Origin of the sequence: Nocardioides sp. YIM 152588, from assembly GCF_040191335.1 — a bacterium.
Lineage (GTDB): Bacteria > Actinomycetota > Actinomycetes > Propionibacteriales > Nocardioidaceae > Nocardioides.
This window is the reverse complement of the sequence record NZ_JBEGDJ010000002.1, coordinates 56740-114410: the sequence shown is the minus strand read 5'-3', so window position 1 is coordinate 114410 and position 57671 is coordinate 56740. Positions and strand designations below refer to the sequence as shown.

The 57671-nt window shown below is 73.0% G+C and carries 48 protein-coding genes (2 of these 48 only partly in view); 25 read left to right on the top strand and 23 right to left on the bottom strand.

Annotation, left to right across the window (positions count from 1 at the left end; translation table 11 throughout):
* From ABLM29_RS02295 to pknB, 3 genes are all read left to right on the top strand, one after another.
* Nucleotides 1–546 carry the final stretch of a peptidoglycan D,D-transpeptidase FtsI family protein gene (locus tag ABLM29_RS02295; RefSeq protein WP_349712031.1) on the top strand. The gene continues 966 nt to the left of window position 1, outside the view, so 546 of the gene's 1512 nt are visible here — the last part of the coding sequence; its start codon lies off the left edge, out of view; the stop codon is at nt 544–546.
* Nucleotides 543–2075, top strand: coding sequence for a protein kinase domain-containing protein (locus ABLM29_RS02290; RefSeq protein ID WP_349712029.1), 1533 nt, complete (start codon nt 543–545; stop codon nt 2073–2075). The genes ABLM29_RS02295 and ABLM29_RS02290 overlap by 4 nt, the downstream gene beginning before the upstream one ends.
* 71 nt (nt 2076–2146) lie before the next feature.
* Nucleotides 2147–4018 carry a Stk1 family PASTA domain-containing Ser/Thr kinase gene (gene pknB / locus ABLM29_RS02285; RefSeq protein ID WP_502889148.1) on the top strand — a complete coding sequence of 624 codons (1872 nt, stop codon included), beginning with the start codon at nt 2147–2149 and terminating at the stop codon, nt 4016–4018.
* Nucleotides 4019–4120: 102 nt separating this feature from the next.
* Here the strand turns inward: pknB and ABLM29_RS02280 are convergent, their stop codons facing one another.
* Nucleotides 4121–4912, bottom strand: coding sequence for a DUF881 domain-containing protein (locus tag ABLM29_RS02280; RefSeq protein ID WP_349712025.1), 792 nt, complete (start codon nt 4910–4912; stop codon nt 4121–4123).
* 122 nt (nt 4913–5034) lie between these two features.
* Here ABLM29_RS02280 and ABLM29_RS02275 point away from each other — a divergent pair, with 122 nt between their 5' ends.
* Nucleotides 5035–5544 (top strand): cell division protein CrgA, encoded by a 510-nt coding sequence (locus tag ABLM29_RS02275; RefSeq protein WP_349712023.1) that lies wholly within the window; start codon nt 5035–5037, stop codon nt 5542–5544.
* 350 nt (nt 5545–5894) lie between these two features.
* On the opposite strand, the gene ABLM29_RS02270 is transcribed toward ABLM29_RS02275, so the two are convergent.
* The 3 genes from ABLM29_RS02270 to ABLM29_RS02260 are packed head-to-tail and all read right to left on the bottom strand — an operon-like array spanning nt 5895 to nt 8773.
* Nucleotides 5895–7313: an AMP-binding protein gene (locus ABLM29_RS02270; protein WP_349712021.1), complete on the bottom strand. Its 1419-nt coding sequence runs from the start codon at nt 7311–7313 to the stop codon at nt 5895–5897.
* 9 nt (nt 7314–7322) lie between these two features.
* Nucleotides 7323–8255 carry a rhomboid family intramembrane serine protease gene (locus ABLM29_RS02265; RefSeq protein ID WP_349712019.1) on the bottom strand — a complete coding sequence of 311 codons (933 nt, stop codon included), beginning with the start codon at nt 8253–8255 and terminating at the stop codon, nt 7323–7325.
* A 5-nt stretch (nt 8256–8260) separates the two neighbouring features.
* Complete coding sequence (locus ABLM29_RS02260; RefSeq protein ID WP_349712017.1) at nt 8261–8773, bottom strand: peptidylprolyl isomerase; 513 nt, start codon at nt 8771–8773, stop codon at nt 8261–8263.
* 204 nt (nt 8774–8977) lie between these two features.
* Between ABLM29_RS02260 and ABLM29_RS02255 the strand changes: the two genes are divergently transcribed.
* Nucleotides 8978–9274, top strand: coding sequence for a hypothetical protein (locus tag ABLM29_RS02255; RefSeq protein ID WP_349712015.1), 297 nt, complete (start codon nt 8978–8980; stop codon nt 9272–9274).
* A gap of 63 nt (nt 9275–9337) precedes the next feature.
* Here the strand turns inward: ABLM29_RS02255 and ABLM29_RS02250 are convergent, their stop codons facing one another.
* The 4 genes from ABLM29_RS02250 to ABLM29_RS02235 form a co-directional block, all read right to left on the bottom strand.
* On the bottom strand, nt 9338–9676 hold the full coding sequence (locus tag ABLM29_RS02250) for a DUF3817 domain-containing protein (RefSeq protein WP_349712013.1): 339 nt from the start codon (nt 9674–9676) through the stop codon (nt 9338–9340).
* Nucleotides 9673–10473, bottom strand: coding sequence for an SURF1 family protein (locus ABLM29_RS02245; RefSeq protein ID WP_349712011.1), 801 nt, complete (start codon nt 10471–10473; stop codon nt 9673–9675). Before ABLM29_RS02245 ends, ABLM29_RS02250 begins: the two co-directional genes overlap by 4 nt.
* A gap of 58 nt (nt 10474–10531) precedes the next feature.
* Nucleotides 10532–11947: an FAD-dependent oxidoreductase gene (locus tag ABLM29_RS02240; RefSeq protein ID WP_349712010.1), complete on the bottom strand. Its 1416-nt coding sequence runs from the start codon at nt 11945–11947 to the stop codon at nt 10532–10534.
* A gap of 113 nt (nt 11948–12060) precedes the next feature.
* Nucleotides 12061–13350, bottom strand: a complete 1290-nt coding sequence (locus ABLM29_RS02235; RefSeq protein WP_349712008.1) for a cytochrome P450 — start codon at nt 13348–13350, stop codon at nt 12061–12063.
* A gap of 164 nt (nt 13351–13514) precedes the next feature.
* Between ABLM29_RS02235 and ABLM29_RS02230 the strand changes: the two genes are divergently transcribed.
* The 7 genes from ABLM29_RS02230 to ABLM29_RS02200 all read left to right on the top strand — a co-directional run bounded on the left by ABLM29_RS02230 (nt 13515) and on the right by ABLM29_RS02200 (nt 21751).
* A complete protein-coding gene (locus ABLM29_RS02230; protein WP_349712006.1) occupies nt 13515–14255 on the top strand; it encodes an HAD family hydrolase in 741 nt (246 codons plus the stop codon).
* Nucleotides 14252–16795, top strand: a complete 2544-nt coding sequence (locus ABLM29_RS02225; RefSeq protein ID WP_349712004.1) for a glycoside hydrolase family 65 protein — start codon at nt 14252–14254, stop codon at nt 16793–16795. The genes ABLM29_RS02230 and ABLM29_RS02225 overlap by 4 nt, the downstream gene beginning before the upstream one ends.
* 184 nt (nt 16796–16979) lie before the next feature.
* Complete coding sequence (locus tag ABLM29_RS02220; RefSeq protein WP_349712002.1) at nt 16980–18236, top strand: MFS transporter; 1257 nt, start codon at nt 16980–16982, stop codon at nt 18234–18236.
* Between the two features lie 113 nt (nt 18237–18349).
* Nucleotides 18350–19162, top strand: coding sequence for a septum formation family protein (locus tag ABLM29_RS02215; protein ID WP_349712000.1), 813 nt, complete (start codon nt 18350–18352; stop codon nt 19160–19162).
* 50 nt (nt 19163–19212) lie between these two features.
* Complete coding sequence (locus ABLM29_RS02210) at nt 19213–20004, top strand: septum formation family protein (RefSeq protein ID WP_349711998.1); 792 nt, start codon at nt 19213–19215, stop codon at nt 20002–20004.
* A gap of 47 nt (nt 20005–20051) precedes the next feature.
* On the top strand, nt 20052–20843 hold the full coding sequence (locus tag ABLM29_RS02205; RefSeq protein ID WP_349711996.1) for a septum formation family protein: 792 nt from the start codon (nt 20052–20054) through the stop codon (nt 20841–20843).
* A gap of 116 nt (nt 20844–20959) precedes the next feature.
* The gene (locus tag ABLM29_RS02200; RefSeq protein ID WP_349711994.1) at nt 20960–21751 is read left to right on the top strand and encodes a septum formation family protein; all 792 of its coding nucleotides are present in this window, start codon (nt 20960–20962) and stop codon (nt 21749–21751) included.
* A gap of 21 nt (nt 21752–21772) precedes the next feature.
* On the opposite strand, the gene ABLM29_RS02195 is transcribed toward ABLM29_RS02200, so the two are convergent.
* The 8 genes from ABLM29_RS02195 to ABLM29_RS02160 form a co-directional block, all read right to left on the bottom strand.
* Nucleotides 21773–22456 (bottom strand): sirohydrochlorin chelatase, encoded by a 684-nt coding sequence (locus tag ABLM29_RS02195; RefSeq protein ID WP_349711993.1) that lies wholly within the window; start codon nt 22454–22456, stop codon nt 21773–21775.
* Complete coding sequence (locus ABLM29_RS02190) at nt 22453–23577, bottom strand: uroporphyrinogen-III synthase (protein WP_349711991.1); 1125 nt, start codon at nt 23575–23577, stop codon at nt 22453–22455. The genes ABLM29_RS02195 and ABLM29_RS02190 overlap by 4 nt, the downstream gene beginning before the upstream one ends.
* Complete coding sequence (gene nirD, locus ABLM29_RS02185) at nt 23574–23966, bottom strand: nitrite reductase small subunit NirD (RefSeq protein WP_349711989.1); 393 nt, start codon at nt 23964–23966, stop codon at nt 23574–23576. The genes ABLM29_RS02190 and nirD overlap by 4 nt, the downstream gene beginning before the upstream one ends.
* A complete protein-coding gene (gene nirB, locus ABLM29_RS02180; protein WP_349711987.1) occupies nt 23963–26545 on the bottom strand; it encodes a nitrite reductase large subunit NirB in 2583 nt (860 codons plus the stop codon). The genes nirD and nirB overlap by 4 nt, the downstream gene beginning before the upstream one ends.
* Before the next feature lie 52 nt (nt 26546–26597).
* Entirely contained in the window at nt 26598–28139 is a 1542-nt protein-coding gene (locus ABLM29_RS02175; RefSeq protein ID WP_349711985.1) for an FAD-dependent oxidoreductase, read from the bottom strand.
* A complete protein-coding gene (locus ABLM29_RS02170) occupies nt 28136–30226 on the bottom strand; it encodes a molybdopterin oxidoreductase family protein (protein WP_349711983.1) in 2091 nt (696 codons plus the stop codon). The genes ABLM29_RS02175 and ABLM29_RS02170 overlap by 4 nt, the downstream gene beginning before the upstream one ends.
* 194 nt (nt 30227–30420) lie before the next feature.
* A complete protein-coding gene (locus tag ABLM29_RS02165) occupies nt 30421–31932 on the bottom strand; it encodes an MFS transporter (RefSeq protein WP_349711981.1) in 1512 nt (503 codons plus the stop codon).
* 247 nt (nt 31933–32179) lie between these two features.
* The gene (locus tag ABLM29_RS02160) at nt 32180–32620 is read right to left on the bottom strand and encodes a hypothetical protein (protein ID WP_349711979.1); all 441 of its coding nucleotides are present in this window, start codon (nt 32618–32620) and stop codon (nt 32180–32182) included.
* 309 nt (nt 32621–32929) lie between these two features.
* On the opposite strand from ABLM29_RS02160, the gene ABLM29_RS02155 reads away from it, so the two are divergent.
* From ABLM29_RS02155 to acs, 3 genes are all read left to right on the top strand, one after another.
* Nucleotides 32930–33214, top strand: coding sequence for a DUF4212 domain-containing protein (locus tag ABLM29_RS02155; RefSeq protein WP_349711977.1), 285 nt, complete (start codon nt 32930–32932; stop codon nt 33212–33214).
* Complete coding sequence (locus ABLM29_RS02150) at nt 33211–34920, top strand: sodium:solute symporter family protein (RefSeq protein ID WP_349711975.1); 1710 nt, start codon at nt 33211–33213, stop codon at nt 34918–34920. The genes ABLM29_RS02155 and ABLM29_RS02150 overlap by 4 nt, the downstream gene beginning before the upstream one ends.
* Before the next feature lie 147 nt (nt 34921–35067).
* On the top strand, nt 35068–37074 hold the full coding sequence (gene acs / locus ABLM29_RS02145) for an acetate--CoA ligase (RefSeq protein ID WP_349711973.1): 2007 nt from the start codon (nt 35068–35070) through the stop codon (nt 37072–37074).
* 96 nt (nt 37075–37170) lie between these two features.
* Here acs and nhaA read toward each other — a convergent pair whose 3' ends face one another.
* Nucleotides 37171–38586, bottom strand: a complete 1416-nt coding sequence (gene nhaA, locus ABLM29_RS02140; RefSeq protein ID WP_349711971.1) for a Na+/H+ antiporter NhaA — start codon at nt 38584–38586, stop codon at nt 37171–37173.
* A gap of 103 nt (nt 38587–38689) precedes the next feature.
* Between nhaA and ABLM29_RS02135 the strand changes: the two genes are divergently transcribed.
* The 6 genes from ABLM29_RS02135 (at nt 38690) to ABLM29_RS02110 (ending at nt 44295) form a co-directional block, all read left to right on the top strand.
* Nucleotides 38690–39091: a phage holin family protein gene (locus tag ABLM29_RS02135; protein WP_349711969.1), complete on the top strand. Its 402-nt coding sequence runs from the start codon at nt 38690–38692 to the stop codon at nt 39089–39091.
* A 52-nt stretch (nt 39092–39143) separates the two neighbouring features.
* Complete coding sequence (locus ABLM29_RS02130) at nt 39144–40016, top strand: fructosamine kinase family protein (RefSeq protein ID WP_349711967.1); 873 nt, start codon at nt 39144–39146, stop codon at nt 40014–40016.
* Between the two features lie 58 nt (nt 40017–40074).
* A complete protein-coding gene (locus tag ABLM29_RS02125; RefSeq protein WP_349711965.1) occupies nt 40075–40785 on the top strand; it encodes a response regulator transcription factor in 711 nt (236 codons plus the stop codon).
* Nucleotides 40782–42185, top strand: coding sequence for a sensor histidine kinase (locus ABLM29_RS02120; RefSeq protein WP_349711963.1), 1404 nt, complete (start codon nt 40782–40784; stop codon nt 42183–42185). The genes ABLM29_RS02125 and ABLM29_RS02120 overlap by 4 nt, the downstream gene beginning before the upstream one ends.
* On the top strand, nt 42178–42831 hold the full coding sequence (locus ABLM29_RS02115) for a hypothetical protein (RefSeq protein WP_349711962.1): 654 nt from the start codon (nt 42178–42180) through the stop codon (nt 42829–42831). The genes ABLM29_RS02120 and ABLM29_RS02115 overlap by 8 nt, the downstream gene beginning before the upstream one ends.
* A 237-nt stretch (nt 42832–43068) precedes the next feature.
* Nucleotides 43069–44295: an NAD(P)/FAD-dependent oxidoreductase gene (locus ABLM29_RS02110; RefSeq protein ID WP_349711960.1), complete on the top strand. Its 1227-nt coding sequence runs from the start codon at nt 43069–43071 to the stop codon at nt 44293–44295.
* Nucleotides 44296–44350: 55 nt separating this feature from the next.
* Here ABLM29_RS02110 and ABLM29_RS02105 read toward each other — a convergent pair whose 3' ends face one another.
* The 5 genes from ABLM29_RS02105 to ABLM29_RS02085 form a co-directional block, all read right to left on the bottom strand.
* On the bottom strand, nt 44351–45655 hold the full coding sequence (locus tag ABLM29_RS02105; protein ID WP_349711958.1) for an anthranilate synthase component I family protein: 1305 nt from the start codon (nt 45653–45655) through the stop codon (nt 44351–44353).
* A 36-nt stretch (nt 45656–45691) separates the two neighbouring features.
* A complete protein-coding gene (locus ABLM29_RS02100) occupies nt 45692–46276 on the bottom strand; it encodes an anthranilate synthase component II (protein ID WP_349711957.1) in 585 nt (194 codons plus the stop codon).
* A 25-nt stretch (nt 46277–46301) separates the two neighbouring features.
* Complete coding sequence (locus tag ABLM29_RS02095; protein WP_349711955.1) at nt 46302–48230, bottom strand: anthranilate synthase family protein; 1929 nt, start codon at nt 48228–48230, stop codon at nt 46302–46304.
* Between the two features lie 43 nt (nt 48231–48273).
* Nucleotides 48274–50499 (bottom strand): HelD family protein, encoded by a 2226-nt coding sequence (locus ABLM29_RS02090; RefSeq protein ID WP_349711953.1) that lies wholly within the window; start codon nt 50497–50499, stop codon nt 48274–48276.
* 163 nt (nt 50500–50662) lie between these two features.
* Entirely contained in the window at nt 50663–51544 is an 882-nt protein-coding gene (locus tag ABLM29_RS02085; protein ID WP_349711952.1) for a TIGR03619 family F420-dependent LLM class oxidoreductase, read from the bottom strand.
* A gap of 34 nt (nt 51545–51578) precedes the next feature.
* Between ABLM29_RS02085 and ABLM29_RS02080 the strand changes: the two genes are divergently transcribed.
* The gene (locus ABLM29_RS02080; protein WP_349711951.1) at nt 51579–53597 is read left to right on the top strand and encodes an oxidoreductase; all 2019 of its coding nucleotides are present in this window, start codon (nt 51579–51581) and stop codon (nt 53595–53597) included.
* Nucleotides 53598–53737: 140 nt separating this feature from the next.
* On the opposite strand, the gene ABLM29_RS02075 is transcribed toward ABLM29_RS02080, so the two are convergent.
* Complete coding sequence (locus tag ABLM29_RS02075; protein ID WP_349711950.1) at nt 53738–54520, bottom strand: enoyl-CoA hydratase-related protein; 783 nt, start codon at nt 54518–54520, stop codon at nt 53738–53740.
* Between the two features lie 79 nt (nt 54521–54599).
* Between ABLM29_RS02075 and ABLM29_RS02070 the strand changes: the two genes are divergently transcribed.
* The 3 genes from ABLM29_RS02070 to sigK form a co-directional block, all read left to right on the top strand.
* Complete coding sequence (locus ABLM29_RS02070) at nt 54600–56180, top strand: molybdopterin-dependent oxidoreductase (RefSeq protein ID WP_349711949.1); 1581 nt, start codon at nt 54600–54602, stop codon at nt 56178–56180.
* Between the two features lie 87 nt (nt 56181–56267).
* The gene (locus tag ABLM29_RS02065) at nt 56268–56942 is read left to right on the top strand and encodes a fasciclin domain-containing protein (protein ID WP_349711947.1); all 675 of its coding nucleotides are present in this window, start codon (nt 56268–56270) and stop codon (nt 56940–56942) included.
* Between the two features lie 182 nt (nt 56943–57124).
* Nucleotides 57125–57671, top strand: partial view of an ECF RNA polymerase sigma factor SigK gene (sigK, locus tag ABLM29_RS02060; RefSeq protein WP_349711945.1) — the 5' portion only. It continues 53 nt past the right edge of the window; 547 of the gene's 600 nt are visible here — the first part of the coding sequence; the start codon lies at nt 57125–57127; its stop codon lies off the right edge, out of view.

Here is a 57671-nt window from a genome sequence, read left to right as displayed (position 1 = left end):
TCGGTCTACCCGAAGTCGGTCACCGACGTGATCGACGGCGAGGAGCAGCCGCCGCGGGAGCTCAACGACGCCGAGACCGCCCGCACCGGCTTCGGCCAGTTCGACGTGCAGTCGACGCCGCTGCAGATGGCGATGGTGGCCGCGGCGATCGGGAACCGCGGCACCCTGATGCGCCCCTACGTCGTCGAGGAGGTGCAGACGGCGGACTACCAGACGCTGGAGACCACCGACCCCGACGAGCTGCGCCCGGCGATCTCGCCCGAGACCGCCGCGCAGGTCACCGAGCTGATGGTCGACACCGTGGACGCCGGCACCGCGTCCCCCGCCGCGATCCCCGGCGTCGACGTCGCCGGGAAGACCGGCACCGCGCAGCGCGGCATCGCCGGCGCGCCGCCGTACGGCTGGTTCATCTCGTTCGCGCCGGCGGGCAACGCCCAGGTCGCCGTCGCGGTGATGATCCAGGAGGCACCGGGCAAGGAGATCGCGGGTGGCCAGCTCGGCGGCCCGATCGCGAAGGCCGTGATGGAAGCAGTGATGGAGAAGTGACCGACAAGTTCGTGGACCCGGCCCACCGTTACCGGCTCGACTCCCGGATCGCCACCGGCGGCATGGGGGTCGTCTGGCGCGCCACCGACATGCGGCTGGGCAGGACCGTCGCGGTCAAGGTGCTCAAGAGCGAGTACGCCGACGACTACACGTTCCGCAGCCGCTTCGAGACCGAGGCCCGCAGCGCCGCCGCGCTGCACCACCCGGGCATCGCGGGGATCTTCGACTACAGCGCCGAGGGCGCCGACGACACCGGCAACGCCCCCTTCCTGGTGATGGAGTACGTCGACGGCGAGCCGCTCTCCGCGCTGCTGGCGCGCTCCAAGGAGGCCGGCCGCCCGGTCAACCCCGACGTCGTGCGGGACCTGATGGCGCAGACCGCCGACGCGCTCGCCGTGGCGCACACGGCCGGCATCGTGCACCGCGACATCAAGCCCGCGAACCTGCTGATCACGCCCGACCGCAAGGTCAAGATCACCGACTTCGGCATCGCCCGCGCGGGCGACGCCACGGCGATCACCCGCACGGGCGCCGTGATGGGCACGCCGCAGTACCTCTCCCCCGAGCAGGCGCGGGGCAGCTCCTCCACGCCGGCCTCGGACGTCTACAGCCTCGGCGTGGTCGCCTTCGAGTGCCTGGCCGGGTTCCGCCCGTTCGAGGCGGAGACCCCGGTCGCCACCGTGCTGGCGCACCTGCAGAAGCCGGTGCCGGACCTGCCCGAGTCGGTGCCGGCGGACCTGGCCGCGGTGGTGCAGCGCGCGATGGCCAAGGAGCCCGCCCAGCGGTTCTCCGACGGCGCGACGTTCGCCGCGGCGCTGCGCGACCCGAGCCGCTTCCTGCCGCCGCCGGCCACGGGCGCGATCGACCCGACGACCGCCGTGCTGCCGGCGACCGGCGTGCTCCCGGCCGCGGGGGCGATGGCCGCGGCCGGCGACGCCCCGGTGCCCGACGTCGGTCACCTCGACCCGGTCGAGGCCTACGAGGGCACGGAGGAGGACGACGAGGGCGGCGGCTTCCGCTGGGGCATCCTGATCGCGGTGATCCTGATCGTGCTGGCCGCGATCCTGGGCGCGATCCTGCTCTTCGGCGGCGGCGGCGACGAGCCCGAGCCGACCCCCGAGACCTCCTCGGCGACGGAGTCGCCGACCACGGAGTCGACCACGCCGACCGAGCCGACCACGACGGCCCCCACCGAGCCGGCCACCGTCACCATCAACGCCGACGACTACATCGGGCAGGACTTCCGGGCCGTCGAGGAGCAGCTCTCCGCGCTCGGGCTGAGGGTCACGCTCGTCGAGCAGGACAACGACGGCAGCCACACCGCGGGGCAGGTCACCGCGGTCACCCCGTCCGGAACCGTCCCGGAGGACACCCTGGTCACGGTCACCTACTGGGGCGCCGCGCCGCCCCCGACCACGGAGGCGACCACCACGGCGCCGACGACGGAGGCGACCACCACGGCGCCGACCACGGAGGCGACCACGCCGACCGACACCACCACGAGCGCTGAGGAGGGTGATCAGCCTTGAGCACCGGACCGACCGATTCCGGCACCGTGGGTGGTCGATACCAGCTCGGCGAGCTGCTCGGCCGCGGCGGGATGGCCGAGGTCCGCAAGGGCGTCGACGGACGGCTCGGCCGCGTGGTGGCGGTCAAGCGGCTGCGCACCGACCTGGCCAGCGACCCCACGTTCCAGGCCCGGTTCCGCCGCGAGGCGCAGTCGTCGGCCTCGCTCAACCACCCCGCGATCGTCGCCGTCTACGACACCGGCGAGGAGCCGTCGGACGACGGCACCGCGATCCAGCCCTACATCGTCATGGAGTACGTCGAGGGCCGCACGCTCCGCGACGTGCTCCGCGAAGGTCGCAAGATCCTCCCCGAGCGCGCGCTGGAGATCACCAGCGGCGTGCTGTCGGCACTGGACTACAGCCACCGCGCCGGGATCATCCACCGCGACATCAAGCCCGGCAACGTGATGCTCACGCGGGCCGGCGACGTCAAGGTGATGGACTTCGGCATCGCCCGCGCCATGAGCGACGCCGCCTCCTCGATGACGCAGACCGCGGCCGTGGTCGGCACCGCCCAGTACCTCTCCCCCGAGCAGGCGCGCGGCGAGACCGTCGACTCCCGCTCCGACGTCTACTCCGCCGGCTGCCTGCTCTACGAGCTCCTCACCGGCCGGCCGCCCTTCGTCGGCGACTCCCCCGTGGCGGTCGCCTACCAGCACGTGCGGGAGCAGGCCGAGAAGCCGTCGGCCCACGACCCCGACCTCGCCCCCGAGATCGACGCGATCGTGATGAAGGCGCTGGCGAAGCGGGTCGAGGACCGCTACCAGTCGGCGGCCGCGATGCGCACCGACATCGAGCGCTACCTGTCCGGCCGGCCGGTCTCGGTGGTGCTGCCTCCGACCGCTCCGACGCCCGCGCCCGACCCGAACGCCGACACCGCGGTCCGCACCGCCGTGCCGACCCCGACCCCCGAGGACGACCACCGGCGCACCCGGTTCGCGCTGTGGGCCGTCGTCGCCGTACTGGTCGCGGCGCTGCTGGCCACCGCGTTCATCGTCTGGCCGAAGCTCTTCCCCGAGCGCGAGCCGGACCTGCGGGTCCCCGACGTCTTCCGGATGACCGAGGCCGACGCCCGCGACGCGATCGGCGACGCCGGCCTGCTGGTCGGCGAGGTGACGCTGCGCAACAGCGACGACATCGACGCGGGGCTGGTCATCGAGCAGGACCCGGAGGGGCGCGACTACGTCCCCGCCGACACCGAGATCGACCTGGTGGTCTCCTCGGGCCCCGGCGAGTTCTCGCTGCCGACCGTGACCGACCTGAAGACCAAGGCCGCCATCAACCGCCTGGTCGAGGCGGGCGTGGCCCGGCGCAAGATCTCCCAGTCCTCCTGCGACACCGACGAGCCGCAGGGCGTCGTCGTGGAGCAGACCCCGCGCGGCGGCACGCAGGTCACCAAGAACGACACGGTCGACATCTGCATCTCCGACGGCCCGGAGGAGATCCCGAACGTCCTCGACCAGCAGCAGGACGTCGGCGAGGAGTCGATCAAGCAGGCCGGCTTCAACCCGGTGGTGCGCGACTACTCGGGCGAGACCGACGCCCCCAAGGGCACGATCGTCGACCAGGTCCCCGCCGGCGGCCAGACCCGCGACCAGGGCACCGACGTCGTCATCTTCGTCTCCACCTACGAGGAGCCGAAGGACCGGGACGGCGACGGGCTGAGCGACGAGGAGGAGAAGGCGTTCGGCTCGGACCCGAAGAAGGCCGACACCGACACCGACGGCCTCGACGACCTCGCCGAGCGGGAGGCGGGCACCGACCCGAACAACCCCGACACCGACGGGGACACCGCCCGGGACGGCCCGGAGGTCGACGCCGGCTCCGACCCGCTGGACCCCGACAGCGTGCCGTGGAACCTGGACGGCGGCGGGCAGACGGACGGCCGGCGCGGTCGGAACTGACGGTCGCCCGAGCGGTGTCCGTGGGGCGCCGCGTCACATGGATTCTTGTCGCTTCTCGGCTGGAACCCCGACCAGGATCCATGTGACGCGGGCCAGCGGCGGTCAGCCCAGCGGCTCGGCGTACCGCATCTCGTGGACGCCGGTGAACGCCGGCGCCTCCACGTCGGCCTCGATCCTCATCGCCCAGCCGATCGCGATCGCCGGGTCGGCGGCGTCGGTCCGGTAGCCGGTGACGAGCGGGTCGGCGGCGATCGCGGCCGACAGGGTCGTCGGGTCGCCGACCGCCTCGATGACGTACGGCTGCGGGTAGGGCACGCCCTGCAGCTGGACGGCGTTGCCCTCGCACTTGATGCCGGTCGTGCTGACCACCCGCTGGCCGGCGATCGTCACCGCGGAGGCACCGCCGAGCCAGAGCGCGTTGACCACGGCCTGGATGTCCTGCTGGTGGACGACGAGCCGGTTCAGGTTGAGGTCGGTGCCGGCGCGGATGGCCTCGGCCAGCACGTCCTCCGGCGAGTCCGACAGGGTCACCGAGACCCCGGGGCCCCGCCGCGCCTCCAGGCCGGCCGGGTCGCGCAGCTCGGCGATCTCGCCCTGGGCGCGGGTGACACCGGCGGCACTGACGTCCCCGGTCAGCGACTCGACCTCGTCGGCGAGCGCCTGGCGCTCGGCCTCGAGGGCCCGGTACTCGGCCGCGTCCGCCTCCGCGACGCTCGCCAGGTCCGTGTAGCGGCCGGGGCGCAGGTCGGTGCCCTCGCTGTCGACGGCGGAGGTCACGAAGAGCGCGCCGGAGAGCAGGATGACCACCGGCGTGCCGATCCGCCAGGCCTGCGAGCGGCGGTTCGACTCCGGTGAACGGTGGCCGTGCGACTCCTCGGCATGGGCACCCGTCATACTGACTAGGGTAAGGGCGGCCCCCAGGCCGCCCGGGCACCCCTCCCTGCACGGAGAGCCGCCCACCACCGAACAGCATCACCACTCGAACAGCACCACCCAGCACAGCCGAGGAGCACCCCGTGGCCAAGTCGTCCCGCCTGCCGAGCTTCCGCAAGGAGAGGGACGCCCTCGATCCCGAGCGCGGTCCGGTCCTGACCCCGCGGTTCGTGATCGCGCTGGTGCTGATGGCGCTGGGCGTCGCGTGGATCGTCTTCACCTACCTCGGCGTCCGCCCCGACGGCGGCTGGGGCTCGATCAACCTGGAGACCGGCGAGACCAACCCCGCCTCCGGCCCCTCCTTCATGCAGGACCTGGAGGACTGGAACTACCTGATCGGCTTCGGCCTGATGTTCCTGGGCCTCTTCGTCTCCGCCCACCCCTCGACCCCGCTGGGCCGGGGCCGCGGCGTCGTGGTCGGCATGCTCGGCTGCTTCCTGGTCGGCCTGGTCTGGATCTGCTGCTACTACATCTTCCTCACGGGCACCGACCCGGCGGACATCCCGGTCTTCAACGACCTCGGCCAGAAGAACCTCTTCGTCGGCATCGGGTTCATGGCGGTCGGCTTCGCCTTCGCGACCCGCTGGGAGTAGGCCGAACAGGGGCTGGGGGCGCGCCGAGACGGGGCTCCGGGCACGCCGAGACGGGGGTTGCGACCAGAGGGTCGCGGCCCCCGTCTCGCATTTCGCCCCCAGCCCCGGCTCGGCCTGCCCCCAGCCCCGGCTCGGCCTGCCCCCAGCTCCGGCTCGGCCTGCCCCGATCCCCGGTTCGCGGGCGGGTTGTCCACAGAGTTGTCCACAGGATGGGGAGGACTTACACGGATGTAGTTCTCCCCAACGATTTCCACAGCTGGGGATGAGTTACACACGTGTAGTTCTCCCCAGGTGTGGATGAATCTGGGGAGAACCCGCGGTCGGCACGGCAGAAGCGGCGCCGCCAGGGGTCAGTGCAACAGCTTCTTCTGCACCTTGCCCATGGCGTTGCGCGGCAGCGCGTCGACGAAGACCACGTCGCGGGGGCGCTTGTGCCACGAGAGGCGGGTCGCGACGAGCTCCGTCAGCGCCTCCGCGAGGCCCGACCCGGTCCCCTCGGCCGGGACCACGAAGGCGGTCACCCGCTGCCCCAGGTCCGGATCCGGTACGCCGACCACGGCGACCTCCGCGACACCGGGATGGTCCATCAGCACGGCCTCGATCTCGCCGCTGCCGATGCGGTACCCGCCCGACTTGATCAGGTCGGTGGAGGCGCGCCCGACGATCCGGTGGAACCCGTCCTCGTCGCGCGCGGCGATGTCGCCGGTGATGAACCAGCCGTCGGCGGTGTGCGCCTCCGCGGTCGCCTCCGGGCGGCCCAGGTAGCCGGAGAACAGGGTCGGACCGCTCACCTCGAGCTGGCCGATCGACGCGCCGTCGTACGGGACCGGCTCGCCGGTCTCCTCGCTCACGATCCGGGTCCGCGTGGCGCCCACGGGCAGCCCGACCCAGCCGGGGCGCCGCTCGCCGTCCGCGCGGGTGCTGAGGGTGATCATGGTCTCGGTCATCCCGTACCGCTCGATCGGCCGGTGCCCGCTCAGCGCCGCGAGCCGGGAGAAGACCGAGACCGGCAGCGGCGCGCTGCCCGAGACGAGCAGCCGGGCGCGGGAGAGAGCGCGGGCCGCGGCGGGCTCGGCGGCGACCCGCCCCCACACGGTCGGCACGCCGAAGTACATCGTCCCCCGGGCGGCGGCGTAGGCCGCGGGGCTCGGCCGCCGCGTGTGGTGCAGCGGCGAGCCGAACCGCAGCGGGCCCAGCGTGCCCAGGATCAGGCCGTGGGTGTGGAACAGCGGCAGGCCGTGCACGAGCGCGTCGTCGCCGGTCCATCCCCAGGCCTCGGCCAGGCCGTCGAGGCCGGCGGCCATCGCCGCCGTGGTCAGCTCCACGCCCTTCGGGGCGCCGGTGGTGCCCGAGGTGTAGAGGATCATCGCGACCGCGTCGGGGTCCGCCGACCCGGACGCCGACGCCGACACCGACCGGGACGCCGACGCGGCCGGCACGACCGGCGGCAGCCCCACGCCGGGGCGGTCGGGTCCCGACCAGGCGACGGCGCGGCTGTCGCGGAGGATGTGGGCGACCTCGGCGGGTCCGGCGTCGGGCGGCACGGGGACGACCGGGACCCCGGCCGAGAGGCAGCCGACGACGGCGACCACGGTGTCCAGGGACGGCTCGGCCAGCACCGCGACCGGACCGTCGGCGGCCAGACCGGCGGCGAACCGGCCGGCCGCGTCGACCAGGTCGCCGCGCGACAGGACGTCGTCGCCGACCCGGACCGCGACGGCGTCGCGCGCCCGGGCGACGTCGACCAGCGAGGTGAGCAGCGGGGTCACGGGCGCCGCTCAGCCGAGCATGGCGACGCGGACCGCCGCCGCCGCGCCGAGGACGACCACCAGGACGGCGATCGCCGCCCACTGGACCGTGGCGCGACGCGGACCGCGGGGGGCGTACGCGAGCGCGGCGGCCACCAGCGCGCCGCCGATCAGGCCGCCCAGGTGGCCCTGCCACGAGACGTTGGAGACCACGAAGGTCAGCAGGACGTTGATCGCGAGCCAGCCCCAGATCGCGGAGACGTCCGCGCGGGCCTTGGTGCCGATCACCAGCAGCGCGCCCATCAGGCCGAAGACCGCGCCGGAGGCGCCGAGGGTCGACTGGTACTCGTTCGAGAGCCACAGCACCGCGACGGAGCCGGCCAGCGCGGAGACGAGGTAGAGCGCGAGGAACCGGGCGCGGCCGAGCACGTGCTCGAGCTGCGGGCCGAGGAACCACAGGGCCAGCATGTTGAAGCCGATGTGCCACGGCTGGACGTGCATGAAGGCGCTCGTGATGAGCTGCCAGTAGGCCCCGTCGGCGACGCCCGGGTACCAGCGGCCGTCACCGATCGCGTCGCAGACGGTCTGGGTGCCGATGCCCGGGTAGTAGGCGCCGGGGTTCGCGACCGAGGTGCACTGCCCGACGGGCGTCAGCGCCAGCAGGTCGACCAGGCGGCTCCGGGCGCCACCGGTGACCATCACCGCGACCCAGACCGCGACGTTGATCGCGATCAGCATGATCGACGTCGACCCCGGCTGGGACGAGCGGATGCCGCCGTACGTCGTGCGGCCGGCGCGCGTCGCCTTCGCGCCCTCGGCGACGCAGGAGGGGCACTGGAACCCCACGGCCGCCTCGTTCATGCAGTCCGGGCAGATCGGCTGGCCGCACCGCTGGCAGCGGATGTAGGACTCACGGTCGGGGTGCCGGTAGCAGGTCGGCACCCCGGCCGTAGGTTCCGTCATCGAGGTCAGGCGCCGATGATCTCGACGGACTCGATGACGACGGGCTCGACCGGGCGGTCCATCGCACCCGTCGCGGTGGTCGCGATGGCGTCGACGACGTCGCGGCCGGACTGGTCGGCGACCTCGCCGAAGATCGTGTGCTTGCGGTTCAGCCACGGGGTCGGGCCGACGGTGATGAAGAACTGCGAGCCGTTGGTGCCCGGGCCGGCGTTCGCCATCGCGAGCAGGTAGGGCTTGTCGAAGACGAGCTCGGGGTGGATCTCGTCCTTGAAGGTGTAGCCGGGGCCGCCGGTGCCGGTGCCCAGCGGGCAGCCGCCCTGGATCATGAAGCCGGAGATGACCCGGTGGAAGCCGAGGCCGTCGTAGAACGGGCCGCTGCGGCCGTTGCCGGCGTCGTAGGCCTTCTCACCGGTCGCGAGGCCGGTGAAGTTGGCGACCGTCTCCGGCGCGTGGTTCGGGAACAGGTTGACGGTGATGTCGCCCTTGTTCGTCTTCAGGACGGCCTGGAGGTCTGCCATGGCGATCGTCGGTCCTCACATCGTCGTGTGCGCGGGCCCGAATGCCCGCGGCGGTGGGGTTGGTACGGCGTCGCGGCTCGCGCCACGGGCCTGTGGCTCGATCCTACGGTGGTCCGGGTGGTCGCCGACGCCCACCCGTGGTGGGATGGATTCCTGAGGCCGAACGAGGTGTAGGACCGGTCGCGAGGTGGAAGGGTGGGGACCATGGCGAAGCTGAAGAAGCTGGTGGTCGTTGTCGGCGTGGGTGTGGCGGTCGCGGCCGTGGCCAAGCGCCTCCAGGGCGGCGGCGCGGGCAGCGACTGGCAGTCCGCGGCGGGCCCGGACGCGACGATCCCGCCGGTGCCCACCCCCGAGCCCGTGCCGACCCCCGAGCCGACCCCGGACCCGGTGCCGGTGCCCGAGGAGGTCCCGGAGCCGGAGCAGGCCCCCGACGCGGCGCCGGACCCGCTGACCGACCCGATCGACGAGGTCGAGGCCGCGGAGGACGACAAGCCGGAGTGATCCGGGGCGGTGGTTTCGAGGCTCGCTGCGCTCGCACCTCAACCACCGGCGGGGTGGTCGGGCTCAGGCGGTGCCGGCGAGCTCCGCGCTGTCCTCGCGCAGGCGCACGGCGACCTTGTGCTCCACCCAGAAGATGAGGCCCGGGATCAGGCCGGCGACCATCATCAGCAGGAACTGCGGGAGGCTCCACCGCGCCCGCTGGGTCAGCACGAAGGCGACCACGACGTACACGATGTAGATCCAGCCGTGGACCATCCAGACGATGTCGAGGTCCTCGCCGAGGCGCTGCGCGGTGCTGCCGTCCGCGAAGCCGTACTTGAGGATCGCGTCGACCGTGCCGACCAGGAGCAGGACGCCGACCGTCAGGGCCAGCACCCGGTAGGTGGTGAAGAGCTTCGTCACGACTCCGAGGCTACGGGGGCACCCGGCACCGACGACGAATCGTCGCCGTCCCCGTCGGCGTCCTCCACGCGGGGCCGGGTGGTGTCCCTCACGTAGCGGAACCAGATGTAGCCCGCGAACGCCGCGAAGACCCACCACTCCAGCGCGTAGAGCAGGTTGCGCAGCGCCGTGAACCGGCCCACCTCGGGCAGCTGGTCGAGGGTCGCCGCGCCCAGCCCGGGCTCGGGCTCCTCCGCGACCACGTAGGCGCCGTAGAGGTCCTGGTCGACCCGCTGCACCAGGTCGGCGATCCGCAGTGAGGGCAGCACGTCGTCGCCCGGGTCCTCGTCGGTCTCGCCGCGGGCCTCACCGGGCTGCAGCCAGCCGGTGAGGCTGCCCGCCTCCCCCGGGTCCGGTACGTCGGCGAGGTCGGTGCCCTCGGGCACCCAACCGCGCACCACCGGGATCGCCGGCGCCTCCGGGCCGCCGTCGGTGAGCGGGGTGACCACCCACGCGCCCGGCTCGCCGTCGGCGCTCTCGCGGTCGGTGACCAGCACGGTGCCCTCGGGCAGCCAGGTGCCCTCGACCTCCACGGGCCGGCCGAGCCCGGCGCGCGGGAACGGGTCGTCGGAGCCGATCACGTCCTGCAGCGGGAGTGGCGCGGCCGTCGTCAGGTCGACCTGCTCGGCGGCGCGGCGGGCCTGCCAGGCGTCGTACTGCCACACACCGAGGCCGACAGCCGTGCCGACGCAGACCAGGCCGACCAGGTGGACGCCCCACATCCGCGGGTGCCACCAGCGCACGGCCCTCTGCTCCACGCGGTCAGGGTAGGCGGTGCCGACGGCCGGTCCCGCTTCGGCGGTGCCGCCGAATGGCTCACAGCCGCTCGGCGAGCCGCCGGGCGGCGACCTGGAGCACCTCCCAGGCGGTGGCGAACGGCGGCGCGTAGGAGAGGTCCATCCAGGCCAGGTCGTCGACGCTCATCGAGCCCCACAGGGCCGCGGCCGCCGCGTCGATGCGCTTACCGGCGCCCGGCCCGCCGACGATCTGGACGCCCAGCAGCCGCCGGTCGGCGCGGTCGGCGAGGACCTTGATCGCGAGCGGCGCCGCCTCGGGCATGTAGCCGCTGGCGGTGGTGCCCTCGGTGACCAGCGAGGCGACGTCGTACCCGGCCTCGACGGCCTCCTCGGTGCCGAGGCCGGTGCGGGCGACCTCGACGTGCTCGCCGCCCGCGACGAAGCGGGTGATCGCGGTGCCGACCGCGCCGGGGAAGCGCAGGTCGCCGCCGAGGAGGGCGGCGCCGACGGCCCGGCCCTGCTTGTTGGCGTGCGTGCCCAGCGGGAGGAAGGTGCGGTGGCCGGTGATCCGGTGCGCCTGCTCGCAGCAGTCGCCCGCCGCCCAGACGCCCGGCGCGAGGCGGCCGGCGCCGTCGGGGAGGTAGCCGCCCTCGGTGCCGAGCGGCAGGCCGGCGGCGCGGCCCAGGTCGGTGGCGGGTTCGACGCCGAGCGCGAGCACCACCACGTCCGCGGGGACGTGCCGGCCGTCGGTGGTGACGACGCCCCGCACCCGGCCGCGCACCTCGCCATCCGCGCTGACCAGCCGGTCGACGGCGGTGTCGGTCCGCAGGTCGACCCCGCCCAGCGCGAGCGCCTCGGCGACGCGGGCACCCAGGTCCTCGTCGAGGCGGCCCATCACCCGCGAACGGGTGACCAGCGTCGTCGAGAAGCGGCGGCGGACCAGTGTCTCGGCCATCTCGACGCCGATGTAGCCGCCGCCGACGATCACCGCCCGCGGCGGCCGGCCCTCGGCCGCGGCGGCCGTCTCGGCCCGCGCGAGGAGGTCGCGCCACAGCGCGCCGTCGTCGAGGGTCTTGACCGGGTGCACCCCGTCCAGCAGCGCGCCGTCGGGGCCGCGCGCCCAGTCCGGGACCACGGGCCGGGCGCCGGTGGCGAGCACCAGCTCGTCGTACCGGATCGTGTCGGTGGCGCCCTCCGGGTCGGCGCCCTCGACGGTGACGGTTCGGCCGGCGGGGTCGATCGCGGTGGCGCGGGTGTGCAGCCGCAGCCTGATGCCCGCGGCCCGGTGCTCCTCGGCGGTCCGGGCCACCAGGTCCGCGCCCTCCTCGACGTCGTCGGCGATCCAGTACGGGATCCCGCAGGCGGAGTAGGACGTGTGGCCGGTCGCCTCGACGACCTCGACCTCGACCTCGCGGCCGGCGGCGCGCGCCTGACGCAGGGCGGAGTGGGCGGCGCTCATGCCGGCGGCGTCGCCACCGACGACCACGATCCTCACGCGGCGAGCCTAGGGGGTGCGTTCACGGCGCAAGCCCCGGTTCGGCGCGGCGCGAGCCCCGGTTCGGCCTGCCGCGAGCCCCGGTTCGGCCTGCCCCGAGCCCCGGTTCGCGCTCAGACGGCGGCGAGGTCGTCCGTGGCGTGCAGGCGTACGGGCAGCGACTCGACGCCGTACACCGCGGACAGCTTGCGGAACTCCAGGTCCTTGATGTCGGCGGCGACGGCGAGGTCGGGGAACCGCTCGGCCAGCATCCGCAGGGCCGTGCGCAGCTCCATCCTGGCCAGCTCGGCGCCGACGCAGCGGTGCATGCCCCAGCCGAAGGCGAGGTGCCGGGTGGGCTCGCGGGTCGGGTCGAAGGTGTCCAGGCCGTCGCCGAGGGCGGGGTCGCGGTTGGCGGCGAGCAGCGAGACGCCGACGCAGTCGCCCTCCTTGATCTCCATCCCGCCGATCACGACGTCGTGCTTGGCGAAGCGCAGGAACGCCAGCTGCACCACGCACAGGTGGCGCAGCAGCTCCTCGATCACCCGGTCCACCGACTCCGCGTCCGAGCGCAGCATCCGCATGGCCTCGGGGGTGGTGGCGAGCAGGTAGGTGCCCAGCGCCAGCATGCTCGCGCTGGTCTCGTAGCCGCCGAGGAAGACGCCGTCGGCGATGCCGCCGAGGGTGACGTCGTCCAGCTCGTCGCCGTGCTCGGCGATCAGCGCGCCGATCAGCCCGTCACCGGGGCGGTGGCGCTGCTCCTTGACCGCCTGGATCAGGAACTCGCGGGTCTGGGCCTGGGCGCCGAAGGTGCCCGCGCCGCCGCCGCTGAGGTCGAACCGGGCGACACCCAGCTCGAAGAAGCGCGAGCGGTCCTCGACCGGCAGGCCGAGCAGGTCGCAGATGACCTGGAACGGGATGGCGAACGCGAACTCCTCGACCACGTCGACCGGCTGCCCGCCCTGCGACGCGGCCTCCATCGCGTCCAGGCGCGCCCGCACGATCTCCTCGATCGAGGGTTGCAGCCGCGCCAGCCGCCGCATCGTGAACTCCGGCGTCAGGTAGCGGCGCAGCTGGGTGTGCAGCGGCGGGTCGGTCATGCCCAGGCCGCCGATCTGCTCCTCCTCGCCGCGTCCCTCCTGGGAGACGAACTGGCCGAGGTCGTTGGACCAGGTGTCGGCGCCGCCGGAGAGCACCTCGCGGGCCGCGTCGTGGCCGGAGACCAGCCAGACGCCGCGGCCGAAGAGCTCGGCGAGCCGCTTGACCGGCTGCTCGGCCTGGACCTTCATCAGCCCCGGCAGCGGGTCCAGCCCGTCGCGCTTGACCGGCAGGCTCAGCGCGTCGGGGAAGAACCGCAGCTTGCGCAGGTCGATGCCGTTGCGCATGGTGCGGTTGAGGACCCACAGCCCGACATACCGCTTCATCGCCCCGAACATCCGCATGTCCGATATTTCACCAGAACGGAGCCCTCGGGACGGCCGTGTTGCGGACTTCGGCGCGTGGTGTCGCTGACACCCGCGCTCAGGTCCACGCCAGCGGTTCACCGCGATGAAACCGCGGGTGGCCCCCGGCTGGCTACGCTGCGGGAATGGACTGGAGCGACTACGAGGCAGCCCTGTTCGACCTGGACGGCGTCGTGACGCCGACCGCGGAGGTCCACATGCACGCCTGGGCGAAGATGTTCAACGACTTCCTCGCCGCGCGCGGCGACCAGTCGCCCTACACCGACGAGGACTACTTCCACTACGTCGACGGCAAGCCGCGGTACGACGGGGTGCGCTCGTTCCTCGCCTCCCGGGGCATCGCGCTGCCCGACGGCACGCCCGACGACGACCCGTCGGCGGAGACGGTGTGCGGGCTCGGCAACCGCAAGAACGGGTACTTCGGCCAGGTGCTGGCCGAGGAGGGGATCGCGCCCTACCCGGGCTCGGTGCGACTGCTCGACGCGCTGCGCGACCGGGGCGTGCCGATGGCGATCGTCTCCTCCTCCCGCAACGCCCCGGACGTGCTGGCGGCGGCCGGCGTCGCCGACTACTTCCGGACCGTGGTGCACGGCGGCGTCGCGGCGGAGCAGGGCCTCGACGGCAAGCCGGCCCCGGACACGTTCCTCTACGCCGCCCGCGAGCTCGGCGTCACCGCCGACGGCGCGGTGGTGCTGGAGGACGCGGTGAGCGGGGTGCGGGCCGGCGCGGCCGGGGCCTTCGCGCTGGTCATCGGGGTGGACCGCGGCGTCGGGGCCGACCATCTGCGCGACGCCGGCGCCGACCTGGTGGTCTCCGACCTCGACGAGCTGGTCCCCGCGGGCTCCACGGAAGGAGCGGGCGCGTGAACGTCCACAACGACGGGCTCGGCCCCTCCCACGTCGCCCCGCCGATCGCCGACCCGCTGGACCGCAGCCGGTTCCCGGTCGACACGTGGCGCCTGGTCGAGACCCGGTTCAGCTCCGCGGACCTCGGCATGACGGAGTCGGTGTTCAGCGTCGGCAACGGCTACCTGGGCCTGCGCGGCAACTACGAGGAGAGCCGCGACGCCCACGTCGACGGCACCTTCATCAACGGCTTCCACGAGACCTGGCCGATCAACCACGCCGAGGAGGCCTACGGCTTCGCGCGGATCGGTCAGACCATCGTCAACGTGCCGGACCCGAAGGTGATCCGGCTCTACGTCGACGACGAGCCGCTGCACCTGTCGACGGCCGACCTGCTGGCGTACGAGCGGACGCTGGACCTGCGCGACGGCGTGCTGCACCGGGAGGTGCTGTGGCGCACCCCGGGCGGCAAGCGCGTCTCGGTCCGCTCCCGCCGGATGGTGCCGCTGGGGCAGCGCCACCTGGCGGTGATGACCTTCGAGGTCACCGTCCTGGACGCCCACGCCTCGGTGTCGATCTCCTCGCAGCTGCTCAACCGCCAGGACCGCAACGAGCAGCCGGTCGAGGGCCCGCAACCCCACAACCACCAGACCTCCGAGAACGACCCGCGCAAGGCGGAGGCGTTCAACCGCCGGGTGCTGATCCCGGCCCACCAGCACGCCGACCAGGAGACCGGCCGGCTCGAGCTGGCGTACCGGACGGCCGAGTCCGGGATGAGCATCGGCGTGGTCGCCGACCACCAGCTCACCACCTCCTCGACGTACTCCTGGAAGGCGGAGTGCGAGGAGGACATGGCGAAGGTGATCTACCGGGTCACCGCCGAGCCGGGGGTGCCGATCACCCTGACCAAGATGGTCGCCTTCCACACCGCGACCTCGGTGCCGGCGCGGGAGATGATCGACCGCGGCCAGCGCACCCTCGACCGGACCTGGGAGGAGGGCGTGGACCAGCAGTTCGAGCAGCAGCGGGACCTGCTCGACCAGTTCTGGCAGGCCAGCGACGTGGAGATCCCCGACCACGAGGCGCTCCAGCAGGCCGTGCGCTGGAACCTCTTCTCGATCCTCCAGGCCTCGGCCCGCGCCGAGGGCCAGGGCATCGCCGCGAAGGGGGTGACCGGGTCGGGCTACGGCGGCCACTACTTCTGGGACACCGAGATCTACGTGATGCCGTTCCTGACCTACACCATCCCGTGGGCGGCCCGGAACGCGCTGCGGTTCCGCTACACGCTGCTGGACTCGGCCCGCAACCGCGCCCGCGAGCTCGCGCAGAAGGGCGCGCTGTTCCCGTGGCGGACGATCAACGGGCACGAGGCGTCGGCGTACTACGCGGCGGGCACCGCGCAGTACCACATCGACGCCGACATCGCCTACTCCCTCAGCCAGTACGTCGGCGCGAGCGGCGACCTGGACTTCCTGGCCCGCGAGGCGATCGACATCTTCGTCGAGACCGCCCGGCTCTGGGCCGACCTGGGGTTCTGGCGCGACGAGAACCGGCGCACCTTCCACATCCACGGCGTCACCGGGCCGGACGAGTACACGACCGTGGTGAACGACAACCTGTACACGAACGTGCTCGCGCGCTTCAACCTGCGCCGGGCCGCGCACGCGGTCTGGGAGCTGCGCCGGTCGAACCCCGAGGCCTACGCCCAGCTGGTGCGCCGCACCGGCCTCACGCCCGACGAGCCGGACGAGTGGGCCGAGTGCGCCCAGGGGATGGCGATCCCCTTCGACGAGCACCTCGGCATCCACCCCCAGGACATGCACTTCCTCGAGCGGGAGATGTGGGACCTGGAGAACACGCCGCTGGAGAAGCGGCCGCTGCTGCTGCACTACCACCCGCTGGTGATCTACCGGTTCCAGGTGCTCAAGCAGGCGGACGTGGTGCTGGCGCTCTTCCTCCAGGGCGAGGAGTTCACCGCCGAGCACAAGAAGGCGAACTTCGACTACTACGACCCGATCACCACCGGCGACTCCACCCTCTCGGCCGTCGTGCAGTCGATCATCGCGGCCGAGGTCGGCTACCACGAGCTCGCGCTGCGGTACTTCCTCTCCGCGCTCTTCGTCGACCTCGACGACCGCCACAACAACACCGCCGACGGCGTCCACGTCGCCTCCACCGGCGGCGTCTGGTCGGCGCTGGTCTCCGGCTTCGGCGGCTTCCGCGACATCGGCGCCCAGTACGGCGAGAAGCAGTTCCAGATCGACCCGCGGCTGCCCGTGCGCTGGAACTCGCTGATCTACCGGATCACGCTGCACGGCACCCGGGTCCGGGTCACCGTGCGCGCCGACGAGGTCGAGCTGACCATCGAGCGCGGCGCCGGGCCGGTCACCTTCGACGTCCGCGGCAAGCTGGTCACGCTCGCCGGCGACGAGGAGGACTCCTCCGTGCGGGTGCCGCTGACCCACCAGGGGCCGCGGCTGGACGGGGAGCCAGTGAACCCCGCCGGCACCCAGCGCTCCGACGGGACCGTGATCTCCGCGATCGTGCCGTCTGGGGAGTAGGCGGGAGGGGCTTGACGCCGTGTATGAATCACCGGTCGACCGGTGATTCATACGCATGACAGGCACTTCAACGCCCGGGTAGCGCTGGTTTCACCGGTCGACCGGTGATTCCGACACCCACCAGGCTGTCTCACTCCTCGATATCTCAATCTCACCAATCGGGACGCGGGTGTTCACTGGCGGCATGGCCGTCACCCCCGAGCAGGAGGCCCGGCCCGCCTGGGAGCGGATCAGCGCGGGCCGGCGCTGGGCGATGCTCGGCAGCAGTACGGCGGCGCAGGCCGCGTCGGCCGCGATGGTCACCGGGCCCGCGTTCCTGATCCCCGAGCTGCACACCGGCCACGGGATGAGCCTGGCCGAGGCGGGGCTGGTCGCCTCGGCCCCGCTGGTCGGGATGATGCTGACGCTGGTGGCGTGGGGGCTGGTCGTCGACCACAAGGGCGAGCGGTTCGCGCTGCTGGCCGGGCTGGTCGGCGCCGCGGCCGGCGGGCTGCTGGCGATCGCCGCGGCCGGCTCGGGTGACGGAAGCCGCGGCTCGGTGGCCGCGATGGCGCTGGCCCTGGTGCTCGCCGGCGGCGCCTCGGGGGCGACCAACTCCGCCTCCGGCCGGGTCGTGGTGGGCTGGTTCCCGCCCGAGCGCCGGGGGTTGGCGATGGGCATCCGGCAGACCGCGCAGCCGCTGGGCGTGGGCCTCGCGGCGGCGACCATGGCGGTGCTGGCCGACCGGGTCGGGATCGCCGCGGCGCTGTGGGTACCCACCGGCGCCTGCCTGGCGGCGACCGCACTGGTCGCCGTGGTCGTGCTGGAACCGCCGCGCCCGGAGCGCCGCGACCACCCGAGCGCGGCCAACCCCTACCGCGCCGACGGGTTCCTGGCCCGGATCCACGGCGCCTCGGTGCTGCTGGTCGGCCCGCAGTTCCTGGTGTGGACCTTCGGCCTCACCTGGATGGTCGACGACCTGGGCTGGTCGCCCGCCGCGGCCGGACTGGTCATGCTCGGCACCCAGGTGGGCGGCGCCGGCGCCCGGATCGCCGCGGGCTGGTGGTCCGACGTCGCCGGCAGCCGGATGCGGCCGATGCGCCAGGTCGCCGTGATCGCCACCCTGACCATGCTGGCGCTGGGCGCGGCCAGCGCCGCGGCCGGTACGGCGGCCTGGCTGACCGGGCTGGCCGTCGTACTGCTGGTCGCGGCGTCCGCCGTCACCGTCGCCGACAACGGCCTCGCCTTCACCGCCGTCGCCGAGCGCGCCGGCCCGTTCTGGTCGGGCCGGGCGATGGGTGTGCAGAACACCGCGCAGCACCTGATGGCGGCGGTCGTGCCGCCGGTGGCCGGGCTGACCATCACCGGCCTCGGCTACGGGCCGGCGTTCGCGCTCGCCGCAGCGCTGCCGTTGCTGGCGGTGCCGCTGGTGCCGGTGAGGCACGAGCGACTGATCTCGTGACGCCGACAGTGAGGCACACCTCACATTTTCGGGACTTCGTCCCGGTCGGCTAGTCCACCGCCCCTAGCCTGACCGGCCTCCACCTCCCTGCTCCCGAGAGGCCTCGTCACGCCATGCGCCCGCTCCGCGCCGCCCGCTCGATCCGCTCCTCGTTCCGCACCGCAGCCGCCCTCACCGCGGCCGCTGCCGTCACCGCCGCCGTCGCCCTGGCACCGACCACGGCCGCCCGCGCCGAGGACGAGCCCGAGACCCCGGACGGCCCGTCCTACGGCGCCCCGGTCGTCGGCGAGTGCCACGACTACGGCAAGAAGGTCTACTGGAGCTACACCGACACCAAGCCCCCGGTGAAGTGCAAGGAGGACCACACCGCCTACACCGCCGCGGTCCTCTACCTGCCCGACGACATGGAGTGGCACCAGCCCACGCCGGAGAAGTTCTACGCGAAGGTCAGCAAGCTGCTGATGCCGACCTGCACCAAGGCCGAGCGGAAGGCGCTCGACGCCCCCTGGGCGAAGCTCATGAAGACCTCCTACGACGGTGCGTACTACGAGCCGACCGCCGACCAGATCAGCCACGGCGCCCGCTGGATCCGGTGCGACCTGGTGCTCAAGGGCGCGCCGGGCAACATCCAGGACCTGCCGGCCCGGAAGCCGGCGCTGAAGAAGATCACCACGGCCGAGCGCGACTGCCTGGTGCTGCGCGACGACGGCGCCTACCGGACCGCCTGCAACAAGAAGCACCACTACAAGGCGACCCACAACCACAGGCTCCCGGCCGGCAAGTATCCGTCCTCGAAGAAGTTCCAGCGGTACATCAACAAGTACTGCATCGGGACGGCCCAGCACCCCGGCTACGGGCGGCTCGCCCCCAAGGACCAGTGGCGGCTCGGCAACCGCATCCTGCAGTGCTACGAGTGGGACCGCTGAGCGGCCGACCCGTCCGAACCTCCTCCGCTCCCGAGAGGCACCGATTCGCCATGCGCCCGTTCCGCACCCCGTTCCGCACCGCCGCGGCCCTCGCCGCCGCGCTCGCCCTGACCGCCGGCCTCGCCCTGGCGCCGACCACGGCCGCCCGCGCCGAGGACGAGCCCGGGACCGACGGCCCGACGTACGGCGCCCCCGAGGTCGGCACCTGCCACGACTACGGCAAGAAGGTCTACTTCGCCGTCAGCGACACCAAGCCGGCGGTGAAGTGCAAGGAGGACCACACGGCGTACACCTCGGCCGTGGTGTACCTGCCCGACGACATGGAGTGGCACCAGCCCACCGAAGAGAAGTACGTCGCCAAGTTCATCCGGAAGGTCCAGCCCGCGTGCGACACCGCCAACCGGAAGGCCCTGGACACCGACTGGCGCACGTTCATGAAGACCGCCTACACCGGCGCCATCTTCGAGCCGACGGACGAGCAGAAGGAGCACGGCGCCCGCTGGATCCGCTGCGACCTGATCCTCAGGACCTGGGCGGGCAGGCTCCAGGACCTCCCAGCCAGGAAGCCGGCGCTGAAGAAGATCACCGCGGCTGAGCGCAGCTGCCTCGCCCTGCGCGACGGGGGCGCCTGGCTGACCAGCTGCGACAGGAAGCACCACTACAAGGCCACCCACAACCACCTCTTCCCGCGCGGCAAGTACCCGAGCGACCGGAAGTACTACCGGTACCTGAACAAGTACTGCACGGGCACTGCCCAGCACCCCGGCTACGGCCGGATGGGCTACCAGTCGGCCTGGATCGCCGGCAACCGCGTCCTGCAGTGCTACGAGTGGGACCGCTGAGCGGACCCGTCCGAACCCCCTCCGCTCCCGAGAGGCACCGATTCGCCATGCGCCCGTTCCGCACCCCGTTCCGCACCGCCGCGGCCCTCGCCGCCGCGCTCGCCCTGACCGCCGGCCTCGCCCTGGCCCCGGTCACCTCCGCCCGCGCCGAGGACGAGCCCGACACCGACGGCCCGACGTACGGCGCCCCGGCCGTCGGCGAGTGCCACGACTACGGCAAGAAGGTGCTGCTCTCCGACAACGACCCCACGCCGGCGGTGGGGTGCAAGAAGGACCACACCGCCTACACGACGGCGGTCGTCTACCTGCCCGACGCCGTCGAGTACTACGAGCCCACGTGGGACGAGTTCCTGGCCACGATGTCCCGCAAGGTGCTGCCGGGGTGCGCCGCGGCCGCCCGGAAGGCGCTGGAGACCAACTGGCGCACGTACATGAGGACCGCCTACACCTGGGCGTGGTTCCTGCCGACCGAGGACGAGATCGCCCACGGCGCCCGCTGGGTCCGCTGCGACCTGGTGCTCCAGGCAGGCAATGACCGGCTCCAGGACCTGCCCGCCCGGAGCCCGGCGCTGAAGAGGATCACCAAGGCGGAGCGCGCCTGCATCAAGGTCGCCAACGACGGGTCCTGGTGGGAGACCGGCTGCACGAAGAAGCACCAGTTCAAGGCCACCCACAACCACCAGCTCCCCCAGGGCAAGTACCCGTCATCGAAGAAGTTCCAGCGGCTCGGCTCGAAGCACTGCCGGGGCACGAAGAAGTACTGGTGGTGGGTGGGCAGCTACCGGTCCGAGTGGCGAGCGGGCAACCGCGTCATCCAGTGCTACGCGCTGGACCGCTGACAGGCTGACCCTCGGGAGGGACAGGGACGCACCTGCGGGACGCGGTCACGGTGACGCGGACCACCCCGGCTAGCCTGTCCGGCGCTCTGACAGCTCCGAAAGGCACCGCCACCCCCATGCATCTGCTCCGCTCCCTCCGCTCCTCCCTCCGCGCCACGGCCGCGCTGACCGCCGCGACCGCGCTCACCGCCGGTCTCGCCCTGTCCCCGACCACGGCCGCCCGCGCCGACGAGGGGACCGACGGCCCGGCCTACGGCGCCCCCGCCGTCGGGAAGTGCCACGACTACGGCAAGAGGGTCTACTGGTCCGAGAGCGACACCAAGCCGGCCGTGCCCTGCGCGCAGGACCACACCGCCTACACCGTCGCCGTCCCCTCCCTGCCCGACGGTCTGGACTACGACCAGCCCACGCCGGAGAAGTTCTACTCCAAGGTGAGCAACCAGGTCCTCCCGGCGTGCGCCACCGCCCTCCGGAAGGCGCTGGACACGAACTGGCGCACCTACATGAAGACCGCCTACCGCCTCGCCTGGTTCGTGCCGACCGAGGAGCAGATCGCCCACGGCGCCCGGTGGATCCGCTGCGACCTGGTCCTCAAGTCCGGGATCGGCAGCCTCCAGGACCTCCCCGCCCGCAAGCCGGCCCTGAAGAGGATCACCAAGGCCGAGCGCGCCTGCATCGTGCTCGACAGCGACGGGTCCGGGTGGGAGACCGGCTGCAACAGGAAGCACCACTACAAGGCCACCCACAACCACCAGATCCCGAAGTCGACCTACCCGTCCGACAAGAGGTTCAACCGGCTGGCCGCGAAGCACTGCGCCGGCAAGAAGTACTGGTGGGCACAGGTCGGCAGCCGCGCGGAGTGGCGGGCCGGCAACCGCGTCCTCCAGTGCTACGCGCTGGACGTCTGATCCGCTGACGGCAGGGCGGGCTCAGCCCGCCAGCGCCCGCGCACGGTCGACGACCAGGTCGACCGCGCGCGGGTGGGGGCCGATCACCTCGGCCACCACGGTCGCCCCGGCGGCGCGCGCCGTCTCCTCGAGGCGGCGGTGGAAGAAGCCGGTCGCGAACAGGTACGGCGCGACCGCGTCGCCCGGGCGGATCACCTCGTCGGGCCGGGGCCCCAGGCCGGTGAGCGTCGCCAGCCGGACCGGGCCGCCCCACGCCTCGGCCAGGCAGGCCACGGCGCCGTCCAGGTCGGCCTGCGCGGCGGGGTCGGTGGAGCCGGCCGCGACCAGCACCACCGCCTGACCGGGGCGGGTGCCGGCGGCGCGCAGGCGGTCGGCCTGCGCCTCGGCGAGCAGGGGGTCCGGGCCGAGCGGCCCGCCCAGCGCGACGTCGTCGCGCCCGGAGGCGCCGACGGCCGCGGGCAGGTCCTGCCGGACGTGGATCCCGGTCGAGAGCAGCATAGGCAGCGCGACCACCGGCCCGGCCAGCTCCCCGGCGAGCACGTCGGCGAAGAGCGGCTCGCACAGCTCCACGTACGAGGCGGTGGCCGCCCAGCCGAGCCGGGCGCCGGCCTCCTCGGTGATCCGGCGGGCCACCGTGTTGCCCACCGCGGTCCGGGTGCCGTGGGCGACGGTGACCAGGTGCGGCGTGCTCGCCGGGACGCTCACAGCGTGACCGCCAGCCGGTAGCCGCGCTTGACCACCGTCTGCACGCAGCGCGTGCCCAGCGACGCGCGCAGCCGGGCGACCGCCATCTCCACCGCGTGCTCGGAGCCCGCGGTGCCCGAGGGCAGCGCGGCGAGCAGGTCGCGCCGGGAGACCACGTTGCCGGGGTTGACCAGCAGCGCCTGGAGGACCGCGTACGGCGCCGGGGAGAGCTTCACCTCGGTGCCGTCGAGCAGCACCTCGTCGCCGTGCAGCAGCAGCGTGTGGCCGGCCACCTCCAGCGTGGTGCCGGTGGCGCGCGAGGGCAGCTCGAGCTCGAGCTGCTTGATCATCGCGGCGAGCCGGGACCGCTCGGGGTAGATCGAGGGCACGCCCCACATCTCGAACGCCGCCGCGGTCACCGGGCCCACGCAGGAGGCGACGACGTCCGCCTGGAACGCGGTGATCACCTCATCACGGTGGCCGGTCGAGGCGGCGGCCTCCATCAGGGAGGCGATCGCGGGCGCGGCGGTGAAGGTGACGGCGTGCACCCGGCGGGCGGCGATCTGCTCGATCAGCCCGAACATCGGCTCGGGGTCCTCCGCGCCCTCGACCCGGTACACGGCGACGGTGGAGACGTCCGCCCCGCGGCGGCGCAGGGCGTGCGCGGCCATCGAGAGCGACTGACCGTGCTCCTGGACCACGATCCGCATCCCGGTCAGGTCACGGCGGCGCAGGTGGTCGAGGACGTCCTCGAAGCACTCCGACTCCGGCGCCCAGAGCTCGCGCAGGCCGAACCGGCGCAGCGCGCCGACGCTCTTCGGGCCCCGGGCCAGGATCTCGGCGGCGCCGAGGTGGTCGAGCAGGTGGTCGCCCATCCCCCAGCCGTCGGCCAGGGTCAGCCAGGACTTCATGCCGATGCCGGTGGTGGCGACGAAGATGTCGACCGGCGCGGCCAGGACGTGCGCGGTCGCCGCCTTCAGCGCCGGTTCGTCGACCCGGTTCGGGTCGACGGACAGCGCGGGCGCATGCACGACCTCGGCACCGCGGCGCTCCAGCAGCGCGATCTGCTCCTCGGCGCGACGGGCGGCCGTCACCCCGATCCGGAAGCCGGCCAGCGGCTGCCCCGAGGAGTGCTGTGTCACGGGCCCCCGCTCTCCCGCCGTCGGCCGACGACGACATCACCGTCGACCACCCGCACGTCGTACGTCGGTACGCCGACCGCCTCGTCGTCGAGGCAGCGGCCGGTGCGCAGGTCGAACGGCTGCTTGTGCATCGGGCTGGCGACGAACGGCACGTCGACCCCGTCGATCGTCCTCGATCCGACGATGCCGCGCGACAGCACCGATGCTCGTGAGAAGGGATCGTAGTTGGAGATCGCAAAGACCCGGTCGTCATACGTGCGGAAGACCGCGACGGCCTCGCCGCCGACGAGGGCGGTGACGCCGCCCTCGACCTCGATCCGGTCCAGCGGGCAGACGACGGTGCCGGTGGTGTCCGGCGCCTGCGCGCCGGTGCTGTCGACGGTGCTCATCGGGGGCCTCCGACGGGGATGGTCGTTCCGAGCGTGACCGGGCCGTCGCTGGCCTCGGGGGCGATCTGCCCGCGCTCGTCACGGAAGGAGATGTGCGGGTCCGGTACGCCGGGGGCGTTGACGAACGAGACGAAGCGCTGCAGCTTCTCCGGGTCCTCGACGGTGGCCTTCCACTCGTCGAAGTAGGTCTCGACGTGGCGGCCCATCGCCGACTCGAGCTCCGAGCCAAGGCCGAGCGCGTCGTCGACGACGATCTCGCGGACCCGCTCCAACCCGCCGTCGAGGCTGTCGATCCACGGCGCGGTCCGCTGCAGCCGGTCGGCGGTGCGGATGTAGTACATGAGGTAGCGGTCCAGGTAGCTGATCAGCGTCGGGGTGTCGAGGTCGCCGGCGAGCAACTGGGCGTGGGCCGGGGTGGCGCCGCCGTTGCCGCCGACGTAGAGGTTCCACCCCTTCTCGGTGGCGATCACGCCGAAGTCCTTGCCTCGGGCCTCCGCGCACTCGCGGGCACAGCCCGAGACGCCGCCCTTGAGCTTGTGCGGCGAGCGCAGGCCCCGGTAGCGCAGCTCCAGCTCGATGGCGAGCCCGACCGAGTCCTGCACGCCGTACCGGCACCAGGTGGAGCCGACGCACGACTTCACCGTGCGCAGGGCCTTGCCGTAGGCGTGGCCGGACTCGAAGCCGGCGTCGACCAGCCGCTTCCAGATCAGCGGCAGGTCCTCCAGCCGGGCACCGAACAGGTCGATCCGCTGGCCGCCGGTGATCTTGGTGTAGAGGCCGAAGTCGCGGGCGACCTCGCCGATCACGATCAGCTTCTCCGGGGTGATCTCGCCGCCGGGGATCCGGGGCACCACCGAGTAGGTGCCGTTCTTCTGGATGTTGGCCAGGTAGGCGTCGTTGGTGTCCTGAAGGGTGCGGTTCGAGCCGTCGAGCACGTGGTGGTTGAGCAGGCTGGCCAGGATCGAGGCGACCGCGGGCTTGCAGATGTCGCAGCCGCGGCCGGTGCCGTGGCCGGCGATGATGTCGTCGAACCGGGTGTAGCCGTGGATCGCGACGACCTCGAAGAGCTCGGCCCGGGTCATCGGGAAGTGCTGGCACAGGGACCTGTCGACCTCCTTGCCGACCGAGGCGAAGTGGTCCTCCACGATCTTCTTGACCACGGTCTTGCAGGAGCCGCAGGTGGAGCCGGCCTTGGTGCAGGCGGTGACGCAGCCCGCGTCGGAGCAGGGGCCCCCATCGTTGTGCGTCGCCTCGTCGGAGACCGCCGCCACGATCTCGGCCTTGGTCACGTTGTTGCAGGAGCACACCTGCGCGTCGTCGGGCAGTCCCAGCTCGACCCCGCCGCGGCTGGCCGGCAGGATCAGCTCCTCCGGGTTCTCCGGGAGCTCCATCCCGCTGCCGACCATCGGGCGGAGCACGCCGTAGGCGCTGGCGTCGCCGACCAGGATGCCGCCGAGCAGCTCGAAGCCGCCGCTGGCGTTCTCGGCCACGACGAGCTTCTTGTAGACGCCGGCGACCGCGTCGGAGAAGACCAGCTCCAGCGAGTCGGGGGTGGTGGCGAACGCGTCGCCGAAGGAGGCGACGTCGACGCCGAGCAGCTTCAGCTTGGTCGACATGTCGGCGCCGGTGAACGAGCCGGCGTCGCCTCCGAGCAGGGTGTCGACGACGACCTCGGCCATCGTGTAGCCGGGCGCGACCAGGCCGTACATGCGGCCGCCGGGCGCGGCGCACTCGCCGATCGCCCAGATGTTCCCCACCGAGGAGCGGCACTGCTCGTCGACGAGGACGCCGCCCCGCTCGGCCATCTCCAGGCCGGCCGCGCGGGCGATCGCGTCGCGCGGCCGGATGCCGGCGGAGAAGATCACGATGTCCAGCGGCAGGGTCTCCTGCTCCTTGAACTTGATCCCCGAGACCTTCCCGTCGGCATCCCCGTCGATCAGCTCGGTCATCACGCCCGTGTGCACGGTCAGGCCGAGGTCCTGGATGTGCCGCTTGAGCGTGGCGCCGCCCGCGTCGTCGACCTGCACCGCCATCAGCCGCGGCGCCATCTCGACCACGTGGGTCTGCACGCCGAGCTGGTGCAGCGCGTTCGCCGCCTCCAGGCCGAGCAGGCCGCCGCCGATCACCGCACCGGCGCGGGCGCCGCGGCTGGCCTCGCGGATCGCCTCCAGGTCCTCGATGGTCCGGTAGACGAAGACGTTGCCGAGGTCCTTGCCGGGCACCGGCGGCACGAACGGCGCGGCGCCGGTGGCGAGCACCAGCTCGTCGTAGGGGAGCACGTCGCCGTCGGCCAGCAGGATCGTCTGCGTCTCGGGGTCGAGCCCGGTCGCCTCCGCGCTCAGTCGCAGGGTGACCCGCGGGTCGTCGTAGACGCCACCCGGCAGGAACGACAGCGCCTCGGCGCCGACCTCGAAGAACGAGGTCAGGGCCACGCGGTCGTACGCCGGCCGCGGCTCCTCCCCGAGCACGGTGATGTCGAAGGTCTCGGTGAGCCCGCGCTCGATCGCCGCTTGGACGAAGCGGTGACCGACCATGCCGTGGCCGACCACGACGAGCTGCTTCCTCAGGTGCGGTGCCATCAGGGTTTCCTCTCGGGGGGGTGATCTCGAGCGATCGGGTCGGACCGGGTGGTCAGGCGTGGACGGGGGTGGTGTCGAGCAGCTCGCGGACGGTGCTGGCGCAGCCGCCGCAGCCGGTGGTCGCGCGGGTGGTGTCGCGGACCTGCTCGACGGAGGAGCAGGCGCGGATCCGACCCGCCGAGACGCCCGCGCAGGCGCAGACCTCGGCGTCGTCGGGCAGGGCCCGAGCAGCACTGCCGGCGCCGGCGGGGCGGTCGGGCAGCAGCAGGGCGCCGGGCTCGCCCTCGCCGAGCACCGTTCCGCGGTCGAAGTGCTGGGTGATCAGGCCGACCCGGGAGAGGTCGCCGACCAGGGTGGCGGCGACGATCCGGCCGTCGCGGACCACGAGCCGGCGGTGGGAACCGGCGATCGGGTTGGCCACCTCGACCACCTCGCCGCCGGCCTCGATCTCGGCGGCGGCGTCGCCGAGGACGGCGACGTCCAGGCCAGTGGCGCGCAGCCGGGCCACGATCCGGGTGCCGTCGTAGGTGGCGTCGCCGGCGCCCGGGCCGGCGGCCAGGACCTCCGCGAGGATCCCCGCCTGCTCCCACGCCGGCGGGACGAAGCCGGTGGTCCGGCCGTCGTGCTCGGCGCAGTCGCCGATCGCGTGGATCGCCGGGTCGGTGACGCTGGCCAGCCGGTCGTCGACGACGATGCCGCGCCGCACCTCCAGGCCGGCCCCGCGGGCCAGCGCGGTGGAGGGACGGCCGCCGGCGGTGAGCACCACCAGGTCGGTGTCGAGCGTGAAGCCGTTGTCCAGCCGCAGCGCGACGCGGCCCGGGTTGCGGGGCAGCGGGTCGAGCACCCGGACGTCCCCGCCGACCGTGGCGCCTGCGCCCGCCCCGGCCAGCGCCGCGGCGTCGGTCAGGCGCACAGCGCGGGCGCCGGTGTAGACGGAGACGCCGAGCTTGCGCAGGTCGCGGGCGAGGATCCGCCCGGCCGCGGTGTCGAGCTGGGTGTGCAGCAGGTGATCGCCGCCCTCGACGATCTCGGTGTCGAGGCCGCGGGCGCCCAGCGCACGGGCGACCTGCAGGCCGAGCAGCCCGCCGCCGACCACCACGGCCCGGCGGTGCGCCGGCCGGCCGTCGTCGTCGGTCTCCTCGAGGGCGGCCCGCAGCCGGTCGCAGTCGTCCAGCGAGCGGAAGGCGTGCACCGACTCGTGCAGGGTGCCGTCCATCCGGACCAGGCCGCGGATCGGAGGGAGCGTGGGGATGCTGCCCGTGGCGAGCACCAGGACGTCGTACTCGACGATCGTGCCGTCGACGAGCATCACGTCGCGGCGCTCGGGGTCGACGCCGAGCGCCCGCGCGCCGAGGCGCAGGTCGATGCCGTGGGCGGCGTACCAGGCGGGTTCGCGCAGCGTCAGCGCGTCGGGGCGATGGGTGCCCTCCAGCACCGCGGAGAGCAGGATGCGGTTGTACGGGGCCACCGGCTCGTCGCCGAGCACGGTGATCCGGTCGCGGGTGTGGACGCCCCGGGCGACCAGCTCCTCGACCAGGCGGGTGGTGGCCATCCCGGAGCCGACGACCACGATCCGGCGGGGTGCGTCACTCATCGGGTCACCCCCGCCGCGCAGACCTTGAACTCCGGCATCCGGCTGGACGGGTCCAGCGCGTCGTTGGTGAGCCGGTTGGCGCCGACCCAGTGGAACGGCACGAAGACCGTGTCGGGGCGGATGGTGGTGACCACCCGGGCCGGGGCCTTCATCTCGCCGCGGCGGGTGCGGACCACGACCGGCTCGCCGTCGTGCGCGCCGATCCGGGTGGCCAGCATCGGGTGCATCTCGACGAAGGCGCCCTCGTCGGGCAGCGAGCGGATCCGGCGGGTCTGGGCACCGGACTGGTACTGGCCCAGCACCCGGCCGGTGGTCAGGTGGACCGGGTAGGTCGCGTCCGGCTCCTCGGCGGCGCCGACGAACTCCGGGACGAGGAACCGCGCCCGGCCGTCGGCGTGGGCGAAGGAGTCGGCGAACATCCGCGGGGTGCCGGGGTGCTCGGCCTCCCCCTCGGCGGTCGCCGGGCAGGGCCAGAAGACGCCGGCCTCGGCGTCGATCCGGTCGTAGGTGATGCCGGAGTAGTCGGCCTTGCCGCCGGCCGAGGCGCGGCCCAGCTCGGCGAAGATCTCCTCGGGCTCGACCGAGAAGCCGATCGGGGCGTCCAGCCGCTCGGCGAGCCCGGCGATCACCTCGAGGTCGCTGCGGACCCCGGCCGGCGGGGCGACGGCGCGGCGGCGCAGGATGACCCGGCCCTCGAGGTTGGTCATGGTGCCGGTCTCCTCGGCCCACTCGGTGACCGGCAGCACCACGTCGGCGATCGCCGCGGTCTCGGACATCACCAGGTCGCAGACGACCAGCAGGTCCAGCGACTCCAGCCGCTCGGTCACGTGGCCGGCGCGCGGGGCGGAGACGACGATGTTGGAGCCGTGCACCAGCAGCGCCTTCGGGCCCGCCTCGGTGCCGAGCGCGTCGAGCAGCTCGTAGGCCGAGCGGCCCTTGCCGGGCAGGCTGTCGGCGTCGACGCCCCAGACGCCGGCGACGTGGGCGCGGGCGGCGGGGTCGTCGATCATCCGGTAGCCGGGGAGCTGGTCGGACTTCTGGCCGTGCTCGCGGCCGCCCTGGCCGTTGCCCTGGCCGGTGAGGCAGCCGTAGCCCGAGTACGGCGCGCCGGGCAGCCCCAGCGCGAGGGCGACGTTGATCCAGCCGAGGACGGTGGCGGTGCCCTGGGCGTGCTGCTCGGCGCCGCGGGCGGTGAGCACCATCGCCCTCGGGCGGGTGCCGCCGTCGCCGGCGAGCAGGTCGACCAGCGTGCGCAGCTCGTCGGTGCCGACGCCGGTGACCCGCTCGACGCGCTCGGGCCACCAGGCGGCGGCCGCGCGGCGGGCCTCGTCGGCGCCGGTGGTGCGGGTGGCGACGTACTCCTCGTCGACGGCGCCGCGGGCGTCGAGCAGGTGCAGGACGCCCAGCGCGAGCGCCAGGTCGGTGCCGGGGACGGGCTGGAGGAAGAGATCGGCGCGCTCGGCGGTGCTGGTCAGCCGCGGGTCGATCACGACGACCTTGCCGCCGCGCTCGCGGAGGCGGTCGAGGTGGCGCGCCGCCGGCGGCATGGTCTCGGCGAGGTTGGAGCCGACCAGGACGACCACGTCGGTCCGCTCGACGTCGGCGAGGGGGAACGGGAGGCCGCGGTCGATGCCGAAGGCCTGGTTGCCGGCGCTGGCGGCCGAGCTCATGCACCAGCGGCCGTTGTAGTCGATCTGGCTGGTGCCCAGCGCGACCCGGGCGAACTTGCCGAGCTGGTAGGCCTTCTCGTTGGTGAGGCCGCCGCCGCCGAAGACGCCGATCGCGTCGGGGCCGTGCTCCGCCCGGAGGTCGCGGATCCGGGCGGCGACGGTGTCGAGCGCCTCGTCCCACTCCGCCGCCCGCAGCTCCCCGCTGGCCCGGTCCCGCACCAGCGGGGTGGTGAGCCGCTCGCGGTTGCCGCGCAGCTCGCCGGCGGTCCAGCCCTTGCGGCACATCGCGCCCTGGTTGACCGGGAAGTCGTCCCAGGCGCCGGTGGTGATGCCGGCGCGGCCGACGCGGGAGACCGTCATGCCACACTGCAGGGAGCAGTAGGGGCAGTGCGTCCGCGTCGCGGGCTTCTCGGTCATGGCATCCATTCCAGGTCCTTGCGGTTTCATCGCTGCTCCCTTCTGTTTCCGTTACGGGCAACTCGGTCTCACGGCCTCACCGCGCCCGGTGGTTGAGGTGCGAGGCGCCCTGGCGCCGAGCCTCGAAACCACCACCCCCGAGAGGGCCGTGGTTTCGAGGCTCGCTTCGCTCGCATCTCAACCACCGGCAGGTGTCAGATGCCGGCGTTGGCGTAGCTGACGTGGGCGCGGGCCGGGTGCGGCTTGCGCAGGTAGACAGCCCAGGTGACGACGGCGCAGACCCCGTAGAACGCGGTGAAGATGAAGAACGCGATCTTGGTCGCCTCCATCGGCGCGCTGATGAACGGCGAGGCGAAGGTGATCGGGATCAGGAAGCCGCCCACCGCACCGGCGGCGCCGATGATGCCGATCGCGGCCGAGGCGCGCTTGGTCGCGTTCACCAGGGCGGAGGCGCGCTCGGGGCTGCCGTGCTCGCCGACCCGGGAGGCCTCGGTCTTGAAGACCGCCGGGATCATCTTGTAGACCGACCCGTTGCCGATGCCGGTGAAGGCGAAGACCAGCAGGAAGAAGGCGAGGAACAGCGGGAACCAGGCCTCGTTCTCGGCCGCGATCGCGACCTCCTTGTTCGGGTTCGGGGTGAGCTGGGTCAGCGTCCACAGCACGGCGGCGGTGAAGGTGATGAGGCCGCCGAAGGAGATCAGGGTGATCTTCGCGCCGCCGTACTTGTCGGCGAGCCAGCCGCCGAAGGGGCGGGTGAAGGAGCCGACGAGGGCGCCGAGGAAGGCGTAGTAGGCGAAGAAGACGCCCGTGCCGAGCGGGGCCGGCTCGGGGACCCAGAAGTTGATCTTGATCAGCAGCGGCATCGCGGCGGAGTAGCCGATGAAGGACCCGAAGGTGCCGACGTAGAGGAAGGCCATGATCCAGGTCTGCTTCTTCTTCAGGACCGCGAGCTGGGACTTGGTGTCGGTCTTGGCGGTGCCCAGGTTGTCCATGAAGAAGTACGCCGCGAGCGTGGCGACGACGGCGAGGCCGGCGTAGACCCAGGCGGCGCGCTCGAGGTGGATGCCGCCGTCGGAGGCCTTGACGATGCCGAAGATGCCGGCGCCGCCGACGATGATCGGCAGGAAGAACTGGATGAACGCGACGCCGACGTTGCCTCCTGCGGCGTTGAGGCCGAGCGCGGCGCCCTTCTTGCTGGCCGGGTAGAAGAAGTTGATGTTGGCCATCGAGGAGGAGAAGTTGCCGCCGCCGAGGCCGGCGGTGGCCGCGATCAGGCAGAACGCCCAGTACGGGGTGCTCGGGTTGGTGACGGCCCAGGCGAAAGTCAGGGTGGGGACGAGCAGCAGCGAGGCGCTGATCATCGTCCAGTTCCGGCCGCCGATCTTGCCGACCATCAGGGTGTAGGGCACCCGCAGCAGCGAGCCGATCAGGTTCGGGATGGCGACCATGAAGAAGAGCTGCTGGGCGGTGAAGTCGAAGCCCTGGGCGACGAGGAAGGCCGAGCTGACGCTCCAGATCAACCAGACCGAGAAGCCCAGGTGCTCGGAGAAGATCGACCAGATCAGGTTGCGGCGGGCGATCTGGGAGCCTCCGGACTCCCAGAAGGCCTCGTCCTCGGGGTTCCACTCCTCGATCCACCGCTTGGTGCGGCGGTGCGGGTGGGCGGGGGCGGCGGTGCTCGAGTCGGGCGGCGATGCGAGGGACATCTCAGGCTCCTGGCGGACAGGGGTCGGGGTTTGATGACACCGATCCTTGGAGCCCGTCGTAACGACCGAACGTGTCGCCAGGTTTCGTTGCGTCAACTCCACCTCACGCCCTCACACTTCTCACCGCCTCACCGTGAGGAGCCGTGAGATCGGGCGTGAATCCGTGAGATTCCGGGCCTCGCGACGGTGAGGTCGTGAGGCCGCGGCGGGAGTGCGACCGCGGGGTGGCCCGCCTCCCCAGGGGGCGTCAGGCCTGCGACTCGGCCGGCGCGGGCTCGCGCAGCAGGCGCAGCGCGCAGCCGGCGGCGACGACGCCACCGCCCGCGACCATGACCAGGCCCGGCCCGGGCATCCAGCCGCCGAAACCGACCAGCCCGAGCACGTGGACGATCTGCCAGGCCGGCACCGCCAGCGCGATCGCGGCGAGCAGGCCCGCGTGCACGGCACCGACCTTGCGGAACGGCAGCAGCACGCCGGCGAGGCCGAGCATCGCGCCGTAGAAGGTCCACAGGCCGGGGCCGAGGGCGCCCGACTTGGGCTGGCCGCCGACGTAGAGCCACGGCAGGAAGGAGCCGACCATCACCAGCAGCACGGCGATGATCAGCCGCTTGCGTGCCGGGTGCATCGGCTGCCGGGCACGGGTGGAGGGAACGAGGGAGACGCGTCGCTCGGCCGGTGTGGTCGCCATGGAGGGACGGTAGCCCGAGTGACGTGGGTCACGCAGTAGCCGAGATCGCCACCCGGGGCATCCGGTACGGCGATCGGCGCGACGAGCGGCGTTCCTGGCGCGACGAACGGTCGAATTCACGGGTCGTCGACCCCGTTCGCCACCCGCCGTACCGCTCGGCGCGCATTCCGGCACGCTCGGCGCAAAATGTGACCGGTGCCACATTTCCACCTTGACCGGCCCCGCCGGGATTCGCTTGCCTCATCACCCAAAAGTGGTGCCGATCACAGATTCGGCACCGGGACAGCGCGACTACCTGTGGAGGGTGCCGTGGACGAGAAAGCCCGCCGTGAGTACTGGCGGAAGAACGTACGACTACTGAGCGTGCTGCTGGCGATCTGGGCCCTGGTCTCCTTCGGGGCCGGGATCTTCTTCGCCGACGCACTCAATGGCATCGAGGTGGCCGGCTTCCCCGTCGGCTTCTGGTTCGCCAACCAGGGCTCGATCCTGGTCTTCCTCGCCCTGATCGCGGTCTACGTCTGGCGGATGGACAAGCTCGACAAGGACTTCGGCATCGACATCGACGACTACGAGGGCGAGGTGCACCACTCGTGAGTGACATCCAGATCTGGACGCTCGTCTTCGTCGTCCTCACCTTCAGCGTCTACATCTACGTCGCCTACGCCAGCCGGGTGAGCGACACCTCCGGCTTCTACGTGGCTGGCGGCGGGATCCCGGCGCCGGCCAACGGCGCGGCGATCGCGGCCGACTGGATGAGCGCGGCGTCGTTCATCTCGATGGCGGGCCTCATCGCGCTCGCCTACAACGGCTACAGCGGCTCGGCGTTCCTGATGGGCTGGACGGGCGGCTACGTGCTGCTCGCGCTGCTGCTCGCGCCGTACCTGCGCAAGTTCGGCAAGTACACGATCCCGGACTTCGTCGGCGACCGGTACAACGAGACCGCCCGCCTGATCGCGGTGGTCTGCGCGATCGCCGTGTCGCTGACCTACGTCGTCGGCCAGATGGCCGGCGTCGGCGTGGTGTTCAGCCGCTTCCTGCAGGTCGACACCACCGTCGGCGTGCTGATCGGCATGACGATCGTCCTCTTCTACGCCGTCCTCGGCGGCATGAAGGGCATCACCTGGACGCAGGTCTGCCAGTACTCGGTGCTGATCGTCGCCTACCTGATCCCGGCGGTCGCGATCTCGGCCAAGCTGACCGACATCCCGCTCCCGCAGATCGGGTTCGGCCAGATCCTCGCCGAGCTCGAGGTGCTGCAGTCCGAGCTCGGCTTCGGCGAGTACACCTCGGCGCTGACCGGCAACAGCCAGCTCAACATGTTCCTGCTGACGGCGACGCTGATGTTCGGAACCGCCGGCCTGCCGCACGTGATCGTCCGGTTCTACACGGCCAAGAACGTGCGGGCCGCCCGCTACTCCGCGCTCTGGGCGCTGTTCTTCATCGCGCTGCTCTACACCACCGCTCCCACGGTGGCGGCGTTCGCGAAGTACAACATCCTCAACGAGTCGCAGGCCGGCACGCTGGCCGACCAGTCGTGGTTCGAGAAGTGGGCCGACGTCGGGCTGATCACCGGCCTCGACGGCGGCGCGGTCACCGACCTCAACGGCAACGGCGCGATCGACTTCCTCGGCAGCAGCGCCAACGAGGTCATCATCAACAACGACATCCTGGTGCTCGCCTCGCCGGAGATCGGCGGCCTGCCCGCGCCGATCGTCGGCCTGGTCGCGGCCGGTGGCCTCGCCGCCGCGCTCTCGACGGCGTCGGGCCTGCTGCTGGTGATCTCCTCGGCGGTCGCCAACGACATCTACCACAAGCGGATCAACCCGGCGGCGCCGGAGAAGACCCAGCTGCTGGTGGCCCGGATCTCGATGGCCGTCGCGGTCGTCGTGGCCGGCTGGCTCGGCATCAACCCGCCCGGCTTCGCAGGCCAGGTGGTCGCCTTGGCCTTCGGTCTGGCGGCCGCGACCTTCTTCCCGATCCTCGTCCTCGGGGTCTTCTGGAAGAAGTGCACGGCCGCCGGCGCCGCCGCCGGAATGAGCGTCGGCCTGATCGTCACCGCGGCGTACTTCGTCTGGACGCTGCCCGCGGAGTCGGCCTGGTTCTTCCTCGGCAAGGACCCGATCCTCGACATCGCCCCGACCGGCTTCGGCTTCATCGGGATGCTGTTGAACTTCGCGGTCATCATCGTGGTCTCGCAGTTCACGAAGAAGCCGTCGGAGACCATGCAGGAGCTGGTCGAGGAGATCCGCTACCCCGGCCGCACCGACCTCGTCGCGAAGCACGCCCAGGGCGACGTCTGATCCACCCACCCGTGCGGGGCGGCGGGCCGGCTCTGACCCGGCCCGCCGCCCCGCCGGCGTTCCCGGCCCCGCACCACTTCCGGGGGGACCGGGCCCACCCCCAGCGTTCTAGTGTGGTCCGCATCACCCAGCACATCAGGAGAGATCGTGAGCAAGACCGAGGAAACCCTGGCCAACCTGCTCAAGGAGGACCGTCGCTTCGAGCCGCCGGCCGAGCTCGCGGCCGACGCGAACCTCACCGCCGAGGCGTACGACGCGGCGGCCGCCGACCCCGACGCGTTCTGGGCCGAGCAGGCCGCCCGCCTGGACTGGGCCGAGCCGTTCACCCAGGTCCTCGACTGGTCCAACGCGCCGTTCGCGAAGTGGTTCGTCGGCGGCCGGATCAACGCCGCCTACAACTGCGTCGACCGGCACGTCGAGGCCGGCCGCGGCGACAAGGTGGCGATCCACTGGGTCGGCGAGCCGGTCGACGACACCCGCGACCTGACCTACGCCGACCTCCAGCGCGAGGTCTCCAAGGCCGCCAACGCGCTCACCGACCTCGGCGTCGCCACCGGCGACCGGGTCGCGATCTACATGCCGATGATCCCCGAGGCGATCGTGGCGATGCTCGCCTGCGCCCGGATCGGCGCCCCGCACACCGTGGTGTTCGGCGGGTTCTCGTCCGAGGCGCTGGCCTCGCGGCTCGAGGACTGCCAGGCCAAGGTCGTGGTCACCGCGGACGGCGGCTACCGCCGCGGCGCGCCGTCCGCCCTGAAGCCGGCCGTCGACGAGGCGGTGCAGAAGTCCGCCGACGCCGGCCACAAGGTCGAGGCCGTGCTGGTGGTGCGGCGCACCGGCCAGGAGGTCGCGTTCTCCGGCCCGGACGCGGGCGGCATCGACGTGTGGTGGCACGACGTCGTCGACGGCGCCTCGGACCAGCACACCCCGGAGGCGTTCGACAGCGAGCACCCGCTCTACGTCATGTACACGTCGGGCACCACCGGCAAGCCGAAGGGCATCCTGCACACCACCGGCGGCTACCTGACCGGGGCCTCCTACACCCACCACGCGGTCTTCGACCTCAAGCCGGAGACCGACGTCTACTGGTGCACCGCCGACATCGGCTGGGTCACCGGGCACTCCTACATCGTCTACGGCCCGCTGGCCAACGGCGTCACCCAGGTGCTCTACGAGGGCACGCCGGACAGCCCCGAGCGCGGCCGCTGGTGGAAGATCGTGCAGGACTACAAGGTCACGATCTTCTACACCGCGCCGACCGCGATCCGCTCCTTCATGAAGCAGGGCCGCGAGGTGCCGGACTCCTTCGACATGTCGTCGCTGCGCATCCTGGGATCGGTGGGCGAGCCGATCAACCCGGAGGCCTACGTCTGGTACCGCCACGTCATCGGCGGCGACCGCACCCCCGTGGTCGACACCTGGTGGCAGACCGAGACCGGCGCGATCATGATCTCCCCGCTGCCCGGCGTCACCGCCGGCAAGCCCGGCTCCGCGATGACCCCGATCCCGGGCGTCTTCGCCGACGTGGTCGACGACGAGGGCAGGTCGGTGCCGAACGGGTCGGGTGGCTACCTCGTGGTGACCAAGCCGTGGCCGTCGATGCTGCGCACCATCTGGGGCGACGACCAGCGGTACGTCGACACCTACTGGTCGCGCTTCCGCAAGGAGGGCTACTACTTCGCCGGCGACGGGGCGAAGAAGGACGAGGACGGCGACATCTGGGTGCTCGGCCGGGTCGACGACGTGATGAACGTGTCCGGCCACCGGCTCTCCACCACCGAGATCGAGTCCGCGCTGGTCTCCCACCCGAAGGTCGCCGAGTCCGCCGTGGTCGGCGCCACCGACCCCGACACCGGCCAGGCCGTCGTCGCCTACGTGATCCTGCGCGAGGAGTTCGAGGGGGCGGCGGCCGAGGACAACGCGGCGATCGTCAAGGAGCTCTCCGACCACGTCCGCCACGAGATCGGCCCGATCGCCAAGCCCCGCCAGATCATGATCGTCCCCGAGCTGCCCAAGACCCGCTCGGGCAAGATCATGCGCCGGCTGCTGCGCGACGTCGCCGAGGGCCGGGAGGTCGGCGACACCCAGACGCTCGCCGACTCCTCGATCATGGCGCTGATCTCGGCCGGGAAGACCACCTCCACCGACGAGTAGCCGGGTCGCCGGGGGACGACCCCCGAGGCGCCGGACGACGAACGCCGAGTCGGCAGGAAGCTCCTGCCGACTCGGCGTTCGTGCTTCCCGGGGCCGCTAGCCCGAGACCGGGACGTCGGCCTCGGCGTGCTCGGTGGACGACTCCTCGGTCTCCGGGGCACGGCTGGTCAGCATCAGGATCACCACACCCAGGACGGCCGCGACCAGGGAGGCGATGAGGATGCCGACCTTGGCCTCGTCGGTGATGGCCGGCGAGTCGGGGAAGGAGAGCCCGGCGATGAAGAGCGAGACGGTGAAGCCGATACCGGCCACCATGCCGATGCCGAGCAGCTGTCCCCAGTTGCTGCCCTGCGGCATCCGGCCCAGGCCGAAGCGGATCGCGAGGAACGACGCCACCAGGATGCCCAGCGGCTTGCCGATCACCAGGCCGGCGCCGATGGCCAGCGCCGCCGTCGACGTGATCGCGTCGCCCAGCGCGCCGCCGGTCAGCACCACGCCGGCGTTCGCCAGCGCGAAGATCGGCAGCACCACGTAGGAGGAGACCGGGTGCAGCCGGGACTGCTGGCGCTCGGCCAGCGCGACCGACTCCTCCAGCAGGAACCGCAGCCGGTGCACCTCCTCCGCGTCCAGGGTGCGGTCCTTGAGCGCGGAGACGGCGTACTCCTTCGCGACCCGGGGCTCCAGCAGCGCGGTCGCCGGGGTGAGCAGGCCGACCGCGACGCCCGCGAGCGTGGCGTGCACGCCGGACTCCAGCAGCGCGAACCAGATGCCGAGGGCCAGCACCAGGTGGACCGAACCCGCCCAGAACTTGATCGCCCGCAGGAAGGCCATCACCGCGAGCAGCAGCAGCGCGATGCCGAGCCACATCAGGGAGAGGTCACTGGTGTAGAAGACCGCGATCACGATGATCGCGCCGATGTCGTCGACGATCGCGAGCGTCAGCAGGAACAGGCGCGCCGAGGACGGGATCCGTCGGCCCAGCACGCCGACGACGCCGACCGCGAAAGCGATGTCGGTGGCCATCGGGATGCCCCAGCCCGCGCTGGCGTCGCCGCCGCCCGCGATGAGGGCGTAGATGCCCGCCGGCACCAGCATGCCGCCGAGCGCCGCCACGATCGGCAGCGCCGCCGTCCGCGGGTCGCGCAGGTCGCCGTGGACGATCTCGTACTTGATCTCCAGGCCGACGACGAAGAAGAAGATCGCCATCAGGCCGTCGTTGACCCAGTGCTGCAGCGACTCCTCGATGTGGAAGTCGCCGATGTGGATCGCGAGCTCGGTGTGCCAGAAGTGGTCGTAGGCCTCGGCCCAGCCGTCGAAGGGCAGGTTCACCCAGAGCAGCGCGGCGACCGTCGCCGCCAGCAGGAGCAGCGAGCCCGCCGCCTCGACGCGGAGGAACTCGCGCAGCGGCCGGGCGACGTACTTCGCGATCGGGCGGTTGCTCGCGGTCCAGACGGGGCCCTGCTTCCAGAGCTCGTCCGGCGCTCGTTCCGGGCGGGACGTGGGCGTCAACATGGCCTCCAGGCGGGGTTGGAACACGGGCAGGGCGAAACGACTGCCGACCAGACTTCCCGGCTCACCTGTCAGCGATCCTATCGATATCTGTAAGGTCGTCGGCATGGCCACCGACCCGACCGTCGAGGAGCCCACTATCGGGCGCCTGATCAAGGACGCGCAGAGCGATCTCTCCCTCCTGCTGCGCAAGGAGATCGAGCTCGCCAAGTCCGAGCTCAAGGTGAGCGTCACCGCCGGCGGGACCGGCGTCGCGATGCTGGCCGTGGCGGCGTTCCTGCTGCTGCTCGCCATCATCATGTTCTCCGTCGCCCTGGCCTACTTCATCAACTGGAACGGCGAGGGCCTCGACCTGCACTGGGCGTTCCTGTGCGTCTTCGGGCTCTACGTGGTGCTCGCGGCACTGATCGCCTACATCGGCGTGCGCCGCTTCAAGAAGGTCAAGGCCCCCGAGCGCGCCATCGAGCAGGGCCGCGAGATCCCGAAGGCGCTCAAGGGGCAGGCCTGAGCCACGCGGCACGGCGGCCCACGCCACGCGGACCTCGGGGAGGTGATGCGGGGTGGCTCGCCAACCGGTGATCGCCGAGCGTGCCGAGCAGCTGCTCGGCACGTCGGTCGTCGCCACCGCGCCGGTCGCCGGCGGTGACATCGCCACCGCCGTCAAGCTGCGCCTGTCCAGCGGCCGCTCCGCGCTGCTCAAGACGCTGACCGCCGCGCCGCCCCGCTTCTTCGAGACCGAGGCGGCCGGCCTGCGCTGGCTGACGCGGGCCCCCGACGGGGTCGCCACGCCCGAGGTGCTGGCCGTCGCCGACGACTGCATCATCGTCGACTGGGTCGAGCCCGGCCGGCCCGACGCCGACGCCGCCGCCTCCTTCGGGCGGGCGCTGGCCCGGACCCACGCCGCCCGCGACGCGGCCGGCGTCGCGTCGTACGGCGCCGGGTCGGACGGCTACATCGGCCGGCTGCCGATGCCGAACCGGCCCCTCGACACGTGGGCGGAGTTCTACGCCGAGCGCCGGATCCTGCCCTACCTCCGGGTCGCGCGGGACAAGGGGCTGCTCGCCGCCGACGACGCCGCGTCGATCGAGCGGGCCGTCGCCGCGGGCGCGACCATCGTGCCCGAGGAGCCGCCGGCGCTGCTGCACGGCGACCTGTGGAACGGCAACGTGCTGTGGGGCACCGAGGGCCGCGTGGTCGTCATCGACCCCGCCGCCTACGCCGGCCACCGCGAGGTCGACCTGGCGATGCTGGCGCTGTTCGGGCTGCCGCAGCTGCCGGCGGTGATGGCGGCGTACCAGGACGTGGCGCCGCTCGCGGACGGCTGGGACGACCGGCTCGCCTTCCACCAGCTCTTCCCGCTGCTGGTGCACGCCTGCCTGTTCGGCGGGCAGTACGGCGCCCGGGCCGGGCGGCTCGCGCAGCGCTACCTCTGAGCGCGCGGGATCGTGTCGCTCTCAGCGACCGCTCAGCAGCATCGGCCATGATGAGCCCATGGCCAGCAACGCGACACCCAGCGCCCGGGTCCTGGTGGTCGACGACGACCGCGCCGTCCGCGAGTCCCTGCGCCGGTCGCTGGAGTTCAACGGCTACGACGTCCACCTCGCCGGCGACGGCGCGGAGGCGCTGGCGGGCATCGGCTCGATCGCGCCCGACGTGGTCGTGATGGACGTGATGATGCCGCGGCTGGACGGCCTGGAGACCACCCGCGCGCTGCGGGCGGCCGGCAACGACGTACCGATCCTGGTGCTGACCGCGCGCGACGCCGTCGGGGAGCGCGTCGAGGGGCTGGATGCCGGCGCCGACGACTACCTGACCAAGCCGTTCGCGCTGCAGGAGCTGCTGGCCCGGCTGCGGGCGCTGCTGCGCCGCGTGGTGCCGGCCGAGAGCGGGGACGAGGAGATCCTCACCTTCGCCGACCTCACCATGAACGTGACCACCCGCGAGGTGACCCGGGGCGACCGGCGGATCGACCTGACCCGCACCGAGTTCACGCTGCTGGAGATGTTCCTGCGGCGGCCACGCCGGGTGCTGGACCGCAGCTTCATCCTGGAGGAGGTCTGGGGCTACGACTTCCCGACCACCGCCAACTCCCTCGAGGTGTACGTCGGCTACCTGCGCCGCAAGACCGAGGCCGAGGACGAGCCGCGGCTGATCCACACCGTGCGCGGCATCGGCTACGTGCTGAAGGCGCCCGACGCGTGAGCTGGTCGTTGGCGGTCGGTCCGGGCCCGGACGGCCGCTGGCACTACCGCAGGTCCCTGGCGAGCCGGGTGGTGCTGCTGACCACCATGGCGGTGGCGCTGGCCGTCGCGTTCGTCGCCGTCGGCGCCTACGTGACCGCGCGCGTGCAGATGCAGGACAGCCTGGACCGGAGCCTGGAGAAGCGGGCGAACGCCGCGGCGCGCTCCAACACGCTGCTGGAGCTGGCCACCACCAAGGTCCCGTCCTGGGCGATCGGCGCGGCCGACGTACGGATCGCGTTCCTCTACAGCAACGGCCACGGCCAGATCCTCGACCGCGGCCCCGACATCGAGCTCGGCGCACCCGAGCTGGCCGTGGCGCGCGGGGAGAGCGACTCGAGTCTGCGCACGCTGCTGATCGCCGACGAGCGCTACCGGGTCGTCGCCGTGCCCACCCAGGCCGACGGCGTCGCGCTGATCATGGCGCAGCCGCTCGCCGCCCAGGACCTGATCCTGGCGCGGCTGGGCTGGGTGACCCTCGCCTTCGGCGTCCTGGGGGTGATCACCGCCGGGTTCGCCGGCTGGGGCGTCGCCACCAACGGGCTGCGTCCGGTCCGCAAGGTCACCGAGGCCGCGGAGAACGTGGCCCGCACCGAGGACTTCACCCCGCTGCCCGTCGAGGGCGACGACGAGGTGGCGCGGCTGGCGACCGCGTTCAACCACATGCTCACCGCCCTGGACGCCTCCCGGACCCGGCAGCGGCAGCTGGTCGCCGACGCCAGCCACGAGCTGCGCACCCCGCTGACCGCGCTGCGCACCAACATCGACCTGCTGACCATGTCCGGCGCGGACCCCGACGCGCTGCCCGCCGAGGCGCGCGCCGAGATCCTCGAGGACGTCCGCGCCCAGATCGAGGAGCTGACCACCCTGATCGGCGACCTCACCGCGCTGGCCCGCGACGAGCCGATCCGGGTGCAGGTCGAGCCCGTCGACCTCGGCGAGATCGTCGACCACGCCGTGCAGCGGGTGCGCCGCCGCGCGCCCGGCCTCACCTTCGAGGTCTTCACCCGCCCGTGGTGGATCGAGGGCGAGGCCAGCGAGCTCGAGCGCGCCGTCACCAACCTGCTCGACAACGCCGCCAAGTGGAGCCCCACCGACGGCCAGGTGACGGTCCGGCTCAGCGACGGCGTGCTCACCGTCGACGACCAGGGCCCTGGCATCGCCGAGGCGGACCGCACCCTCATCTTCGACCGGTTCTGGCGCTCCCCCGACGCCCGCACGATGCCCGGATCCGGCCTCGGGCTGGCTATCGTCCGGCAGGTGGCCGAGCGGCACTCCGGCACCGTGCACGCCACCGAGAACGCCAGCGGCGGCGCCCGACTGGTGCTGCGCATCCCCGGAAAGGAACGCCCCGATGCCTAGGGCACGCACCACCCGTCCCCGACTGCGCTCCCGGGCGGCGGTCGCCGTACCGCTCCTGCTGGTCGGGCTGGCCGGGCTCGCCGCGTGCGGGGGCGAGGACGACGCCGCCCCGACGCCGGACCTGCCCACCGAGACCCCGGCGCTGTGGAACCCCTGCGACGCGCTCACCGAGGCGTTCGTGAAGAAGCAGTTCGGCGCCGAGACGACCAAGAAGGACGGCACCCCGACGGAGCCGGACTGCCGGTTCGCACCCGAGGCCGACTCCGGCGACCCGGTGCTGACCGCCAACTACCAGCTCTTCGACGGCTCCCTGGACCAGCTCTGGGAGGCGATGGGCCAGCTGGCCAGCGCGGACGTGCGCGACGCCGAGGTCGAGGGCGCGGACGCCGCGCGGCTCGTGGTCGACGCCCGCAAGGGCCAGCTCTACGTGACCGGCTTCGTCGAGAACGGCACGCTCTTCCAGGTGGTCAACGTCGCCGACCCGGCGCCGTACGACGAGGACGCCGTGGTCGCCGGCGTCGAGGCGACGCTGGCCACGCTGGCGCAGCACGCCGTCGACAGCGGAGTCGGGCCCGTGGGGTCGGCGTGGGAGTCGGAGTCGCCGGCGGAGTCGCCGGCGGGATCGCCCTCGGGGGCGGCGGAGTAGGTCGGTCGTCCCGCCTCGGTGGGCCGGGTCCTCCCGCCTCGGTGAGGTGGGGCGTCCCGCCTCGGTGAGGTGGGTCGTGTGCCTGAGACAGCGGCATAGCGGGGCGTGGGGCACACGAGGCCACCCCGGCCTGGGTCGTGTGCCTGAGACAGCGGCATAGCGGGGCGTGGGGCACACGAGGCCACCCCGGGCCGGCGCATCCCGTTTCACCCGGCGCTGACCGGGCAGGCTCGAGGAATGACCGAGCTCCAGCAGACCGTCATCGTGGGCGGCGGACTCGCCGCCGCCCACGCCATCACCACGCTCCGCGAGGAGGGGTACGACGGCGCCATCACCCTGATCGGCGCCGAGGACCACCTGCCGTACGAGCGCCCGCCGCTGTCGAAGAGCTACCTGAGCGGCAAGAAGTCGTTCGCCGACGCCCTGGTCCACGACCAGGCCTGGTACGACGAGCACGACGTACGGGTGCTGACCGGCACCACCGCGACCGGGATCGACCTGGCCTCGCGGACCGTCACCCTCGAGCCGGCACCGCCGCTGGGCGACCCGCTGACCTACGACGCACTGCTCCTCGCCACCGGCGCCGAGCCGAAGGTGCCGGGCTTCCCGGGCGCCGGGGCGGCGTCGTACCTGCGGACGGTGGAGGACGCCGACGCGTTGAAGAAGGCGTTCGTCCCCGGTGGCCGCGCCGTGCTGGTCGGGGGCGGCTGGATCGGCCTCGAGCTCGCCGCCGCGGCCCGCCAGGCCGGCATGGAGGTGACCGTCCTGGAGGCGGCGCCGCTGCCGCTGGCCGGGGTGCTGGGCGAGGAGATGGCCCAGTACCTGACCGACCTGCACCGCGGCCACGGCGTCGACATCCGCACCGGCGTCACCGTCGAGGCGATCGAGACCGTCGACGGCCACCCGCACCTGGCCCCCACCGGCGTGCGCACCTCCGAGGGCACGTTCGACGCCGACCTGGTCGTCGTCGCCGTCGGCGCCGCCCCCCGTACCTCGCTGGCGGAGCAGGCCGGGCTCGGCGTCGCGCCGCCCGAGGACGGCGGCGGGATCACCGTCGACCAGCACCTGCGCGCCACGGACCCACACGTGTGGGCGGCCGGCGACGTCGCGCTCGCGGTCAACACCGTGCTCGGCCCGCTGCGCGTCGAGCACTGGGACAACGCGATCCGCCAGGGCAAGGCCGCCGCGAAGTCGATCCTCGGCCAGGAGGTGGCCTACGACTGGCTGCCGTACTTCTACACCGACCAGTTCGACTTCGGGATGGAGTACGTCGGGCACGGGTCCGCCTCCGACACCGTCGAGGTCCGCGGGTCGCTGGAGGACGGCGAGTTCATCGCCTACTGGCTCGACCCCGACCACAAGGTGACCGCGGCGATGAACGTCAACATCTGGGACGTCTCCGACCGGCTGCGCGAGATCGTCGGCTCCACCGTGGACCCGGGGACGCTGACCGACCTGCGCTGACCCGCTCGCGCGGGCTCGGGCTGGTCAGAGGACGAGCACCTCGATCAGCCCGAGCTCAGCTGCGCAGCGCCTCCAGCAGGCGCGCCGCCTTCCACCGCGTCTCGGCGTACTCCTCCGCCGGGTCGCTGTCGACGATGATGCCGCCGCCGGTGCCGAGCACGTAGGTGCCGTCCCCGGTCGTGGCCAGCGACCGGATCACCACGCCGAGGTCGGCGCGGCCGTCGCCGGAGACCCAGCCGAACGCGCCGGAGTAGACCCCCCGCGGGTCGGCCTCGACCTCGTCGATGATCTCCATCGTGCGCAGCTTGGGCGCCCCGGTCATCGACCCCGCCGGGAAGAGCGAGCGCAGCGCGCCGACGGTCGTGACGTCGTCACGCAGCCGACCGCAGACGGTCGAGACCAGCTGGTGCACCGAGGCGTAGGACTCCACCTCCATCAGGTGTGGCACCTCCACGCTGCCGACCTCGCAGACCAGGCTGAGGTCGTTGCGGAGCAGGTCCACGATCATCAGGTTCTCGGCGCGGAACTTGGGGTCCGCGGCCAGCCGGTCCCGCGCCGCCGCGTCCTCGTCGGGCAGCGCGTTGCGCGGGGTCGTCCCCTTGATCGGCTTCGCCTCCAGCGTCCGATCCCCCGTGATCAGCGCGTACCGCTCCGGGCTGGAGCTGAGCAGCCACGCCCGGGCGCCCTCCACGTCGTGCTGCAGGAAACCGGCGTACGGCGCCGGGTTGAGCGCGCGCAGCCGCAGGTAGACCGCCGCCGGGGCGAGCGGGTTCTCCACCCGCAGCCGGTGGGTCAGGTTGACCTCGTAGGAGTTGCCCGCGTGCAGGTGCTCCTGGACCGAGGCGAACGCGGCGGCGTAGTCGGCGGGGATGGCGTCCTCGGGGGCGCCGACGGCGTCGGAATCACCGGTCGACCGGTGATTCCGACGCTTGACAGGCGTTGCAACGCCCGACAAGTGACCGAAACCCCCGTCAGGTGTGACGTGAGTGAACTCGCGGACGTGTGAGGGCCGCATCCACACGGCGTCGGGCATCGCCGGGTCGGGCGCCGCGGGCAGGTCCGGCCGGGCGGCGTAGCCGAAGTAGCCGAACCACTGGTCGCTCTCCGACCCCGCGGCCAGCTCGGCCTCGAGCACGGTGAACGGATCGTCGCCGACCACCTCCGAGCGGCCGCCGGCGTGCCGGGTCACCTCGCGGCGCGCGGCGGAGTACGTCAGCGACACGTCGTCCTCGTCGAGCCAGCCGAGGATCGAGCGGCGCCGCGACCAGTCCCGGGCGCCGCCCCCGTCGAGCCAGACGCAGCGGGGGCTGCGGTCCTGGACCCGGGCGAAGGCCTCGCCGGCGTCGCCCGGCGTCACCATGCCCTCACCATGCCCTCACCGACCACCCCACCGCGCTCACCACCGGGGATCCCCGAGGAAGTTCGCGACCAGCTCCGCGCCGTGCTCGGTGAGGATCGACTCGGGGTGGAACTGCACCCCGACCAGCGGCAGCGCCGCGTGCTCCAGCCCCATCGTGATCCCGGTCAGCTCGTCGATCGCCGTGGGCCGGATCCCCTCGGGCAGGTCCAGCACCGCCAGCGAGTGGTAGCGGATGGCGCGGAACTCCTGCGGCAGGCCGGCGAACACGCCGGCGCCGTCGTGGGTGATCCGGGCCTCGACTCCGTGCCCGGGCGAGACCCGATCCACGAGTCCACCGTAGGTGGTGACCATCCCCTGCATCCCGAGGCAGACGCCGAGCACCGGCCGCGAGGCCGAGATCAGCACCTCGCGTCCGACCACGAAGTCGCGCCGTACGGCGGGGTGACCGGGGCCCGGGGAGAGCACCACGTACTCGTGGCGCAGCACGTCGTCCGGCTCCACCTCGTCGTGCTGCAGCACCGTCGGCAGCACGCCGGTCACGCCGGCGATCAGGTGCACCAGGTTGCCGGTGTAGGAGTCGTGGTGGTCGACCACCACGACGTCCGGCCTCCGCGCGGCCATCGCTCCGCCCGCCGACCCGTCCCCGTCAGTCCAGCAGTACGTCGACGACGAGGTCGTGCACGAGCGCGAACCCGTGCTCGGTCAGGATCGACTCGGCGTGGAACTGCACGCCGCGGTAGTGCGGGCCGATCACGGCGTTGACGTCGCCGGTGGCGGCATCCGCCTCGACCCGGACCCCGTCGGGGAGCACGGTGTCGGGGCCGACCCGGCCGACGAACGTGTTGTAGAAGCCGACCCGCTCGGGCTTGCCGTCGAGCAGCACCTGGGCCTGCGTGCCCTGGAAGACGATGTCCTTGTAGGCCAGCGGGATGCCGAGCAGGTGGCACAGCGCCTGGTGGCCCAGGCAGACCGCGAGGAACGGACGCTCGGCCTCCAGCAGCGACGCGACCCCGGCCCGAAGGTGCGCCATCTTCGGGTCCTCGCCGTCGCGCGGGTCGCCGGGGCCCGGTCCGACGATGACCAGGTCGAAGCCGTCCAGGCAGCCCGGCACGTAGTCGCGGTGCTTGACCACCTCGCTGGTCATGCCCATCCGCGCCAGCATGTGGCGCAGCATGTTCACGAAGTCGTCCTCGCCGTCGAGGATCACCGCCGACTTCCCGGCCAGCCGCGGGTCGGCGGGGGTGCCGGCCTGGTCGGCCAGCCAGAAGCCGGAGAGCCGGCCGTTGCGGGAGGCGAGGGTGATCAGCACCTCCTCGTCGGCGACCAGCGTGGCCAGGTCGGCGCCCGCGGTCGCCGGCGCCGGGGCGGGCGGGACCAGCCCGAACGCCGAGAGGATGCCGCCGGCCTTCGCGTGCGTCTCCGCGACCTCGTACGCCGGGTCGGAGTCGCGCACCAGGGTGGCACCCGCCGTCACCTTCAACCGCCCGGACGTGTCGACGTCGGCGGTCCGGATCACGATGGGCGAGTCCACGACCTGCTCGCCGTCGGCGTCGCGGCCGAACAGCGCCAGCGCCGCGGCGTAGTAGCCGCGCCCCTCCGGCTCGTACGCCTTGATCAGCCGGCAGGCGTTCTCCACCGGCGAGCCGGTCACCGTGGCGGCGTACATGGTGTCGCGCAGGACCGTGCGGACGTCCCGGGTGGTGCGGCCGGCGAGCAGGTACTCGGTGTGGATGAGGTGCGTCATCGGCTTGAGGAACGGGCCCAGGACCTGGCCGCCCTCCGTGCAGATGTCGCACATCATCTTGAGCTCCTCGTCGACGACCATGAAGAGCTCGTAGATCTCCTTCTCGTCGCGCAGGAACTCGGCCAGCCGGGCCTCGGTGCTGCGGGTCTCCCCGGCCGGCGGGCGCAGGTGGAAGGTGCCGGAGATCGGGTTCATCCGGACGTCGCCGCCGTGCACGGAGACGTGCCGCTCCGGGCTGGCGCCGATGAGGTACCGCTCGCCGGTGTAGAAGAGGAACGTCCAGTAGGCGCCCCGCTCGCGCTCGAGCAGCCGCTTGAAGACGGTCAGCGCCCTGTCGGGACCCCAGTCGGCGACGACCGCCCGGTAGTTGCGGCCGACCACCAGGTTGGCGCCCTCACCCTGGCCGATCTCCTCGGTGATGATCGACTCGACGAGCTTCGCGTACTCCTCGTCGGTGCTCTCGAAGCCGCCGCGGTCGGCGAAGTCCAGGCCGGTGTCGTCGATCGCCCCCACGACGTCCGCGACGGAGAACTCGTGCTCCTCGGCGATGTCGACGACGACCAGCGGGGTGCCGTCGTCGTGGGCCTCGAACCCGCGCTCGGCGATCTGCCGGAACGGCACGGCGACCAGCCGGTCGACGGTGCGCCCCGGCTCCGGCAGGCCGTCCTCGAGCGGGATGTCCATGATGCTCTCGGCGACCCAGCTGGGGCCGCCGATGATGCCGACGGTGTCCCGGTCGCCGCTGCGGGTGGAGCGCCGGATGATCGCCCACGCCTCGTGCCCCTGGATGGCCGCGATGGCTTCCCGGGCGGTGAGGGGCGTGGTGTCCATGGGTGAAGCCTAGGGCGACGGCTCCCCGCCGCGCCGGGGCGGTTCAGCCGATGGTCGTCAGGAACTGCGTGGCACGCGTGAGCACGACGTACAGCGTCGCCCGACCGGTCACCGACTCGTCCTCGATCTCCTGCGGTCGGACCACCACGATGCCGTCGAACTCGAGGCCCTTGGTGTCCAGTCCGGTCAGTACGACGACGCGGTCCTCACCCGACGGGGTGGAGGCCGCGTCGCGGGCCGAGGCGGCGGCGGACGGGGCGTCCGCGGCGAGCTCGGGCCAGGAGGCCAGCCACGAGTTCACCTCGGAGCGGCGGGCGACCGGGACCACGATGCCGACGGTGCCGGCGACGCGGCCGGCCAGCTCGACGACGGCGGCGCGGGTGGCCGCCTCGAGGTCGCCGGCGTCGTCCAGCGCGACCTCGACCGGCTCGGAGCCTGTCCGGCGCACGGCGTCGGGCAGGTCGGCGTCGAGGCCGACCCGCTCGGCGTACGCGGCTGCGTAGGCGTAGATCTCGGCCGAGTTCCGGTAGTTGGTCGACAGGTGGAACTGGTGCAGCTGCTTGCGCTCCAGCGCCTCCGCGCGGGCGGCGGCCGACTCCTCGGGCACCGGCCAGGAGGACTGCGCCGGGTCGCCGACGATCGTCCAGGAGGCGGCGCGGCCGCGGCGCCCGACCATCCGCCACTGCATCGGCGTGAGGTCCTGCGCCTCGTCGATGAGCACGTGGGCGTAGCCGTCGTCCTCGATGCTGTGGGTCGGCGGCGTCCAGGCGCGGCCCGACGGCGCGAACTCGCGGTCCGCGGCGGTCATCAGCTCCTGGATGTTGACGCCCTCGACGAGACCCATCGGGTCGTCGCGCTCGTCCTCGGCGCGGCGCGGCACGTCCCCGAGCGCGTAGCGCAGCTCGTCGAGCAGCGGCACGTCCTCGATGGAGATCTGCGGCCCGATCGGGCGGGTCGGGTCCAGCGTGCTCCACGTCTTGTGCAGCAGCCGCTGCTCGTCGTGGGAGAGCAGGTCGCCCGCCACCCGGGCCAGGAACTCGGCGTCGCCGAGCCAGGAGAGCACGGTCGGCGCGTCCAGCGGCGGCCACCAGGCCAGCGCGAAGTCGAGGAAGTCCTGGCGGCCGAGCATCTCGTCCTCGAACGCCTCGCGGCCGAGCTCGCGGCCCCGCTCGCCCTTGACCTGGCGCCAGAGCGCGTCGAGCAGGGCGTGGGAGACCCGCGGCAGCTGCTTGTTGCGGCGCCCCTGGGACATCAGGCTGCGGCGGATCTGGCCGAGCTTGCCGCGCTCGAGCGCGAGCCGGTCGTCGCGCCAGAAGACCCGGAACTCGGTCGGCGAGCCGGGCGCCTGCTGGCGGGCGACGCGGCGCATCAGCTCGGCCATCCGGCCCGATCCCTTGACGTCGGCGACGGCCGGCTCGTCGTGGCGGGTCGCCCGGACGCCGTCGACGACCTCGCCGAGCGAGCGCAGCGCGACGGCGGTCTCGCCGAGCGAGGGCAGCACCCGCTCGATGTAGCGCATGAAGACGCCCGAGGGGCCGACGACCAGCACGCCGCCGGACTCGTAGCGGCGGCGGTCGGAGTAGAGCAGGTACGCCGCGCGGTGCAGCGCGACCACGGTCTTGCCCGTGCCGGGGCCGCCGGAGATCGACACGACGCCCTTGCCGGGCGCGCGGATCGCCTTGTCCTGCTCGGCCTGGATCGTGGCGACGATGGAGTGCATCGAGCGGTCGCGGGCCCGGGAGAGCTGGGCCATCAGGGCGCCCTCGCCGACGATCGGCAGCTCGCGGCCGGCGGCCTCGGCGGCCGCGACACCCTCGGCGTCCAGCAGCTCGTCCTCGACGCCGACCACGGTGCGGCCGTCGGCGCGCAGCACCCGGCGCCGGATCACGTTCTGCGGGGTGGCGGCGGTCGCCTGGTAGAAGACCGCGGCGGCGGGCGCGCGCCAGTCGACCAGCAGCGAGTCGTGGTCGTCGTCGCGCAGGCCGATCCGGCCGATGTAGCGCGGCTCCCGGTCGACGTCCTCGCTCAGGTCGAGGCGGCCGAAGACCAGGCCCTCGTGGGCGGCGTCGAGCTGGGCCATCCGCTTCGCGGCCTGGAAGACCATCGCGTCGCGCTCCACGAGGCCGCCCTCGTGCCCCAGCCGGCCGCGGGAGTGGCCCTCGCGCGCGAGCTCGCGCGCGACGTCGCCGGCCCGCTCCAGCTGCTGGTAGACCCGATCGACGAACCCCTGCTCGGTCGCGATCTCGCGCTCCACCAACTCATCCGTCACCGGATCAATCCCTGCCTGTCACTAGCCGTTCCGGATGCCCGGGGCAGGGTCGGACAACCGCGTCCGCACGGCCCCATGGCAAGTGAAGAAGTCTACCGGACAGGGTTGTCAGGAGTGATCTTTACGGGCAACGGTGGACCTCGGCCCACCCCTCCACCGCCGTTCAGCCGAGGCGGGCACGGACCGGCTCGATCACGTCCTCGCGGAACCGCTCGACGCCCTCCAGCTTCTCCCGCAGGGTCGGGTTCCGGCCGCAGTAGTACATCCACGGCATCGTCATCGTCATGGTCACGCCGCCCTCGGCCGCGCGCAGGAAGTCGTCGGGGTTGAGCGCGTCGGTGAGCGCCGGCACCACGTCGTACCGGCCGTCGGGATCCGCCCCCGCCTCCGCGCGCAGCTTGTGCAGCCGGGCCGCGATCGCGACCGCCTCGTCGGCGGTCGCCATGTCGCCGACCCAGCCGTCGTGGCGGGCGGCACGGCGGAAGGCGACGTCGGAGAGGCCGCCAACCCAGACCGGGACCGGCCCGGGCGGCGTCGGGCGCATCACCAGCCGCTCGCAGGAGTAGAACTCGCCGTCGAACTCGGTCCAGCCGGGCGCCCACAGCTCCTTCATCAGCGCGAGGCCCTCGTCGGTACGCCGCCCCCGGGTCGTGAACTCCTGGCCCAGCAGCTCGAACTCCTCGCGGCACCAGCCGACGCCGACGCCGAGGGTGACCCGGCCGCCGGAGAGCGCGGACGCCGTGCCGACCGCCTTCGCCACCGAGAACGGGTCGCGCAGGGCGGCGACGTAGATCGAGGTGAAGAACTCGAGCCGCTCGGTGACCGCGGCCAGCGCGCCGACCGTGACCCACGGGTCCGGCCAGTCCACGTCCGTCTCCCAGCGCCGGGCGCCGTCGCGGGTGTAGGGGTACGGCGTCGCGATCTCCTCGAGGTCGACCACGTGGTCGGCCAGGCTGAACGCCCGGAAGCCGGCCTCCTCGGCGGCCCGGGCGAGCGGGACGAGCTGGTCGATCGGCTGGTAGGCGGTCACCATCGCGAAGTCCACGCTGCCACCCTAGACGTGGAGTAGAACAGGTTCTATGTCTCTCGGTGTCGCGCACGACGGTCCCCCCGACCGGTTCCCGCACCTGCTCGCCCCCGGCCGGATCGGCTCGATGGCGCTGCGGAACCGGATCGTGATGTCGCCGATGGAGACCATGTACGGCACGCCGGAGGGCCACCCCTCCGAGCGCACGGTGGCGCACTTCGCGGCCCGCGCGGCCGGCGGGGTCGGGCTGGTCACGGTCGGCGCCACCGGCATCGACCCCCTGCACCCGGAGACCCCCGGCGGCCTCCAGATCGGCGCCGACGAGGCGGTGCCCGCGCACCGGCGGCTGGTCGAGGCCGTGCACGCGCACGGAGCGCGGATCCAGCCGCAGATCGTGCACGCCGGCCCCGACGGGCTCGGCCCGGAGCTCCACGGGGTGACCTCGCTCGGCCCGTCGGTGATCGGCTCGTACCTGACCGGCCGGCCCTCCGCGGAGGCCACGAAGGAGCAGATCTCGGGCGTCCTGGACCAGTTCCGGGCGGCGGCGGCCCGGGTCCGCGAGGCCGGGTACGACGGCATCGAGCTGCACGCCGCGCACGGCTACATGTTCCTCGGCTCGTTCCTCGCACCCCAGCGCAACCGGCGCGGGGACCGCTACCGCGGCACGTCCGCGGAGGGGCGGGCCCGCGTGGTCCTGGAGGCGCTGGCCGCGATCCGGTCCGAGGTCGGCGCGGACTTCCCCGTCACCCTGCGGATCACCGGATACGAGCGGGTCGCCGGCGGCCGCCCGATCCACGACACCGCCACCATCGCCCCGCTGCTGGTCGAGGCCGGCGTGGACGCCTTCCACGTCAGCGGCGGGGTGATCGACCGGCTGGTGACCGGGATGGTCAACGCGGCCGACGACGGCGACGGGCTCAACGTCGGGGCCGCCGCCGCGGTGCGGGAGGCCGTCGACGTACCGGTGATCGCGGTGGGGCGGCTGCACGACCCGCACCTGGCCGAGCGGGTGCTGGCCGACGGGCGCGCCGACTTCGTGGCGCTGGGGCGGCCGCTCCTGGCCGACGCCGAGCTGCCGGCGAAGCTCGCCGCGGGCGAGGGCGCGCGGGTGCGGCGGTGCATATCGTGCGAGAACTGCATCGACACCCTGGAGGAGAAGCTCGCCACCGAGTGCGCGGTCAACCCGTTCACCGGCCACGACCTGGACCTGGTGCTGCCCTCCACGCCGGCTGCCTCGCGGGCGCTGCACGTGGTCGTCGTCGGCGCCGGACCCGCCGGGCTGGAGGCGGCCCGGCTGGCCGACGGGCTCGGGCACCGGGTGACGGTGCTGGAGCGCTCCGACCGGCCCGGCGGCGCGCTCGTCGACGCCGTCGCCGTGCACCCGGAGAACGGGCCGTACCTGTCCTGGCTGCTGGCCGAGGTCGCGCGCTCCGGCGCGGTCGTGCGGCTCTCGACCACCGCGACCCCCGACCTGGTGGCGGGCCTGTCTCCCGACGTCGTGCTGCTCGCGACGGGCGGCCGCGTCGCGCTGCCCGCGCTCCCGGGCGACCACCCGCGGGTGCTGCGCGGGCTGGCGCCGCACGCCTTGGAGGGCGTGCGGCGGGTGGTGGTGATCGGCGGGCGGCTGGCCGCGGTCGAGTACGCCGAGACGCTGGCCGCCACCGGCCGGCTGGTCGCGCTGCTGACCACCGGCGCGGAGATCGCCCCGGAGTTCGGGCTGAAGCGGCGCACCGAGCACATGGACCGCCTCGACCGGCTCGGCGTCACCGTCCACGCGGGCTGCACGGTCGAGGCGCTCACCCCGACCGGCGTCCGCTGGGTCCCGGCCCACGGCACCGCGCGCGAGCTGCCCGCCGACGCGGTGGTGCTGGCGGGCGAGGTCGTCGCCGACCCCGCGCTGGCCGACGCGATCGCGGAGCGGCTGGCCGGCGTACCGGGCCGGCCGGGCGGCGTACCGGTGCGGGTGATCGGGGACGCGGGCGGGCTCGGCCTGATCCGCGGCGCCACCGCGGACGCGGCCCGCGCCGTCGCCGACCTGCCGGTCCCTGACCGCCGACCTGCCGGTCCCTGACCGCCGACCTGCCGGTCCCTGACCGCCGACCTGCCGGTCCCTGACCGCCGACCTGCCGGTCCCTGATCGCCACCTGCCGCCACCCGGCGGCTCGCGGGTCAGAAACCGGCGGCTCGCGGGTCAGAAACCGGCGGCTCGCGTCAGCGCTTGGGGCGGCTGAGGAACGCCCGCATCGCCTCGCGGGCCTCCTCGGAACCGAACAGCCGCGCCGACAGCGCGACCAGGTCCTCGCCGTCGCGGTCGATCCGGGCGAGCAGGTCGCGGCCGAGCAGCGCCTTGGTCTCGCGCAGGCCCTGCGGGGCGCCGGTGGCGAGCGAGGCGACGGTCTCCTCGACGGTCGCGGCGAGGTCGGCGGCGGGGACCGCCCGCGTGACGAGCCCGTACGACGCCGCCTCGGCCCCGCTGAACACCTCGCCGCCGAGAGCGGTCAGCGCCGCGGCGCGGTCGGAGAGGCGGGGCAGCACGGTCAGCGAGATGACCGCCGGGGTGAGGCCGAGCTTGACCTCGGTCAGCGCGAAGGTGGCGTCCTCGGCGACGAGCGCGACGTCGGCGGCCGCGACGATCCCGATCCCGCCGGCGCGGGCGGCGCCGGCGACGACGACCACCACCGGCTTGCTCAGCGCGACGATCTGGCGCTGCAGGGCGACGATCGCCCGCGCGCCCTCGTCCATCGGCACGGTGGATGCCTCGGAGAGGTCGGCGCCGGAGCAGAAGACGCGCCCCGCGGAGGTCAGCACGACCACCCGGACCGACGGGTCGGCGTCCGCCGCGGCCAGGTGGATGCGCAGCTCGGAGATCAGCTGGCGGGACAGCGCGTTGCGGTTGTGCGGCGAGTCCAGCGTGATGGTCGCGACGCGGTCGGCGACCTCCAGGTGGACCAGCTCGGACGGGACTGCCTCAGATGCGGGGGTCTGCTCTGACATGGGCGCCATCCTGCCCCAGCGTCTCTCGGCACGCGCAGGGGTCCGCGATCCGTGCCGGGCGCCGTGACGAACCACCCCCATGGACACCGCCACCGCCCCGCGCAGCGCCCGCCCCCGCACGGCCACCCGGCTCGCAGCGGCCCTCCCCTGGGCCGGGTACGGCCTGCTCGCCGCCGCCGCCGGCCTCGGGCTGGCCCATGCGCTCGCGGCGGTCACCGACCCGGCGACGTCGCCGGTGCTCGCGGTCGGCTCGGCGGTGATCGACCTGACCCCGACGCCCGCCAAGGAGTGGGCGATCCGGACCTTCGGCTCCGCCGACAAGGCGGTACTGGTCGGCTCGGTGCTGGCCGGGGTGCTGGCGCTCGCCGCGATCAGCGGGCTCCTGGCCCGGCGGCGGCTGCGGTACGGCGCCGCGGTCCTGCTGCTCCTGGTGGCGGTCGCCGCGCTGGCGGTGCTGAGCCGTCCGGCCGCCGGGCCCACCGACCTCGGGCCGTGCCTGCTGGCCGCGGCCTCCTCGGTCGCCGCGCTGGCGTGGCTGCGCCACGCGCACCTGGCCGCCAGGGCCGCCACACCCGGCGCGCGCGACGGTCGAGGTGGCCGCCGCGGCCTGCTGCTCGTCGCCGGCGCCGTGGCCGCGACCGCCGCCACCGGCGGCCTCCTCGGTCGCCTGGTGTCAGGGCTCAGGCTCCGCCCCGAGGAGATCGCCCTGCCCACACCGGCCACGCCCCTCCCGCCGCTTCCCGCGGGCCTCGACGCTCCCGGCGGCCCGGCCCGCGCGATCACGCCGTGGCGCACCCCCACCGGCGACTTCTACCGCGTCGACACGCGGCTCGACGTGCCCGTGGTCGACAGCCGCGACTGGACGCTGACGATCGACGGCGACGTCGACCGCGAGGTGACCCTGACCTTCGACGACCTGCTGGCGATGGAGCTGATCGAGCGGGACATCACCCTGACCTGCGTCTCCAACAGCGTCGGCGGCCCGTACGCAGGCGGCGCCCGCTGGCTCGGCGCGCGGCTGACCGACGTGCTCGACCTGGCCGGGGTCGGCCGCGGCGCGGACCAGATCCTCTCCACCGACGTGGGCGGGATGACGATCAGCACCCCGCTCGCCCTGGCCACCGACGGGCGCGACAGCCTGCTCGCCGTCGGCATGAACGGCGCCGCGCTCCCCCGCGAGCACGGGTTCCCGGCGCGGCTGGTGGTGCCCGGGCTCTACGGCTTCATCGGCGCCACCAAGTGGGTGACCCGGCTGACCCTGACCGGGTACGCCGAGCGGTCGGCGTACTGGACCGACCGGGGGTGGGCGACCGATGCGCCGATCAAGCCGTCGGCACGGATCGACACCCCACGACCGCTGGCCACCCTCGCCCCGGGCGAGGTGGTGGTCGGCGGCATCGCGTGGGCGCAGGACGACGGCGGGGTGTCCGGGGTCCAGGTCCGCGTCGACGGCGGGCCGTGGCGCGACGCCACCCTCGGCCCCGACGCGGGCGAGCGCTACTGGCGGCAGTGGTACCTGCGCTGGGACGCCCCCGAGGGCTCCCACCGGATCGCGGCCCGCGCGCTGACCGGCGACGGCGGCACCCAGACGCCCGTGCGTGCCGAGCCGTTCCCGGCCGGCGCGAGCGGGTTGCACGAGCTGATCGTGACCGTCGGCTGAGGGCCGGAATCTCGTCCGGGCACCCATCCGCACCGGCCCCCGCGACGAATCCCCGGTGACAGTCCACCCGAACGGGAAGGCACGATCATGAACCTCCACCACCGCCGTGGCGGCCGGATCGCCGGCATCGCCACCGCCGCCCTCGCCCTGTCCCTCACGCTCGCCGCCTGCGGCAGCGACGACGACGGCGACAGCGACGCCAGCGGCTCCGAGAGCACCCCGGCCGAGACCTCGGCGAGCGCCGAGGCGATGTCCGACGAGACCTTCGGCGACGCCTGCTCGGCGCTCCCGACCGACGGCGCCGGCTCCCTCGACGACATGGTCGACGACCCGGTCGCGACCGCGGCCAGCAGCAACCCGCTGCTGAGCACCCTGGTCTCCGCGGTCGGGGCGATCGACGGCCTGGGCGACACGCTCAACGGCGCCGACGCGCTCACGGTCTTCGCGCCGTACAACGACGCGTTCGCCGAGATCCCGGCCAAGGACCTGAACGCGCTGGTCAAGGAAGGCCAGAAGAAGGGCCAGGACAGCGCGCTCTACGCGATCCTCGCCCACCACGTGGTCGGCGCGAACGCCGACGCGGAGGCGGTCGTCGGCGAGCACGAGACGCTGGCCGGGGACATGCTCACCGTCGAGGGCGACACGGAGTCCGGGATGACCGTCTCCGACGGCACGGTCACCGCGACCGTCCTGTGCGGCAACATCCCGACCGCCAACGCGACCGTCTACGTGATCGACCAGGTGCTCACCGGGGTCCAGTGACCGCTGCGCACGACGGAGCCGCCCCACCGTTCCGGACCGGGTGACCGCATCCGCGAAGAGATTCGTATATTTTCGCGATCCGCACCCATCCGGAACGCGGGCGGCTCCGAACAACCCCCGGAACACCACCAGCAGCACCCCGTAGAAGCGTCACCTGACCACCCAGCCGGAAGGATCTGCACATGGATCCGAGCCACGCCGCCGACGGCGGACCCGACCCGGGTCCGGCCACGCCGGCCGACCAGCTCGCCGTACTGCTCAAGCGCTCCGCGCGCGGCGACCGCGCCGCCTTCGCGGAGCTGTACGACGCCACGGCGGCCCGGCTGCACGGCCTGGTGCTGCGGGTGGTCCGCGACCGGGCGCAGGCCGAGGAGGTCACCCAGGAGGCCTACCTGGAGATCTGGCGGACGGCCGCCCGGTTCGACCCCGCCCGCGGCAGCGCGCTCTCCTGGCTGATGACCATCGGCCACCGCAAGGCGGTGGACCGGGTCCGCAGCGCGGAGGCGTCGACCCGCCGCGAGGAGACCTACCAGCACCGCCAGCACGTCCCCCCGCACGACGAGACCGCTGAGGCGGCGCACGCCTCGCTGGAGGCACGCCGGGTGCGCGCCGCGCTGACCGGCCTGACCGAGGTCCAGCGCGAGGCCATCCAGCTGGCCTACTTCGGGGGCTACACCCACACCGAGGTTGCCGCGATGCTCGACCTGCCGGTCGGCACGGCCAAGACCC

What these genes read in the sequence shown, in the direction of transcription:
- ABLM29_RS02220 (WP_349712002.1), top strand. Translation starts at nt 16,980, where the DNA reads ATGGCCGTCACCCCCGAGCAGGAGGCCCGGCCCGCCTGGGAGCGGATC.
- ABLM29_RS02170 (WP_349711983.1), bottom strand. Translation starts at nt 30,226, where the DNA reads ATGACCGAGAAGCCCGCGACGCGGACGCACTGCCCCTACTGCTCCCTG.
- ABLM29_RS02265 (WP_349712019.1), bottom strand. Translation starts at nt 8,255, where the DNA reads ATGACGGAACCTACGGCCGGGGTGCCGACCTGCTACCGGCACCCCGAC.
- ABLM29_RS02075 (WP_349711950.1), bottom strand. Translation starts at nt 54,520, where the DNA reads ATGTCAGAGCAGACCCCCGCATCTGAGGCAGTCCCGTCCGAGCTGGTC.
- ABLM29_RS02260 (WP_349712017.1), bottom strand. Translation starts at nt 8,773, where the DNA reads ATGGCAGACCTCCAGGCCGTCCTGAAGACGAACAAGGGCGACATCACC.
- ABLM29_RS02065 (WP_349711947.1), top strand. Translation starts at nt 56,268, where the DNA reads ATGAACCTCCACCACCGCCGTGGCGGCCGGATCGCCGGCATCGCCACC.
- ABLM29_RS02215 (WP_349712000.1), top strand. Translation starts at nt 18,350, where the DNA reads ATGCGCCCGCTCCGCGCCGCCCGCTCGATCCGCTCCTCGTTCCGCACC.
- ABLM29_RS02135 (WP_349711969.1), top strand. Translation starts at nt 38,690, where the DNA reads ATGGCCACCGACCCGACCGTCGAGGAGCCCACTATCGGGCGCCTGATC.
- ABLM29_RS02165 (WP_349711981.1), bottom strand. Translation starts at nt 31,932, where the DNA reads ATGTCCCTCGCATCGCCGCCCGACTCGAGCACCGCCGCCCCCGCCCAC.
- ABLM29_RS02095 (WP_349711955.1), bottom strand. Translation starts at nt 48,230, where the DNA reads ATGGACACCACGCCCCTCACCGCCCGGGAAGCCATCGCGGCCATCCAG.
- ABLM29_RS02070 (WP_349711949.1), top strand. Translation starts at nt 54,600, where the DNA reads ATGGACACCGCCACCGCCCCGCGCAGCGCCCGCCCCCGCACGGCCACC.
- pknB (WP_502889148.1), top strand. Translation starts at nt 2,147, where the DNA reads ATGGCCGAGGTCCGCAAGGGCGTCGACGGACGGCTCGGCCGCGTGGTG.
- ABLM29_RS02235 (WP_349712008.1), bottom strand. Translation starts at nt 13,350, where the DNA reads ATGAAGCGGTATGTCGGGCTGTGGGTCCTCAACCGCACCATGCGCAAC.
- nirD (WP_349711989.1), bottom strand. Translation starts at nt 23,966, where the DNA reads ATGAGCACCGTCGACAGCACCGGCGCGCAGGCGCCGGACACCACCGGC.
- ABLM29_RS02175 (WP_349711985.1), bottom strand. Translation starts at nt 28,139, where the DNA reads ATGAGTGACGCACCCCGCCGGATCGTGGTCGTCGGCTCCGGGATGGCC.
- nirB (WP_349711987.1), bottom strand. Translation starts at nt 26,545, where the DNA reads ATGGCACCGCACCTGAGGAAGCAGCTCGTCGTGGTCGGCCACGGCATG.
- ABLM29_RS02115 (WP_349711962.1), top strand. Translation starts at nt 42,178, where the DNA reads ATGCCTAGGGCACGCACCACCCGTCCCCGACTGCGCTCCCGGGCGGCG.
- ABLM29_RS02100 (WP_349711957.1), bottom strand. Translation starts at nt 46,276, where the DNA reads ATGGCCGCGCGGAGGCCGGACGTCGTGGTGGTCGACCACCACGACTCC.
- ABLM29_RS02205 (WP_349711996.1), top strand. Translation starts at nt 20,052, where the DNA reads ATGCGCCCGTTCCGCACCCCGTTCCGCACCGCCGCGGCCCTCGCCGCC.
- ABLM29_RS02105 (WP_349711958.1), bottom strand. Translation starts at nt 45,655, where the DNA reads ATGGTGACGCCGGGCGACGCCGGCGAGGCCTTCGCCCGGGTCCAGGAC.
- ABLM29_RS02200 (WP_349711994.1), top strand. Translation starts at nt 20,960, where the DNA reads ATGCATCTGCTCCGCTCCCTCCGCTCCTCCCTCCGCGCCACGGCCGCG.
- ABLM29_RS02160 (WP_349711979.1), bottom strand. Translation starts at nt 32,620, where the DNA reads ATGGCGACCACACCGGCCGAGCGACGCGTCTCCCTCGTTCCCTCCACC.
- ABLM29_RS02080 (WP_349711951.1), top strand. Translation starts at nt 51,579, where the DNA reads ATGTCTCTCGGTGTCGCGCACGACGGTCCCCCCGACCGGTTCCCGCAC.
- ABLM29_RS02230 (WP_349712006.1), top strand. Translation starts at nt 13,515, where the DNA reads ATGGACTGGAGCGACTACGAGGCAGCCCTGTTCGACCTGGACGGCGTC.
- nhaA (WP_349711971.1), bottom strand. Translation starts at nt 38,586, where the DNA reads ATGTTGACGCCCACGTCCCGCCCGGAACGAGCGCCGGACGAGCTCTGG.
- ABLM29_RS02125 (WP_349711965.1), top strand. Translation starts at nt 40,075, where the DNA reads ATGGCCAGCAACGCGACACCCAGCGCCCGGGTCCTGGTGGTCGACGAC.
- ABLM29_RS02210 (WP_349711998.1), top strand. Translation starts at nt 19,213, where the DNA reads ATGCGCCCGTTCCGCACCCCGTTCCGCACCGCCGCGGCCCTCGCCGCC.
- ABLM29_RS02255 (WP_349712015.1), top strand. Translation starts at nt 8,978, where the DNA reads ATGGCGAAGCTGAAGAAGCTGGTGGTCGTTGTCGGCGTGGGTGTGGCG.
- ABLM29_RS02280 (WP_349712025.1), bottom strand. Translation starts at nt 4,912, where the DNA reads ATGACGGGTGCCCATGCCGAGGAGTCGCACGGCCACCGTTCACCGGAG.
- ABLM29_RS02110 (WP_349711960.1), top strand. Translation starts at nt 43,069, where the DNA reads ATGACCGAGCTCCAGCAGACCGTCATCGTGGGCGGCGGACTCGCCGCC.